A 57,671-nucleotide genomic window follows, 5' to 3' on the forward strand; every position below is an offset into this window, starting at 1 on the left:
AAATGATTGAAACCTTATATGTGGCTGTTCTTGAAGGAGACGCCGCTTCGATTCCACTTGGAGCCTGTATTCTGGAGTAACTTCAATACAGTTCATGTTTGAGAGTCTTTTCAAGTCATTTGAATAGCGATAGTTACCTGAAGTGAAGGGAAACGGGAATGTATCTAAATCAGTAGTTTTGAATTCTAAACTTTGTGTAAACATTGAACAATCTCCTCTCGTTTTCAAAATTCTTCATAGTGCGTTTTTTTCTATTTGGCTTCTTTTTAATTCAACAGATGAGTGACCCATGTCAACTTCATAACGGAAAATGTATTTAGATGAAACATAGTAAGTGACTAACGCGACAAAGTATGTTGGAATGCCGGCAGCTGTATAAAGGAAAAAGTTACTTGCCTCAAAAGTCAATGGATTATAGAGTGCCCAGTAAGAGATAGTCCCAATAACCATCGTAAGTACTGCAGAAGGATTAATGCCTTTCCAATAGGTGTAAGAGCCTTGCGTGTCGTACAAATCTCTTAATGAAATGCGTTGGCGCTTTACAAAGAAGTAATCCGCAACAACAATGCCACCAATAACAGCCATAATGAAGGAAATGACAGCAATGAATGAACCAAATGCATCGTAAAACGTAGAGCTTAGAAGTAAGAATATGGTTGGTACCGTTGTACCCATCGCAATCATCCATGACTTTTTCGGGAATACCGTTTTAAAGCTGACAGCTTGTGAGTACATAAGGAAAATGGCTGCACCGACATTCCCTACCGAAAGTAGAATCAAGCCAATGAATCCACCCCAGCTGCCTGCGATTGAAAACATCCAGTCAGAAGGATCAAGTGAACCAGCGACTAAAGCTGCAAGTGCCCCAACTAAAGCTGCGATACATACGATGATTCCGTAGCTGTAAAAGCCCGCTTTAAAGGCTCCCCCTTCTGTTTTAGATAAACGGCTGTATTGGCCAAGGTATGGAAGCCATGAGAAGCCGAGACCGATATTTAATTCCAGGGCTGTCGCGAATGAACGTGTAGTCGTTTCAAACGGTTCAGAAGGGAGGATATTGGCAACTTTCGTGAACCCCTGTCCAAACAAGACTATTGCGAGAAGGCCAAACATGAGAACCATAAAAACCGGAACGGCTACTGCGGTATACTTTTGAATGGCTACTGGTCCCCTCACTGTTACAAGAAATGCACAGATAAAGAGTAAAATCGAGAAAAACGGCGCTCCCGTTGTATGGCTGGAGAAAAAGGAAGGCATCCCTATCCAATTAGCAGCCTCTGTTAACGCCTGTCCGGACATAAACAGTGCAATGGAAATATAGCCGAGAGTTAAAATAAGAAAAACAAAGAAAAAGATATTGGATCCTAGATACCCTAGGGAACTTCGGAACCCGACAAAGGTGTCTATGCCATAGCGCGCAAAATACAGGGTAATGGGAACAATCAACAACATAGGGAAAGCATTACCGAATAAAATCGCTGCAAGTGACTGCTTTGCATCAAGCATTGTACCTGTGTATCCACCAGTTAACAGCCCAAAAGAGGAGAGGCCAATAACAACCTGAATTAAAATTAAATCCCGAAGGTTAAAAATCCGGTCACTTTTATTTGCCGGTAAAAATCCAAAAGCCACATCCTTTGAAATGGAGGAATTCTCTTTACTCACACACTTCTCTCCCAACTTTAGATAAAATGATTGAATTGCTTGGAAATGAGGCTGTTAATGTTCTAGGTGGTGTAACAGTAAACTACATTAAACAAGTACATAGACTAAGTAGATGATGATTAAAATCATGAAAAAAATAGAGCCTGTCGCATCCTTCCATTTCATTTTCTCGACTTTCACAGCATCCTCCTGTTCATAGGCATAGATCCGCTCATTCAAATCTGAATATAGACTTTTAATAAAGGGATCTTCTGAATTGATATTCTGTTGAAACTGATTCTCTTTATTCAAAATTGCTTCTCCCTCCTTGCAATCATGCTTTTTAGTCCCTTCTCTTTACTTTATTGCAATAACCATGCCAATCAGAAACACTTTGCTTACAGGGTTTTCAATAGGAAGAATATTCATTTTTGAAACTATTGAACAATTGTGAAATTTCTGTAGTATTGAATCTAGAAAGTTAAATGAAAGGCAGGTAGACAAAAATGGATCACCTCACCTCTGCACTCTTGTCTATTTATGATCAGCTTATTGTTACAGATAAAAAAGGCACCATCCTGGAATCGACCGGAACAAGAAATTCCTTATTCCATCCAGTCAAATCTGCTAGTGCCGGTGGTTCTATCAAGGATGTGGAACAAGATTTATTTTCTATGAGCTTGGCAGAAGAGGTAATGGGCAATGATGAAAAAAAAACTTTCATGCAGTCCACATGGGAGGGTTTCGAAATACTGGTGACGGCATACCCGATTGAATCAGGGAAATGGGTTTGGGCTTACAAAGAAATTAAAGACTCTTACCCAGATACATCAGGGATTCAATCCGGGCCATCGGTGGAATCGAAAAAGCTATCTTTCCCTTTTGTAATCCATAGTAAATCCATGCATGATGTTCTTCATAAAATGCAAATGGTTTGTGATGTCAGCGCAACAGTCCTATTATTGGGGGAATCCGGAGTAGGAAAGGAAATGGCTGCCAGGGCCATACATAATATGGGGAACAGAAGCGAAGGACCGTTTATACCTGTCAATTGCGGCGCAATCCCGGAAAACCTGATTGAAAGCGAACTGTTTGGCTATGTAGAAGGGGCTTTTACCAGCGCAAGGAAAGGCGGCGCCATGGGAAAATTCACACTTGCCCATAAGGGTATCTTATTCTTAGATGAAGTGGGCGAGTTACCGCTTAACGTACAGGTAAAACTGCTTCGTGTCCTTCAGGAGCGCGTTGTCACACCAATTGGTAGTTCGACCTCCCACCCTGTTGATATTCAAGTAATCGCCGCGACAAATAAATCTCTCGAAAAAATGGTGAAAAAAGGGGAATTCCGAGAAGACTTATATTATCGTCTTCATGTCGTACCGATTCACCTTCCTCCGCTTAGGAATCGTGTAGATGAAATCCCCTATCTAGTTCAATTTTTTTTACAAAAGTACAATACACTTTACAATCGGAAGGTTGCTTTCACCCCGGATGCCATTGACATGCTATGTATCCACCAATGGCCCGGTAACGTGCGCGAACTTGAAAATATAGTGGAAAGGCTTGCGATTACAAGCGGAAAACCGGAAGTGGATGTTGCAATGGTCAAAGAGGTTTTGCCTCTAAAAGAGTCCAAACCCACTTCAACACCAGTTATCGATTTTCTAATGCCGCTGCAAGAAGCATTCGACCTTGTGGAGGAACAACTGATCAACATGGCAATGGAACAATACAAATCATTAAAATTAGCGGCGAAGGTATTGGAAGTAAGCCAGCCAACGATGAGTAGAAAATATAAAAAAATACGTAATAAAATTGAAGAGGCTCGCCTTTCACCAGTGAATAAACGGGCCATTTTAGAAGAACAAATAAATAAACGGCTCCGTTCCATTGCCGTAGTGACTGCAGCAATCATTCCCGCTGAAGAGGTTATCAGTCTACAAAAAAACATGAACCGCTCAAATTCCTATTCACAAAAATTGAAACAAAAGCTTACCATGATTCAAGAAAAGGAAGGCGTCATTGAATGGGTCTTTATCTTTAGCATGACGGAGGATGGACGTCTGATTCACCTCGTTGCAGATAAAGGCTTTGTAATTGAACCAATGGAAGAATATATCGGTCCGCCAGAAATGATGAATGTTGCTTACCAGGCCTTTAATGGTAAAGCAGGTGTTACTCCCATATACGAAGACAAGTACGGTGATTGGAAAACAAGCCTTGCACCAATTATTGATGATGACGGCAATATAGTTGCTATTGTCGGATGTGATTACAGCAAATCCTATATTAATTCGGAAATGCAACGTCTCAGTAAGCAACTTAAAATACATATTTGATTTTAGGGTGCAGCATACCGGGACCTCTTTTTTCAAATGGCAACATTATCACCTTACATTATTAAGATGGGACCTACGGAAAAACTCATATATTCATGCAAACGATACAGGACATCACTATGGAAAAGCCCATATTCAGGCTTTTCCTTAATGCACAGTTTGTGTCTTATGCGACATGAAAGAACTGTTCTCCTCATGAAGCTAACCTGCCCTTTCGCTCCAAAAGAAAAAAGAGCTGCCAAAGCAACTCTAGAACCTGTTAGTTCTATAAGATATTTTCAATGTTTTTCACTTTAACAAAGAATAAATATTGGTATCGAACGGAACATCATTTTGATACATATAATTTCTCAAAGTTCCTTCATTTACAAATCCTAATTTTGTTAGCAACTTATTAGATGCTTTATTTTCAACAAAAACAACTGCTCCGATACGCATTATACCAAGCTCATTAAAACCATAGGAAATCACTTTACTAACAGCTTCCGTTGCATACCCATTGCTCCAATGTACAGGAAAAAGTGCATAGCTTATTTCTGCTCTCCTATGTTCAGGAGACCACTCTTGAATTCCAATTGTTCCGATAATACCCTCCGTACCTTTCTTTTCAATTCCCCATTTAATACCGCTTTTTTCATCATAATTCTTCGAAAAATTCCTGACAATTTGTTTAACCTGATCTATACTCGTTAATGGATATTGTCCGTAATAACGTAATACATCTGTATTAGAGAAACAATTTAATATATCTATTGCGTCAGATTCAATAAGTTCTCTCAAAACTAACCGCTCAGTTTCTAATATAGGAAACATTCTCCCACCCCCTTGTGATTTTTATCTACCCCGATAGATTAAGAAAGTTAGTCACTGGCAAACGAAATGAACTATACACGATTTATTAACATTGACACAATTCTCAAATACTCCTTTTCATCTTTCATTTGGTGCCCTCTTATCTTTTAAATTTTACCATAAATATCCATATTCAAGTGAATACATTCCAAAATTCATCTTCCGTGGCTGGTGATCTATTCTTAATTTTCTCTGAGTTAAGATAACTGCAATAGTTTCTACGCTGAGGGATTTTCCTTGAGAAAGCAATAAAAAAAGCACCCCTTATTCAAGAAGCGCAATCATCAGCTCTCTAACGTCAACTATAATAACCTTTAACACCAAACTATTATTCGATAGGGTGTGGTTTGGGAGGGGATGCTTTTTGTAGCAGGTCCATAGATGACAATTAGATTTCGATTATCAGGGTTTCTTGAAAAGGGTTGACCATTTGTTAAGACGATTTGAGTATATGAAGATATATTTAAACGTAATTGGCCATCACTGCTCTCTAACTGACTGTTAAAATAGTCCACTTTCACATTCTGATATGGACTATCCTTTACCATGACAAGTGCTCGATATTGTGGTGGGAAAATAAGCGGAACAGGTGCATTCGCATCATAATATCCAGTTACCCTATCCCCTACTGACACGATTACATGGTCTACAAAGTAAGTTGTAGGTGATACAACGAAATTCACTAATGCTCCTCCGCTTTCTACAGATACTAATTTATAACAGCCTTCTCCTTCACCGTTTAGCCCTATTGTAAAATCACTAATCATGGTGACGGTCCCATGAAAAAACTTAAAATTTATCATACTCATACCTCCATTGATTTAAGGCAGTAGCGGACCCTTTGACTTGGAAATATGACCTCTTCCCGTTGGAGATGGTGCTGTCATTTACCTAACTAGTTGGCGAATGACTTAATAATATCGTTTTAATTTATGTGCAATCACCTAAAGTGATGACCTTGAAATCAAGAAAAAAAGTTGCATCCTAAAAAAAAATCATTAAAGTCCTCCTTCCAAGCCGACAATTTTCACCCCTCTACTCCAATCACCCGTGATTTTTTTCATTCATTATTTATGTTCGTGATCCTGAGCTCTCCATCTTTATTAAATGTTAAATAATTTTTGAGCGCCTTCCACTCGCCTCCCTCCTATTTCCTCACCGTGCTCCTGTATACGATACAAATAAAAACAATCAGCTAAGGATTGTTTTATGTTCATTCCCTCATTTCCAATACATTTCCTTGCCATTCTAAGTCTTTGCTTATATCATTCAAAACGATTCCAACTTAATGGTATGAGTTGCTTATAGATGTCCAAAATAAGATAAGGAAAGATGGAAATGGAGGATCTGGTCATTAAGGTAAATAATAAAATTTAAAAAATATATTGAAATATCAATTTTATTTAGATATAATACGATACGGTCTTAAATATTAGTTTGTGTATAATTTTTAGAAAATTTAATAATTTTACACAATAGTAAATTTTGGTTTTATGGAGGTTATCATTTGTCTAATAAAGTACCATCTTCATTTATAGTAGTGATTGGTTTCATGTTATTCGCGCTATTCTTTGGGGCAGGAAATTTAATTTTCCCGCCGATGCTTGGTCAATCAGCAGGAACGAATATCTGGATTGCTAATGCTGGGTTTTTAGTAACAGGGGTTGGATTACCGTTACTTGGTGTATTGGCACTTGGTTTTTCAGGTAAAGATGATTTACAATCTTTAGCAAGCCGCGTTCATCCAGTCTTTGGGATTGTATTCACAACCATTCTTTATTTAGCCATTGGTCCATTATTTGCAATGCCTAGAACAGGAAACGTTTCATTTGAGATAGGTGTAAAACCATTCTTGCCCGAAAATCCCGGACCGCTTCCTTTACTTATTTTCACCATCATCTTTTTTACAATTACGTGTCTTCTTTCGCTCAATCCCGCGAAAATTGTCGAAATTGTGGGGAAAGTTTTGACACCTATCAAGTTAACGTTCATTGGAATCCTAGTGGTGGTAGCTTTTCTTCATCCAATTGGAGATTTTCAAGCTCCAGTTAAGAACTATACCATTCAACCCTTTTTTAATGGGTTTAAAGAAGGTTATTTAACAATGGACACACTAGCCTCTTTTGTTTTTGGCATCATTATCATTAATGCCATTAAAGAAAAAGGTGCTAAAACAAAAAAACAAATAATGATTGTTTGTGGAAAAGCAACAGCCATTGCTGCCATTATCCTTGCAACCATTTATACAGCTCTTTCTTATATGGGTGCTTCCAGTGTAGGAAAACTTGGTCACTTGGATAATGGAGGTGTAGTTTTAGCCAAAGTCTCGGATTACTACTTTGGTGCGTATGGCGGAATATTATTGGGATTGATGATTACTGTAGCTTGTATAACAACGAGCGTTGGACTTATTACATCCTGCTCGACGTACTTCCATAAGCTATTGCCAAACCTGCCTTACAAAACAATCGCTATTAGTTTATCGATTTTCAGTGCTATCATCGCGAATATTGGCCTAACACAATTAATCGCCATTTCCGTCCCTGTAATGACGGCCATTTACCCGTTAGCCATTGTGTTGATTTTCTTGACATTTTTTCATTCTTTATTTCATGGGAGACCTGAAGTTTATCAAGGAAGCTTACTTTTAACATTCATCGTCAGTTTATTTGATGGATTAAATGGAGCCGGAATTCACATTTCAGTCATTAATGATTTCTTTAATGAAATCCTGCCTTTGTATGAGGCAGGGCTGGGGTGGATTATCCCTGCTATTGTTGGAGGATTCATCGGGTATGCCAGCAGCATCTTACGCTCGAAATTCGGTCATAATCATCAAATAGATTAAACAAAAAAAAAGCAGCAATAAAAAATCTGTCCTGGAAAAATGCCTGGACAGATTTTTTTGTTTCGCTGGATTTTTTGCCGCTAGGACGGATTCTTCCTCTGTAGAATGATTTTCCTGCAATAAATCGAATTTTCCCGCTGTAGGACAGTGTATTGCATTAATTTGTGGTTGCACTCGACTTTTTATAGCATATACCATTCTTAGGTTTGCATCCATTTCAGCTTTTGCAAAATAAAAAAGGTCCCTTGTCATTATCTTTTTATTTCATATCGTAACTTCTTCAGCTGTTGAAAAATCTGCCCCCGATGATGTGATTCATGTTCAAGCAAATGGTAAACGACCCACTCAGGTGTGACGTCATATTTTTCAAGCACTCTTGGTTTACGCCAATCATTTAGATCCATTGAACGAAAGGTTGAAAGGAATACTTCACGCACCTTATTCAGGCGGTCAAAATGTTCTTCCAAAGTTTGTCCTTCAATGTGGGTTAGGGCGCCATCTTCAGAACGGCTTTCTAATGGAAACAATGCGAGTATTTCCGAGTCCCATTCCGTAACAAGTACCTCTTCGTATAACCAATCTGCTTCAACTAAAGCTATGTGATATAACAACGAACCTATCGTTTGCCTTTCATCCATTTTCGTATCAAGTATATTTTGGCTGATTCCCGTTAATTCCGTTATAAGCGTACGGCGAACATCTTCCAAACACCATAACCACCGTCCAATTTCTTCTTCGTATTCAGGTAATGCTGATACCCTTAATACTCTTTTCTCCAACAAAATCAACCTCCTCTCATTCCACGTACATTCTATTAAAAAATGGTTGTTTCCTTCTTTTCAACAGAATTACATGGTTTTTAGGTTTATTTAGGGTGACATCAAGACAAAAAAGAGCAATCCTTAAGATTACCCTCTTTTTTGTTTATGTTTTTTCGTTTTAAGTTATCTGATTTCGTAAATCAAGATTCATTCCTCAAAAAAAGATTGGCCCTCATCCCCTCTGATATACGCCTGCCTTGTAAATGATCCTGTTCCCGTCCTTGTTCAACCATTATCCGTTGCTCCAGTTTTTGAGCATATAGTGCATAGCCGATCCCATGAGCTTGAAACATTGCTTTTTCCATTGCCGACGTGTACGTTAGATCGAGAAAATTAATGAAGCATCAATCCTTCCATATTGAATTCCGTACTCATCTTATCATTGAAAATAATATGTTACAAAGTTGCTGTGGCTCCATATTAACTGATAATTCAGACTACAGACCGATTGTACTTCTCTCCCAGCACGGAAACGCCAAATCCCTCTTATTTCCTCTATTTTCCTTTTCAATTACAACTTCACATTACATGAAAATTAAAAATCCCATTAACAAATCAGTTGTTAATGGGACTGAATGTTTATTTATATGAACCGAAAATTTCCTTTGCCAATCTACGCCCCGTAGGAGTGGCAGCCAGGCCGCCCTCTGCCGTTTCGCGAAGTGCAACTGGCATGGTTAATCCTATTTTATACATGGCATCGATCACCTCGTCACATGGAATGCGGCTCGTAATGCCTGCAAGTGCCATATCAGCTGCCGTAATTGCGTTGGAGGCACCCATTGCGTTACGCTTCACGCAAGGAACTTCAACCAATCCAGCCACTGGATCACAAACCAATCCGAGCATATTTTTCAATGTGATTGCCATCGCTTCTGCGGCTTGGCTTGGTGTACCTCCGGCCAGTTCCACAATCGCAGCTGCAGCCATCCCGCTTGCCGATCCCACTTCTGCTTGGCAGCCACCAGCCGCTCCAGAAATGGAAGCATTGTTTGCAACCACGAATCCGAAGGCTGCGGAAGTGAAAAGAAATTCAATCATCTCTGCCCGCGTCGGGTTTAATTTTTCTTTCACGGCAAATAATGTGCCGGGAACAACGCCGGCAGAACCTGCAGTCGGAGTGGCACAAATCATTCCCATTGCTGCATTCACTTCGTTCGTGGCAACTGCTTTACTCACGGCATCCAATAATAAATTGCCTGCAAGTGCCTTGCCCGACTTGATATAATTTTGCAAAAGAACAGCATCTCCGCCCGTCAGGCCTGTCACGGACTGCACTCCTTTCAGACCTCTTTCCACCGCTTGTTCCATCACTGTCAAATTCCTGTCCATCTTTTCAATGATCTGTTCTCTCGACAAGCCTGAGAACTCCATTTCTTGTAAAATCATGATTTCCGCGATTTTTACATTTTTACTTTCAGCAAGTTCAACCAACTCTGCTACATTTCGGAACATGTTTTTACCTCCATATCTATGCCAACACTTTTAATGATTATCATTCAACCATCCTTATGACTTGCGACACATTTTCCAATCCTTCAATTTCCTTCATGATATCGCTCTTGATTTTCTGATCGACCTCAATCACCATGAGGGCCATTTGACCTTTTTCTTTTCGTGAAACTTCCATATGTCCTATGTTAATTTCATGATTCGCCAATACTGTCGAAACGGAAGATATGATTCCAAAAACATCGTTGTGCACGACTAGAATGGCTGGGTTTTCACCCGACAATTTAAGCTTGAACGTATTCAACTCCGTTATTTCTATCGTTCCGCCGCCAATTGAGATTCCCACAAGTTCTAATTCTTTATCTTCGTCGAACAGTCTGATTTTGACTGTATTAGGATGATCCATCACAGTATCCTCGATTGTAAAGGAAACTTCCATACCGGCTTCTTCCGCTATCGTTAAAGAAGCAGGGATTCTTTCATCATCCGTATCAAAATCCAATATCCCGCCTACGACGGCAACATCCGTACCGTGTCCCCTGTATGTTTTTGCAAAAGAACCATATAAAGAAATAATGGCTTTCTTCGGTTGCTTTCCGAATAATGTCCTTGCTACTCTGCCAATTCTGGCAGCTCCTGCTGTATGTGAGCTTGAAGGTCCAATCATGACTGGACCGATTATATCGAATGCAGATCTATATTTCATTTGTAATGCCCCTTTTCTGGCCATATATTTTGTTAACTGTCTTTCAACTCAAATAAGGGTGAATGAAGAACAAAAAGCGGCATAATTACTATATTAAGATATTTTTATTATTCCTGCAATGTAAACCCTTTCATTGCCTATCCCATATTAACATATATTACATTGCATACCTACCAAAATTTTTATTTTTTAACGCGGTTTGATTTTTCAGTATTTTAAGATAATTATGTTTCGATGATTAAAGCATAAAAAAAGCAGCCATCAGGCTGCTTCCCCTTCTATGCCAAACCTAACTCGCTTTTTTCTCACCCTTGGTATTCGCGGCACCCCAAATCTCGGACGCCCATTCAGGATGATCGATAAATGGATTGCGGTTATTCTGCCAGTCATAAATGACATCATTACGATGGCTCTCGAAATCGTCGACAGGGTCGAGATCGTTCCATTTCAAAAGAGTCGACAGCTTTCCATGAAGCGGCTTCGGATACGTGTTGACTGTATCGGATAATTCAAGATCCAACTCACCGTTTCCTTCATAACGGACGGCCATGTAAAATATCATCCGGGCTATATCGCCTTTAACCTGGTTAGGCGGCTCCCATGAATCAGAATCAAACTTACATTCACATCCACTATATGTTTGACCACCCTCGTCGAAATCAAGATGGCCCCGTTTGCCATTCACTGCTACATCAGCGGGACGGAGGTGATGTAGATCGGTCCCTGGGCCTTTGCTTGTTCCAAAATCACCGTGGGACTTGGCCCATACATGTTCCCGGTTCCATTGTCCCGCATTTCCCCCATTAGCGTTCTTCGAAATCGATTTTCCAGAGTAAAGCAAAATGACATTATTGCTGTTATCCGGATCTTCATCCGTTTCTTTAAGGGCATTCCATACTTGATCATAAGATAACATCGTATGACCCTTGATTATCGAATGCAGAACCGACTTCAATTCCGTTCCTGTTTTACCTGTCGCCGTTTCGTAGTATGATTCAAGCGGCATATCATTCGATACGGTCAAAGAGAAACGGACAACCACTTCCGATTGTTTGTCCTCAGCCTTGACTGCGACAAGGTATGTTCCCGCTTCATTTGTAGGAAGGGTTAATGTCGAACCGACAATTGTACCGATGGTGGATGAAAAGGTCAGTGGATCTCCATCCGGATCTGTTACGTGCTCACTCAAATCAACCGTGACCTTGGAACCGACTTTCACTTCTAAATTTGCCAAGTTTTTCGTTACGATAGGTGCTTGATTTTCTCTAGTGTCAAAAGGAGAAGCAATTGCTTCCCCTTTTGAATCGAAAAACTTGATATTCTTCGTGTCGACACCTTCCGTTACAGACCACTTCTGAACATTTTCAGCGCCTCTGATTTCTTTTACATTGGCGTTATCAATGATGACTTCCTTCACCGCCATGCCTCCAAAATCAATGACCGCTCCATCCTTACCCGGTTTGATCGTTACAGTTACATCTTTCAATCCAAGACCTTTCAGTACAGCATAGGAACCTTTTAACAAGATACCTTCTTCGATTTTGGACGTTTCATCAAGATCGATCAAAGCACTAGGTGAATCAATCGTAAGTTTTTTTGTTTTAACGTTCGTTAAATGATACGTTTTGTCTGGAGCAACTGGTTCAACTCCCCCTGATTCAGTTAAAGCGGTTTGAATCAATACAGGGTCGTGATCACTTGCCCGTCCATGCACTTCCATGAAGGATGAGTTAATATGGACAATATCGACTTTCGTTGCAGCCGCCATATTATTTGATACCAGGATATGATCCAGTACTTGGGAATTACCTTGATATGTGTAAGAATAACGTTTTTCAAAAGGGACCTTCTCGATCATATTGGTTAAGTCATTACCCTTTAATGTTTTAAGCGGTGCCGAAAATTCATAGTCATTGAAATCTCCAAGCAAGACGATATTTGCCTTGGCATCCTGTGACTTGATATCACGGACAAACCCATTGACGATGGATGCAATTTTAAGCCTTTGCGTCTCACTTGAAAGGACAGGAGGTTGGTTCCTGCCGAATAATGGCTGATCGCCGCCCTTTGAATTAAAATGATTGGCCACTACCACTACACTTTCCCCTTTAAATTCGAATTGAGCGGCCAAAGGCTTTCGACTTGAAGTGAAAGCAGAATTAGTAGGCTCGATTCGTCCAGGGTTCAAGGTAAGCTTTCCGTCTTTGAAGGCTACGGATTGCGTCGCTGTCCCTTTCGTCCCCTCCGTTAATTTGACACGGTCCATATTATATAAAAAGCCTACACGGATATTCCCGCCAGGAGCCCCGCCATCAAGTTTATCTTCTGGCGCGATATCGATGAATTGATATTGTGGTCCGCCCAATGCTTTTATTTTGTCGGTCAACTTTTTGGCGCTTTGAGCAGAATCCGTTGTACCGCTATCTGTCGCTCCATCATTATCCTGCATTTCAGTTACGCCGATGATATCCGGCTGTTTAAGGTTAGTAATGATGGATGTTGCGATCGTTTCAACTTTCGCGTTAGCAGTTTGTGTGGAGAAATTTTCGATATTATAGGAAGCAATCGACAGTTTATCGGAATCCTTCTCTAAAGATGTCACTTCCCGAGCCGTACCGCCATCCTTCAACGTTGGCAGCTGATTTTTATCCGTCAATACCCGATAGTTGCTATACCCATAACTGATGACACCCGTAACTGGCCCTTCAAAAGAATCCCCTGTTTTCGCTACAAATGATTCATCATCCATATCCAAAGTAATTCTTTCAGGATTGAAGTCCGTTTCCGTTATTTTGACGCCCTGAACGGCAGTCGTCGTCTCCATATTTCCTGGAATCACGACCAATTCACCGTAGTCTTGTGGTGCAACCACTTTCGGATTATAAACTTGTACGAGCATCCCTTCCAAGCTCTCGTAAAAATCAATACCGTCTTCGTTTGGATTAAAGTCTGTCAATCTATCATCATCTATGTTTTCAGACGGCGGAGTGACATCTTTACCGATGATAATCGGTTGTGGCATCCCTTTTGTGCCAAGCTTTTCAATGGTCGTATTCGTCAATTCAGTTGTTGGCAGATCCGTCGTTTTCATCTCGGAATATCCTTCGATATACCACTCAACGACTTTACCGGCCACTTTGACATGGTCTCCCGCTTTTAGGCCATGTGTTTTGCTGTACACAAGTATTCCCTCTGAAGTCGTTAAGTCCTTATCCGGATTCGGATCTTGCATGTAAAAGTTATTCGCATCTTTTACATAAGTGACGACACCTTCCACATCTGATACGAGTTGATTCTCATACGATGAAAAATGATTCATCCCCTGGATATCACGTATCTTCAATTCATTGGTTTTGGTAACGGTATAGGCAAATGTGAAAACTTCCGATGTTTTGTCATTGACAGCGATTGCCTTTATGACCGTATCTTTCGTTAAAACGATAGGTTCAGTGTACATGGTACTTGAAGGAGTCGGAGTGGATCCATCCAGCGTATAATGGATCTTCGCTTCTTTCCAACCCGATTCAAGTGATACTTTTGTATTTTCACTAACCGTACCAGGAAAAATATCCGTGTAAACGGCCGGTTTGTTGACTAGTTCATAATCTTCAAGACCACGCGGCTTCAATTGATACGTGTCATTGAACTGCGATGCGATTCCGGTAACGGAAATGACATCGCCTTCCTTAAAGCTCTTCAGGAAGTCATCATAATTCGAACCGTTCCGGTTATCATGACGAACGATCACAGAGTTTCCTTTAGCATCTGTCGCCTTGAATTCAAATGTTCCGTAAGTCCCCGATGCTGCCAATCCTGTAATGGTTGCTTCTTCAATCGTGACCAACTCACCTTGTGTATCCCCATTGACGCCGGATGCATCAACTTTTTGGATTTCAGGAAGCTCATTCCCTGAAGAGACGACTTCCAAAGAGGTTGGTTGAATTTGTAATTCTTTATTATAAGCGGATACTTGGCCGATTAAACGAACCTCATCCCCTTGCTTTACATCCGCAGGCCATGAAGAACCATAAACATATAGCCCAGCCGTTTCATCTTGGATATAAAAGCCTTTTCCTCCCCAAAAGCCGAGCCCTGTCGTAACCACCCCATCAACCTGCACGACATCTTCGGTATTCGTTCGTGCCTCGGCAATGGAGTCCAGAACCTTCACATCAGGCTGTTCAGGAGTTGTTCCTCCATCAGAGATGATGGTGTAATCCGTTGCGGATTTAAGACCAGGTACGGAAAAATATTTTTCCAGTTTTCCCGTTATCGTCACCTGTGCTTTGAGTAATTCCGGATGGTCGACTAGATTCAATGCCGTACGAATGTTTCCGGACGGAAGCTGGACAGGCATGATTTTCTTTACATCCGTTTCATCCGGATTATCCGCTATTCCAATATTCGTACTTTCAGTAAAGGGTGATGTTTGTTGATAGCTTGTACCGCTTTTAGCTGTGCCGACGATGTACCCCTTCACCGTCGCCGTTCCGCTGTTATTATTAATGGCTTCCGCTACCGTTATTGTCCCTTCCGCTTTCGCATTGGCTGCATATGGCAAAATTGTTGATAGCACGAACAATATGGCAAAGAAAAGCTTGCTTATCCCATTCTTCTTCAAGATCTCAACCCCTCCAACTTTTTACGTACAGCATATTATAAGGTCCGAATCAAGCAGCTTTCATTGCGATTCCGTTTAAAGAATGGTCTCGCCATTCACGGTGACACCGCTCATGTTCACGGTTTTACCTTTAAGCCCCGATAAATCCAAATTCCCCTCGACTGTAACATTTGAAAAAGTAAAGCTATCAGGAGGAGTTCCTGTTAATTGAAGATTCCCTTTTACCACTGCATCTTTTAATGAAGCGAAATCCGTGATGTCCACAACCACATTACCTTCATGTGTTTTCGGTGCATCAGCCGTTCCTCCAAAGTCTTTCGCCAATATTACAGTCGGCTCTGTAGAGTTTCCGGCCACATCTTTAATGCGTCCCTCGATGCTTGGATCGACCGTTTTCAAACCACTTACATAATCCCGTAGATTTTCCCAATCGGAGAGCCCAAGATCCGTCACTCTTCCTTCTTCATAAGCCTTCTTGAAAACGGTGAATCCATCTCCGCCCTTAGCTGTAAAAGCGTTGGTTGCCACGACATATACCTTTGTTGCATCCAATTCGGAATAAGTTCCATCTTGGCCCAGGACTTCAATCTTGTTCACTCTATTGCCTGCTTCCTTCGAACTATCGTAGCTGAATTTCATTCCTGATACATGCAGAAAGCCACCATTTTCCTTAGGTGCCAGGCTTACACTATGCTCTAATGCTTCCGTGATTTCTGCACCCGTCAGCTTCATCGTCGCCAGTGTATTCCCAAACGGTAAAACGGTAAGTATTTCCCCCAAAGTGATTTCACCTTGATCGATGGAAGCACGGATTCCCCCGCCATTTTGGAAAGCGATGACCGCATCCTTATTAAACTCTTTTGCTTTACTGAGCATTCCATCCGTAATTAAATTGCCCAGTTCCGTTTCATTTTTACGAACACTCGGATTCGTTTCAACGCCTCCATCACGCGGACTTTCCAAGGCCTTCACAGCGGTTGCCCCTGTCTTCTTTTCCTTCAGCTCCTTAATCTTCGAGGAGTAAGTTTCGAGCTCTTTTGCCGCTTCAGCATCATCCTGTTTTTCAGCAAGCTTGATCAGCTTACCGGCTTGTCCGACAATCTTACCTTTCTTATCAAAATTCACATCGACCGTTCCTAAAAAGTCACTATACTGATACCCTTGAACAATGACAGTCGGCTCTTTCTTTTTCCCTTTATCATCCTTGTCAATAACCACCGGAGCATCTAACTGCGTATGGCTATGCCCGCCCACAATCACATCGATCCCTTTGACCTTGGCAGCTAATGTTAGATCATTGTCATAGGCTGCATTGTCATCATAACCAATATGGGAGATGGCAACGATCTTATTCACACCCATGCCTTCGAACGCTTTGACCGCTTTTTCGGCTTCTTCAAGATAGTTTTCAAATTCAATACTTCCAGGACTTGAAATATCCTTCGTTTCTTCAGTCGTAAGCCCGAAGAACCCTACCTTTTGACCATCCACTTCTTTCACGATTCCATTGTAGATCTTCCCTTGCTCTGGTTTACTAGAAATCAGATCCGTGAATAGCCCCTTGAACTTGTCATCTTTGGAGAAGTCCACATTCGAGCTGACAAATGGGAACTGTGCCCCTTTAACAAAGTCAGCCAATGCTTGATGCCCTTCACCGCTTGAACCCAAATCAAACTCATGATTTCCAAATGTCATGACGTCATATTTCATTAAATTCATGAAGCGAAGATCTGCTTGTCCCTTGAATTCATTAAAATAAAGTGTTCCCGAGAAGACGTCACCAGCATCCACCAAAAGTGCTTGCGGCTTTTCCTTACGCACTTCTTTAACAGCTGTCACCCTTTTAGCCACATTGTCCAGGTGGGCATGCGTATCATTCGTATGCATCAAGGAAAGCGTGATGGCCTTCGGTTTTAAAGCCTCTTTAGCAGCAGCCACTTTCTTATCAGCCAGCGCTATTTCCTCTTCGAATTTCTTTCGATCCGAATCCTTGATTCCATTGAAATGAATGGCGGCCCTCGCTTTTTTAGCCGTTTTAATCTGTTCTTTCGTTTTAAGCTCCCCGTTGGCAAGAGCAACATAAGCATTTACTCGTTTTTCCACTTCTTTTTTCTTTTCAGCATATACCGCATCATCATACTTACCTGTCACTTCTTTTACATAAGCATGGATGGCTTTACCGAGCTTTGATGTTTTGCTGACCTTTTTCAACTGTGAAGAAACGGTTTTCATCCGATTGTCCGCGGTCTTTAATTCACCTTTCTTGACCCAATAAGCTACTTTTTCATAGTAGTACGGCACTTTTAGGTCACCGTTCAAAGCTGTTTTGATCGATTTAGTGAATTTATCATATAAAAGCTTTTCAATCTTCGCACCGTACACCGTATCTTTAATATCTTTGTCTGTCTTTTTCACGGATTTATCCAATGCATTGTATTGATCCCTGATATCATTGGATTTTTTGGCAATGACCGAATTCGTAAAGGCATTAATCGCCTTGTCATGAGCAGCTTTTGCTTTTTCAGCCGCTTTATATCCTTTTACATAGCCTTCTGAACGTGTGATATATTTATCATAGGCTTCGATTTCTTTGTATTTGGCATCTTTTTCTTTTTTGCTTAACATTGATTTTTTTATGGTAGAATTGATGTCTTTTTTAGCTTGTTTAGCCGACTTGATTTGTTTCTCGACAGTGGACACGGAAGCGAGTTTAGAAGAGTAGAAATAGGTATCGAATGGCTTTTTGATGGTTGCCTTCGCCGTCTTGATTTTACTGTTCAGGCTAGTAGCAGCATCTGATGGTGCCGGAGCTACTGCTACGATCGTTGTCGCGGCCATTACTGTAGCTGATGCAATTTTAAATATTTTCTTTTTCCCCATTAGAGTTTCCCCCCATTAGTTCTATATTGACATAATATTTTGTCAACCTATCCGTGAAATCGACATACTTTTCCAAAAACCTGAATAAGTGTTAATCTTTTTACACAAATCCCCCCTACTTTTTTCCTGTAAAGATTCGTGTATATCCTATATTACAACAAAATAATCCAATTTTAAAATAAATTTACAATATCACACAAAATATTAACAGAATATTTTCATTATATTTAATCCATAATACCTATTAACCGATTGAAGTTATCCCAATAAAATTATTTAATAGGATAATAGTGATAATATTTATTTAAATAAACTTTGGACTTTATACCTAAATTTACAAATGGTCATAAAAAAAGGGAGATATTTAAATCTCTCCCCAGTCTTTGATCTATGCCATATTGAATCAACCTGATGAATTTCAATCTATTTCTGCTTGACCTTCATTTGACCCACTTTCAATTGGAATTAATATCTCAAACTCGGGATTCTCTGACCCTATCAAGTCAAACTTATATAATTCCAACTTTATTGGCAGTTGGTCGTACACCTCCATGTTTTCCTCTCTTAATGGTCGATACCCACACTCTCTAATTCTATCTGATATCATTTCATAAGTGCTGGTTATATCTTCGCCCCTTTCATGTGTATGGCGGGCATACCATCGTTCGGGAATGTTCAATGATTCCATGCAATCCGGAACAGGATGACCATCAGACACTTCCACTGTGATATAATGCGTGAACCCACCTGGAATATTATGATAGTTAATACCCAGCAAAACATCGGGATCAATGATAGGTTGAACAAATCTAACGTTCTCTTTCATTTGGACATGCAAAGCGTGAATGCCGCCTTTTCCCGCTTCTTCAAAAGTGCCCTGCCACTTATAGCCGACAGCATTAAAAGCTGGTTTCTTAATGATTTCCAGTTTTACTTTTGTCATATTACCACCCCAAAATCCTTAAATATAAATCGATACATACTTACTTATTCTTCATTTTTCTTCTTTTACCTTCGATTAAAAGAAGTTTCTTAGATGGTGATAAACATATAAAAAAAGCTGCACCATCTTGAATAAAGTGTATTCTTTTATAAAAACCGAATGAATGCTGGATTTGGGTTTTCCTTAATGAACTAAAAGGGCGGGCTGTACCTTGAATGGTTTTGGAATATTGAATTTACATAATAACCAAGGAGGAATTTAATTGAAAATAGAGCAAAAATTAACAAAAGATGCCCGCTATCGTAGATTATTTGTTGCTTTATTAATGGTTTCATATTTCATTTTAGACTTCACTTTAATTAAGGCCGTTGTGTTTTCAATTTTTATTGTGATTATTGCTAGTTTGATTAGTCTTTTTGATAAGGGTAAAAATGTAAAGAATTAAACAAGGTGTTGACAAGCTTTCCTTCAACCTTGTTTGTTTAGCAAGAATCAAGTGAGTTAGCTTAAAAGTTGAACTATCGATCTTTTTTCAAAATGAAGTGTTTTTCTTTATCAAATAAGGATTTAATAGGTCTTTTTTAACAAACTTTTTCCAAAGTTACAGCAGATTGGATTACAGGTCAAATTATTCATTCAGAAGGAGGTTTAAAAGTTAAAAGGGGTTAGGTTCTAGAACCTTTTTGTTAAATGAAGGATTGTAATTAAACTAACAGGTGCGTTAACTAAAGTTCGGAGCTGTCTTTATCAACGCACCCTGACGTTAGCAATTGGTTCGGCTCAGCGGTACAACCTTGTAAGGCCCGCGGATACAACCGATCTTTACTTATAAATACGGATCTAGGCGTTTGGCAGCGATCAGATTTTGTTTTTATAATAATAACATAAACAGAACAAATGTTCTAGTTTAATTGTGTAAAATTATTACATTTTCCATTGGTAAAGTTAAAAGATATTGTTGATTGTCGTTCAATATGGGATTATTCTTCACTCTCTGACACGAGCTTTGTTAATTCCATAAAAAACGCCTCCGGTAGAGAAATTTACTAGTCTACTATATCCACAATGAAGAACACTTTTCCTTTATGGAATGGCAATTTCCATATTATACCGATGGAAACGACCCCCATTTGGCGGCCATTTGGATTTATATCGTTTTTTAGTCACCCTCTTCTACCCGGTTCACTAACTGCCTTCATCATAATGTTCTCTATGAAATCCATTTGTTAACTTTTCCAATTAATCATTCTTTATGAACTCTGATTCCAAACGATTATTTACGTTGTTATAAAAATCCGGTAATTCTTGTAGTGCATTTCGAAATGTTAATAGGATCATATCAATTCCAATCGCTTGAAGTTCCTGAATTTTGCTTACAACCGATTCGTAGCTGCCGATTAACCCTGTCCTGAATCCCTCATTATTTGCTACAAAGTCACTAATGGAAGAGGCATTTCTCCACATTCCTTTTGTATGTGTACGTTTTTTAAGTTGCGCTATTGCCGAATCATCTGCTTGTTCGATAATATACTGATATTCACTTGTTGCCTCCTCTTCCGTTTCTCTGGCAATAACAAAAGCATTTACGGCAAATTTTACGTTACGGCCATGCTTTTGTGCTACAGCATTCACATATTCCATTTGTTCTTTCAGTTCTTCCATTGAGGCTCCATTCATAAAGTAATGATCGGATAACTCCCCGGCCATCTCTTGGGAATCCTGAGAATTTCCCCCTTGATAGATGGCTGGATATGGTTTTTGAATGGGTTTTGGTGCCAATATGGCATTCTTTATTTGGTAGTAGTGTCCTTGATAAGAAAAATTATCGGTCGTCCACAATCCTTTTAAAACTTCTAAGTATTCCTTTGAACGTTTATACCGATCTTCATGCTTAATCCATTCTATTCCAAACATTTCTTGTTCTTCTTTGAACCAACCGCTGACCAAATTAATGTGAAATCTGCCATTTGAAATAATATCGATGCTTGAACTTACTTTTGCAAGGGTTGCTGGGTGAATGAACCCCGGTAGAACTGCCGCAATAAAATGAACGTTTTTAGTTTCCCCTGCCAAAGCAGTAATGACTGATAAGGGATCCAGTTGACCTCTATCCGTCGAGCCGCCTCCAATACTGCCAACATAGCGAGTTGCATAAAGGATGGAATCCACTTGTAACTCGTCTGCCATTTTTGCGAGTTTACGATTATATTCCATACTTCCGTCCGTGTTTTGCTGTACATTTGCCCGCAAGAAACCACCAGATAAATTAGCACCCCAGATTGAAAATTTCATATCCTTCCCCCTTACGTTTATGGACCTTCCTGCTCATAAAACCTTTTCTCCAAATAATGGGCGTACTGCTTGCCCAAATCTTTCTGCCTCCTCTAAATGAGGAAAACCAGATAGGATAAAATGTGTGACGCCAATATCGATATATTCTTGAAGACCTTCCCTCACTTGTTCAGGAGTTCCCACAATGGCTGTACCCGCTCCTTTCCTGATTTTCCCGATTCCCGACCAGCCATATCTACCAAAACGCTCATTGTTCCTCGTTAATTCATTCATCCGTTTTTGGGCAACAGAATCCGTCGTTTCATAGTAATGATTCATCTTATTCATCTTTTCCCTGTCAGCCTTACTTATTATTTTTGTGGCTGCCTCCCATGCTTCGCTCTCCTCATCCCGAACGACCACATGAATCCTGACACCATATTCTAATTGCCTTCCATACTTCTGCGCTCTTTGTTTGACATCATGGATTTGTTTTTCAATTTGCTCAGCTGGTTCGCCCCATTGCAAATAAACATCGGCAGATTTCGCTGCAATTTCCTTTGCTGCATCAGATGAACCGCCAAAATAAATCGGAATATTCGGACTTTTATGAATGCTTGGATTCAATACTCCATCGCTGATCTTAAAATAGTCTCCTATATGATTAACTTTCTCTTCCGTCCATGATTTTTGTACGACTTCAAGGAATTCACCTGTTCTGGCATATCGCTCATTATGCTCAACGAAGTCACCATCCTGCCCCAATTCTTTTGCCGAACCTCCAGTCACTACATTGACTAGCATTCTACCTTCTGAGAATTGATCAAGGGTCGAAGCCATTTTAGCCGCAACAGTCGGAGCAATGAATCCTGGACGAAATGCGATTAATGGCTTGATTGTTCTCGTATGATGAATGATGGCCGAACCCACTATCCATGAGTCCAGGTAAGGTATGCCCGTAGGAATTAATATCCCTTCAAAGCCGGCCTTTTCAGCTGCTTTCGCAACACTTATTATATAATCCAAAGTAGGCTTTCTCTCTGGCTCGTTTAGACCTAAGTATTCACCATCACCATTTGTGGGTACATACCAGTAAAAATGCGCAGACATTATAGGACCTCCTTATTTTAAAACCTCATAAGCATAATCAACGAGTTTCTGCTTATTTTTATAATTATTGTACTGGGCTGCATATGTTCTCACAGGATCGCCGGAATAAAATCGCTCATATAATTCATGCCTTGATGCAAGCGGACTCCCCAATAGATCCCACGTTAATTTAATTAATCGGGTCCTATCCTCGGCAGATGTCTCTGTACCCTGGTAATATTCTTTTAACAAGGGACCTATGGGACCTTCCAATTCTTTTATGCTGGATGGGACCTGTAATAGCCCCCCTGCACCAATCTGCTGGAGAATTTCCAACGCTCTTGGGTAGAATCTAGTTCCCAAATTCCTTGCTGTCGTTAAAAAATCTTGATTAGGAAGCAGTATGCCGTTATACATTTTTGCTTTATATTCTGAAGCGAGCAGTAAGGCTTTAATGGTTTCTAGCTGGATGATCAATTCTGCAAGCTTCTCTTTGACATGCAAAAATTGTGTTGCCCCAGCCGTTTCCGCTAATTCATTCCCGATTGCTACGACACTTTCCAGTTTGCTGACAAGTCTCACTACTGTTTGATGCTGGCTAAGCCGGGATGAAGGGGCATCACAACGAAGCTTCCATGCAAATTCCGGATCCTCATGAACCAGCACTCGCTCCCAAGGGATGAATACATCATCAAAAATCAAGACGGCATCCATTTCGTCAAAACGGGCACTTAGTGGGTGATCCTCCTCCCGTTCATCGGCAAATGACTCCCTGCAAACGATATGCAGTCCATTCGCATTGACAGGCACAAAGAAAACATTGGCAAATTCACGTTCATTTTCCCCTCTTTTGTGATAGGAAAAGATTAAAATTTCGTCAACATATGGAGCCGCTGTAGCAATCATTTTTGCACCTCGAACATAGATTCCTTCACGATCTTTACGACTGATATGTAAAATTCCCGGTTTCTTTTCCCCTGATGCTTTTGAGCGATCCTTTTGTGGATCATGCCCTGCCACCGTTGACAATAAATCGAGATTTCGGGATTGATAGTAATAACTTTCTATTTTTTCAGAAAAGCCGGGATGAGCTTCCTCATATACTGAACGGTTTGCAAACCAACCAGTAAATAGGGAACGGGAATATTCAGATAGCCGACTCATGACTCCAAAAGTCTGATCGGCCCAATATTGATACGCCAATCGTTTTTTTTCCAGATCTTCGTGTGTTCTTGGAACAAGAAAGGACAGGTTCGCATCCATCCCTTCCTCCGTTTTGTATGTAAGCAAGGATTTACTTTCTGTTTTTGTCTGTAAATCGAGCAAGGATTGTATCGTATGGACTGTTCCTTTAAATGCAGGATGTTCGTCTACGTTTTTGATGATTTCCCCATCTAACCAAATGTTTCTCCCATCATTAAGTCGTTGAAGATACCGATTTTTTTTGATCATCACGATTCCCCTTTCCATTTAATCCCTCCAAAAAAAGCTGGAGTTTTTGTTTTAATGGCTCTTTATCATAGGTTTCATACTGCAAAGCGAAGGTTCGAATGGGATCCCCTGTATACAGCCTTTCATACAAATCATGCCTCGACCCAAGAGTGCTTCCAATCAGTTCCCAGCCTACTTGAAATAAAGAGGTTTTAGTAGCGGCATCAACATTCGCTCCTCTAAAATACTTTTCCAATAGTGGAATAAGCTCGTTGCTGTCCTCTATTGCTGTTGAAGGAAGCTGGATGAAACCGCCTGCCCCGATTTGTTTTAAAATCTCGATCGCTCTTGGATAATGGCGGGTTCCCAAGTTACGGGCCGTTTGCAGAGGTACGAGCGCTGGCTGATAAACGCCATTCTCGTTTAGTGTACCTTGAACCTCTGAAGCAATAAGCAATGCTTCAATACTATCGATCTGGGTATATAATTCTCCGAGCTTTTCTTTCACATGCAAGAATTGGTCAACACCGATCGATTGAGCAATCGCCGTAGCCACCCCCGTTACGAACTGAAGCTTCGTAAGCAGGCGGACAACCGTCTGGTGATGGGCTAGACAATTTAATTGCTGGTGCCGCTGAGCTTGAAACACTCCTTCTACAGATCCCCTAATAAGTACACGCTCCCAGGGTATCAACACATCATCAAATATTAAAACAGCGTCCATTTCATCAAATTGTGCACTTAATGGATGTTTCTTTTGATCTATTGAGGCGAATGATTCACGACAGACAATTTGCAGGCCAGGAAGATTCAAAGGGATAATACACATATTGGCATGCTCCGATTTATCAGCAGTCAGTTTCTGATGTGGCATGATAATGACATCATGTGCATACGGTGAAGCGGTAGCTATCATTTTCGCACCTCTAACAACGATTCCTTCCTCCGTTTCCCTTATGACTTTCAATAAAGCATCTTCCTGTTCATCACTTGGCTTTGACCGATCGATCTGAGGATCAAGAATGGCCTGAATTACAATACGCCGTTCATCCCTAGCCTGTTCATAGTATGCAGTGATTTTTTCTGAAAATCCTGAATCAAATTGATTAAAGAAGTCCCTATCAATGAAGTAGCCTGTGACCATCGAATTCGCATAGTCGGATAATCGGCTCATCACTCCGTAAGTTTTCCGCGACCATAATTCAAAGGCCTCTCTTCTTGAAATCAGATCTTCCAAATCTTTAGGAATGAGAAAGGATTTATGAACAAATTCCTTTGTTTTTGGACTTACATACCCGACGATCTTTTGTTCCTCAGGTGAATCCAGCATATCTAACAAATGTGTTAATGTGTCTAAGGTGCCTGTGAAAGCATGATGGGCATATAGATCGTCTATTTTCTTTCCATCAAGCCAAACATTTCTGCCATCTTTCAAGCTTTCGGCAAGACGCTTTCTCTTATTGACCTTCATTAAGCAATAACCCCTCCCTGGATAATACAAAAGCCCTTGAAGGAGTATGGAACTGACTCCTAACAAGGGCTCTCGGTTGTCCGATAAGCTATAATTTTATGTTTACTATCATAATCCGATAAAATTAATTGGTCAAGTGCGATTTAACTTATTATCCATAAATAACCAAGAAAAATAACACTTGATAAATATTCCATAATCTTGTTATAGTTTAATTATTCCAATTGGAGAACTATACTATGAAAGCCTACCGGATAACCGGCGGCATGAACAAACCATGTTCATGCTTTTTTTTATACAAAAAAAGACAGAACCCTAAAAAAGAAAAGAGGTATTCCACATGAGAAATTCAATTTTATTTTTCATCATGTCCGTATTATTCGTCATGCTGCTTTCAGCTTGCACCACCGGCAATGGCAGTGAAAAAGCCGCGAGTGAAGATAAGAAAGAAATCATTTTTGGCTTCACTCCAGGTCCGTATAGTGACCAAGTGAAAAAAGGAATTGAACCCTACCTGAAAAATAAAGGCTATGCCATTAAGTATGTAGAAATCAGTGACCCAAACCAGCCAAACTTTGCCTTAGCGGAAGGCTCCATCGATGTAAATGTATTTCAGCATACTGCTTTTTTCAAGAATTTCATCAATGAAAACAAACTGGAACTTACCGAAACCATTAAAGTCCCAACAGCTCCTATGGGGTTATACTCAGATAAGCATGGCAGTAAGGATGAATTGAAGGACGGACAAAAAGTGGCAATCCCCAATGACCCTGCTAACGTGGCGCGAGCATTAAGAATGCTTGAACAAATAGGGTGGCTTCAATTAAAAAAGGGGTACGATCCCTTGACTGTATCCAAAAAAGATATCGTCGATCAAAAGGTGAAATTTTCATTTGTTGAGGTGGAGCAGGCTCAAGTTCCTCGAATTTTGCCTGATGTAGATTTTGCGGTAGCCAATGGGTATACCATCTTGGTATCCGACCGTAAATTATCTTCTGCCATTTATTTAGAGGATCCCCCGTTTGAATATCAAAATTTTGTTGCTGTAAGAACCGAAGATAAAGACAAACGATTCGTGAAGGAAATCATTGAAGCCTATAAATCTCCTGAATTTCAAAAAGCAATTGAAAGCAATAAAGAGTTTGAAGGATTTCACCGACCTGAATATTTTAAATGAATGATTTATAACACTTGAAGATTAGGAGGTCCTAGAATGATAAAATTCAATAATGTATGTAAGACCTTTTCTGTAAAAAATGAATTATTCACAGCCGTTTCCCATGTAAATCTTGATATTAAGGAGAAAGAAATATATGGGATCATCGGATTTAGCGGGGCAGGTAAATCGACTTTGCTGCGCATGGGCAACCTACTAGAAAAGCCTACGGAGGGTACGATAACGATAAATGATTCGATCCTTAATGATTTATCTGGTAAACAACTTCGAGAAGCACGTAATAAAATCGGGATGGTTTTCCAACACTTCAATCTCTTGGCAAATCGAACGGTACAAGGAAATGTTAGCCTGGCATTGGAACTTGCCAATGTACCAAAACATGAGCGAGCCAAAATTATAGCGGAGTCCCTAAAAATCGTTGATTTATCCGATAAAGCTAACCATTACCCTGCACAGCTTTCGGGCGGACAAAAACAAAGAGTAGCAATTGCCCGTGCCATAAGCACAAGACCTATTGTATTGCTTTGTGATGAGCCAACCTCTTCACTGGATCCACAAACCACTCAATCCATCCTTGCCTATCTAAAAAAAATAAACGAAACCTATGGTGTGACCATCCTGATCGTCACTCATGAAATGGATGTCATTCGAAGATTGGCAAACAGGGTCGCCGTCATGGAAAATGGGAAAATCATGGAAGAATTGAACTTAGCGGATAATAGAACAATACCCTCAACAAAAATAGGGAAAATTCTAATACAACATGAACTTGAAGAGGTGAAAGTAAGTGTTTGATAATATCATTTCCTTACTCCCTGAAATTTACGTAGGTATAGGCCAAACATTTTTAATGGTGGGAATAGCGATATTGGCAGCTATCTTATTGGGCCTTCCCATAGGTTTCATTACATTTTTAACTTCAAAGGAGCAATTACTTGAACATACGATCTTAAATAACATATTAAATGCAATGATCAACACGGTTCGTTCCTTCCCATTCATCATCTTACTCATTGCTCTTATTCCATTTACAAGAACAATATTGGGAACATCGGTAGGTCCGCTGGCCGCTTCCATCCCTCTATCGATAGCAGCCATTCCTTTTTTGGCCCGACTTGTGGAACAATCTTTACGTGAGGTGCCAAAGGGAACAATTGAAGCTGCCGTGGCGATGGGAGGAACGCCCGTCCAGATCATTATCAAGGTTTTATTATTAGAGGCGCGCTCCGGACTCTTGTTAGGTCTCACTGTAACTGCCGTTTCTTTCGTTTCTTACTCAGCTATCGCCGGAGTTGTAGGCGGCGGAGGAATTGGCGACTTGGCCATTCGTTATGGATACTATCGTTTCCAGACAGACATCATGATTACTACCGTACTCCTTCTTATCATCATTGTTCAATCCGTCCAATTCATTGGGAATTATCTATCTGCTAAACTTGATAAAAGGTGATTATATTCATGGCCTTTCTTTGTACGAAATCCAATGAAAGGCCATGAATTTCTCTTTAAAGCTGCTTGCACGGAAAAAATGCCTCCCTAAATGTATGGACCTAACATATTTCCTCAAACCACGCTTCGTTACCTCTATTAATCTGTAAGAAAACCCTCATATCCAATTCAATTAAACAAAGGATCTTCCATCTTTATCAACACACAACACCACAAAATACCCATCTGCTTTTTAATCCAAATAACACCATCCTAGACAACGAAAATGGATCGATGTACCTCTCCATTAAAAGATATATCAAACGCTCTATAGAGGCGAAAACAAACCTCAAATCACCCGTTTTAAAGCGGGGTTCCATCAAACAAATTGGGTTTGTTATGGTATAATTATAGAAGGGTAATTTCTTGCTCCAGGAGGTGAAATAATGACGATCAGCAGTATCATATTGGTGGTAGCGGCAGTCTTTATCGGTGCCTTGATGCGGACGATGTTCGGGTTCGGTGAAGCGATTGTCAGCATGCCTCTGCTTGCCTTACTTCACATTCCACTTAATACTTCGGTTTCCCTGATTGGGCTGGCAGGCCTTACCGTCGCTTCGCTAACCGTTGTTAGTGGATGGCGGCATATCGAACGCTCGGTATTAATCAGATTGGCACTTGCAACGGTGATCGGCATACCAGCCGGCCTGGCTTTGCTCCATTACGCACCTGCAATGCTCATTACTTCTGCACTCGGTGTTTTTTTGATTATATACGGAGGATACTCTCTTATTAAGCAAAAACTTTTTCAGGTTGTGGATAAACCTTTACTTAACTCGAAGGCATGGGTATGGCCGTTTGGTTTTGCTGCGGGAGCCCTTGGCAGCGCCTATAACTTTAATGGAGTGCCAGTCGTCGTCTATGGAACATTACGAAGATGGAATCCAGATCGATTCCGCGGAACATTGCAAGCCCATTTTCTTATATCCGGAATCCTGGTGGTGACGGGGCATGCGCTAGGCGGACTATGGACAGCCGATTCACTGATCCTTTTCGTCTATTCCATTCCAGCTATATTATTGGCGACAGCTCTTGGAATCTTCATTAATAAGCGAATTCCAGCGAAGAAATTTGAAAGCTATTTATTCTTTATCATCATTGCACTAGGTGTACTGTTATTAATTCCCCATGGCTGAAAACCATTAAAAGCCTGATTCCTCATTGAAAGAAATAATCAGGCTGTAGTCACTTCTTGACAATCCGGATTGAAAAAGAAGATGGATGAACCATACCGAGGAGATAAAGCTTTGGGATTTATCGGTAAAGAAAAAAACGGTGTGAATCGATATCTCCAATTCAACTTCTTCAGTAAGTTAGTATTTAAAGTATATTTTCCATCTAGTATTTCCTTCTCCATTCTATACTTTACACCACATTTCCCTTCACCTTCCTCAGGGGTGTCGCAAATTTCTTCAATCCAGTTAGAGTTTCATAAAACAGTACAAAACAATAAAGTGTACTGTGCATATCCTCGAGCTGTTCCTTATTTCAACTAAAAAAAGAGGCATCCTATCGTTTAACGATAGGATGTCTCCAAATCTCCTGAATATCATTTTATCTGTTCCCTAAACTTCAGTCGTTTATAGACCCTTCATCCTTTTTAATGTATAAATGAAGTATTCCCAATTATTTATGGTCGAGGGGATGCTTAAGTGTTCATCAGGTGTATGTACGGAAAACATATCCGGTCCGATTGAAACTGTATCCAACCCAGGTATCTTATCTATGAATACCCCACACTCGATCCCTGCATGTACAGCGATGATTTCAATATCTTCATGATATTTTTCTTTGTATGTCTCTTCAAATAATTTCTTGAGTTTCGAATCTGGATTATAGGGCCATTCTGGATAATCCGCGTCAACCAATAGCTTGCATCCAAACATGTCGGCAATCACCTTTGCTTGCGTGACCATATTATATTTGATGCTTTTGACCGAACTCCTGATTTCACTTTCGAATATCATTTCCGCTTCATTCGTTGTAACGACCCCTAGATTCGTCGAACTTTCCACTAATCCTTCTATTCCCATGCTCATTCCTTGAACGCCATGCGGGATTACCAGTAAGGAGGTAATGGCTTTAGTCATCGTCTCTTTGGAAAAAACGTTTGAAGAAATCGTTTCGACCTTTTCAATACTAATCGATACCTCAGGGTCGGAAGATTGCAGTTCGTTTTTAAAAGTATCCTCCCATTTCTGGATTCTCTCCGTTATCTTATGTTCATCTTCTTCATGAATCATTACAATCGCCTCTGCTTCACGAGGAATCGCATTCCCCTTCAGCCCCCCGTTCATTTGCTGTATGAAGCAAGGGAAGTCTGTTGTTAAGTCATGTAATACTCTGCCCAAAAGTTTATTGGAGTTCCCTCTTTCCTTATGGATGGACATACCGGAGTGTCCGCCCTTCAGCCCTTTAATCCTGAGGTTATAAGTTACATCATCAACAATGGAAGCCGAATCCCATCCGATTGGCAGGATCTGCCGGACACGTATTCCTCCTGCAGCGCTGACCAGCAGCTTTCCATCTTCCTCCGAATCGATATTGATCATCATTTTCCCCTTGAAGTGTGCCGGATCCACAGCAAGTGCACCATTCATTGTCGTTTCTTCTTCTGTCGTTATGACTATTTCGAGAGAAGGATGCGGTATATCATTTGCATCCAATAATGCCAATGCATATGCAACAGCAATCCCATTATCCGCACCTAATGTTGTATCCGTCGCATACAACATATCTCCCACAATCCTTAATTGAAGCGGATCTTTCTCAAAATCATGAAGTGTCCCCTTATTCTTTTCGCAAACCATGTCCATATGACCCTGGATAATGACGGTAGGTGCACTTTCATATCCGAATGTGGCAGGCTTTTTTATGATGACATTTAGCGCTTCATCCTGAATCACCTCCAGATCCCTATCCTTCGCGAAGCGAACCAGATAGTCACTGATTGCTTTTTCATTAGCCGAACCTCTCGGGATTTTGGAAATCGCTGCAAAATAATGAAACACCGGATGGCTCGATAATTCTTCTAAAGTGCTATACATGGAATAACATCCTTTCATTTAACTTATTTGTTGCCACTCATCCTTTTTCTTAGAACGGAACACTACCACTCTCGTGAACAAAGGATACAGAACGTACCCCAGATAAACACCCATCATATTCAGGATAAGGTCATCGACATCCAAACTTCCGCGCCGAAAAACATACTGACAGATTTCGATGGTAGAAATCGAGATGAAGGGATAAAGAAATTTCCTTAAAGCGGATAGCTCAGTACCTTCCCTGGACAATAAATACAGCCCGAATGGAATGAACAACCCTACATTGGCGCTAAGGTTATAAAATGACACAAGCCGGTTTATATCGTTCGATAAATAAGAAAAAATCGTAGAAAAAGGAATCAAATTATACGAATAAACCTGCCCTTTTGGCCTAAAGAACAGCAAAACCAATAATGATAAACTGTAGCCACACAAGACTGCCTGCCACAAAAGGCGCGGAATCTTGACCCTTTCACCTCGAAAATAAAGAACCACAAACGAAACGAAAAGAAGTATACAAAACCAGACAACCAAGATCACCAAAGGATTCAAATATAATAGCAGCTTAAGGAAAAGAGGCAAACCGCACAAAAACAGTGCTTGCGAAAGCATAAGTGAAAGCATGACCGATTTAAGAGACATGTAGGTTCATCCCCTTCTATATCCTTCCAAATAATTCATATCTTTTTATCCTAGGGCATCTTGAACAAGGCGTCAACAAACTGCAGTATATTAACCTGTCATTTAGCACGAGAGCTTTTTCGATAAACTAACCGATAACCAAGAATCATTCGGCCTATGAGTATCTTTAGGAATGCATCCCTTTCATCTCAAATGTCCAACAAAACAAAAGGCCGGCTCCTCACATTCCAGGAAGCCGGCTTTTCCGTTTATTGATCGTTCATTTATAAGGAGCGATATTTTTTTAAACTAATGATATTGATGGTTATAAAAATGACGGAAAATGCTAGGAGAATCAATAAATCCAGCGAAACATCAGTGAACGTGAACCCTTTGTACATGATGCCGTTCATGGCATCCGAAGCGTAATATAGCGGCATGATTTTTCCGATTTTTTGCAGCCAGTCTGCCATGCCATCCAATGGAAAAATCCCGGTAAAGAAGACTTGCGGCACGATGACCAGTGGAATGAACTGTACCATTTGGAATTCAGATGTTGCGAAACTCGACAGTAATGTACCGAGTGATAATGCAACGAGTGCGACAAGTATATTGGTCAATAAAACGAGCCAAATGGAACCAACAAGCACAATATCCAATACATTTACTGCATATAGTACGACAATTATCGTTTGAATCAGAGCAAATGAGCCATATCCGATTACATAACCTGCCACGATTTCGTATCGTCTAATCGGTGTAGCAAGTAACCGTTCCAATGTTCCACTTGTACGCTCCTTCAAAAGCGCAATCCCTGCTATCAAAAAGACAAAAAAGAAAACGAAAAAGCTCACAAGCATCGGACTGAAAGTATCAAAACCCTTAGTTTTCGCATCCCCATATACATATTGCTCCTCAATCAAAGGCGTGGTTTTGACATGACCTTGCAATCCCTGCATAAGCTGCATTTGAACGGCCTTTGCACGAGACGGTTGATCGTTCAAAAGTGTTAGTTCCATTTTGCCATTTTCAACATGCAACCAACCATCTGTATTCTTTTCAATCATTACTTTCTTTGAAAACTTCTCGGCTATCGTTACTTGAAAACCTGCTTGTTCCAATGCTTTAACCATGGTTTCATCACTGCCTGTAACGGCGATTTTCAAATCACTCGCTTCTGTATCGAAAATAAAGTACATGAGCGTTAAAATGAGCAATGGAGCAAGAAAAAATAATGCGAGAGTCCTCCGATCTCGGCGCATCTGCTGTGTAATTCGAGTAACAAGGGAGGCAATTCGCATTACCGCTCACCTCCAATCTTCAAAAAAACATCATCAAGCGTTTCCACTGCATATTGTGCCTTTAAAGCTTCAGGGGTTCCTGATGCGATGATTTCACCTTCTCGCAGCATCGCCAGTTTATCGCATCGCTCCGCTTCATCCATTACATGCGTTGTTATGAGGATCGTCTTATGATCTTCATTTCTTAAACGCTCAAGTTCCTGCCAAATGGATTGTTTCAGGACAGGGTCTATGCCTACGGTCGGTTCATCCAAAATGAGAATCGCAGGATTTTGGATGAGTGCTACCGCTAGTGACAGACGGCGTTTCATTCCCCCAGAATAATACGCAACCCGAATGTTCAAATCTTTCGTTAATTGTACAATTTCAGCTGCATATTGAATGCGTTCCCTTCGTTCCTTTTTCGATAAACGATAGAGCTTCGCAAAAAATTCTAGATTTTCAGCACCTGTCAGTTCTGTATATAAAGCATCGGACTGTGCCATATAACCAACGTCCATTAACAGTGCTTCATTTGGAACTTCATGATCCAGAACCGTGATTTTTCCAGCATCCGGCTTAATCAATCCGACAATCATTTTAATCAACGTCGTCTTACCGCAACCGGATGGACCTAACAAACCGAAAATGCCGTTTTTTTCAATATTCATGTTCAATGACCCAATGACCTTTTTTTGATGAAAGCCCTTAGCAATTCCTTCAATGGTAACCACATTTTTCAATGGACACACATCCTTCCTCTTTAATTAACACAGTGTTGAATGTATCATCATTTTAAGGCAGCATTTGGTCTAATACAATCAACACATTTGGAAAAATGTTTAGTGAAAGGAAATATTAAAATGGCATCGATTCATGAGGAAATGGTACAAAAAACGAAAGCGCAGATACAATATCATTTTATTGCACTAGTTGAAGAGGAAGGGTTCACACAAGTATCAGTGAAAAAAATTGCAGAACGCGCGAACATTAACCGGGGCACATTCTATGTGCATTATGTAGATAAATATGAATTGATGGATCACTTACAGCAGCAATTGCTGAATGAGCTTCAAGCACGCATTACTGCCATTTTGCCGAAAGAAGCTTTTATGGCTCTCCATCAACAACAGCTTTACCCACCTTTCGTAGCGATTTTTCAATTCATCAGTGAGCATGCCCATGCATTGAGAGCCATTCTTGGTGATAAAGGCGATCCCTCTTTTGCAAAAAAAGTTAAGCGCGTATTCGGAGAAGTACTGTTGGAGCGTTTAATCAGCCAGCATCCAGCAGCGAAAGATGAAGAGTTTCTTAAGTATATGCACGCCTTTATGACATCTGCAATCTTAGGCGTGATCCAAGAGTGGCTGGAGAATTGTGAAGAGCAAACGGTTGAGGAAATGGCAAAAATCCATTTTCAAATTTTGAAATTCATCAGCCAATTACGTACGTTCATTGAATGAACTTCATAAGGCATGTTCCATTAACATGCCTTTCAACGTTTCCTCTCCTTTGAACGTAAAGAGGTATATAAGCAATAAAAAAATACCGTTCCCTAGAGAAGCATCTTGTGGACGAGATCATATTTCTTAGTGCCATCGTAATGCTAGGAGACTGCCCTCAATAAACATGTTTGGAAAGCTGTCCTTTCCCCACTGTTTTCATCTAAATTTTTAACATTAATAGGATAAAATTGTAAACGATACGATTTGCACGCAAAAAAACCCCATTCGATATAAATGGGGTTTTAAAGCGAAACAAGATATGGATTCCTCGGCTTCAAGGTTCCTGGCCATAACGCAGGAATTAATAAAAGAATACCGCCTAAAGAATGGTGGGATTCAAGGATTTTACCTTAGAGAAAACAATTTTAAAAACGGATTCTTTTTCTTATCCGTTATCCTTAACTCTTTCATTATGATTTGATCCTCATGATCGGCTATCCATTTTTTTAGTGCATCTTTATCCTGGCATTGTGTTAAATATGTCTGCCCGCCTTTGCCTGTCGCGTTAATAACATATCTATTGTAGGTCTTCTCCATATTTGCCCGCCTTTTTTATGAAATGTCTGAAACTTTTTAAATACGAATGAATTGCTATTCTTTATCATTCCCAAAAGTAATTTTATATATTGACAATGATGTTCTACTTGAAAATGCTGTATATCGTGCATCGATCCCGATTGTCATTTTTGATTTAATCGAACCTATCATAATGTGCTAACTAATATTTGTCAATACGTTTTCAAAATGTAAATAAAACGTAAATTTTCAGTTTTGTTAAAGAAATACTTATTTACAATATAGAAGTTTACACCTGCTTAATATTGGGGGAAGAATACGTTTATTCCCTCCTACATTTTTTTATTTTCCCATTTTCCATTAGCACATCGTATGCCATGGTTCCTAAAATACAAAAAGATTATTCAGTATTTTCTTAAGGTGATAATTCTAGCCTTTTACCGATAAAAAAACCGCCAAATGGCGGCATACTCGTTGAAGCTTATGAAACCTTAATTTTCACAAAAGCGTACTCCCAAGGACATGATTACGTATGTATTATTTAATGGTATTGATCGCTTGGGCAAGCGTGGATTTTATCGTCACTTTATCAAAAGGCAATTGAAGCTTGACGGCCGTTATGGCTATTTCCGGCCTAAGTCCTGAAAGGGTTGTATGGATTCCAAGCAGATGCAGGGATTCAATCAATTGTGACAGTTGATGAGCAGATACACTATCTATCGCATGAACGCCCGATAGATCAATGAAAAGCCTAGTGACATTTTTTTCAGCGCATTTTTGTAAAATGTTTTCAAGCAAGGACATGCCCCTCGCCGTGTCTATATCACCAATGAGTGGGAGCAATGCTGTATTATCTTTAAGGGATATGATGGGAGAGCTCAATTCATCGATCGTTGCCTGTTGGGCTTTCATTATTTTATTGGCATATCTATGATTTGCTTCAGTAAACTTCTCCATCACTTCACTGAACACCTTGATCACTATCCGATACCAGGAGTTTATTTCCTCTTGTGTATATTCCTCTTCATGCAATGCAACAAATTGGTCAATATAATCCAAGTATTGCTCTTGCGTTCGAAAAAATTCCCTCAATATGAAATATACGGGTGTTTTTAAATGTTGCTCATCCTTACCAATATCTTCAATCCAACCATCAAGATGCTTAAAGAACTCCCTTTCCTCTGTAACAAAGATCAGAAAGAAATGTAAGTGGAATTCATTATTTTGCTGTTTCAGTTTCTTTATAACTTGGGGATCAGGTGAACTATAAACCCCCGCCTTATCATTTTTATTCAATGTTGCGTACCAATCCTCAGTCATTTGTGTTGCCTTACCTAATAAAAAGGAATATAGCTCTTTATTTCTATGCATAGACTTCTCCACCTATTTATTTTTTTAGTATTCCAAATGGTCTCGGAACACGATACATTTAACGCCCTCAAGACTGAATCGGCCATTATCAGGGTTTTGAAAGGGTAACAGCCCTCTTTCCATATACCTTCTCAGCTGCTTTTGAAAACCATAAAATCACCGATTTTGAAAAAAAAAAAAAACATGCACTTTCTTTTCTGCTGCTCGTTCTTTTCCCCATTCCAAGGCTTCTTTTGAAAAATCCACCGCATCAACAGAACACCCCTTTTGAGCAAGGTAAATAGCATCTCTTCCGGGACCGCCCCCAAGCTCAAGAACCCTTCCTGGACCAAGTAATTCACAATCAAAGTAATGAATCAAATTCTCGTCAGGGAGGTTCTCAAAAAAGGGAATCTTCTTTTCACGGTTTTCATAAAAACCATCCCAGAATGCAGTTGGCTCACACAAATAACGAGTCTAGCATATTTAAAACATCTTCATGGGTTGTAATCTTCTCCGACAAAACCACCACTACTCCCCATTAAATTCCACATTTCAATTATACCGTTTTATGTCAGGGCTCATGTAACAGCAGCATCAAAAATGCATTACTTAAGCCATTCACACACTAACGGGTTTGTAGATCAGATAATGATTACTGGGATTTATAGGTATCAATGACGGGTTCAAACCATTTTCGGATATTATGATTCATTTATATAAAACAAGCGGATGGTCAGCTCAATATCCACGTTAGAGGATGCTTAGCCTTTTTGTTTTCAAAGTCATTTATTACATATTTGTTATTACAGGGAAATAGGCTTTTGTTTTCCCATATATACGGCTCACTTTTTTTGTTAATGAAGGGGATACATCAAATAATTCATCTATTATTCCAATCTTTCAATGACATCATTTCAAAGCTTTCATCAAAATCCAATCTTAGAGGTGCAATTAATTCAATGGAGTTACCATCTGGATCATTAAAATAAATGGCTCCGTGGGGTCATTAGGTAAAACAAGGGGTTGTTTTTCAGGAGGGAATCCAAATGCAGTCTTTATTGGCACTCTCTTTTCTTCAAGCCACCCTTTGGCTTTCTCTATATCTTCCCTATCGACTTGTAGGGCGATATGCCTTATCGAGGGGTGGTACGGAATGTTCACTTCATCAGTTTCCCATAAACCTAGCCAGCTATGGCCTTTCTCAATCCAGAAGAAAGCTTACTTACCCTTCTGATAGGCTAGTTCCAACCCTAGCTTTTTATAAAATCCAATGGAGACATCAAGATCACTCACTGGTAAATGTGCTTCGTAAAGACCTTTTATCACGGCTACACTCCTTTGTGAAAATTAATAAATTCTATTCATTCACGCTACTCCGTATTGAAGGATTCAGCTTCAATAGTTCTTCAATGAAATCCTCTCTATTTAAAGGAGAGATGAGGACTGTATGATGAATGCCATATTGTATTTTTAAACGATCAAGCGAAAGAGCCGGCGAGGATAAAGGGTTAAAGGACCTATCAATCGATTTGATATCATAGATGGAAATGGTTTTATGGATGAAAGCCGACCGAACGATTAAGGTTTTATCTTCAATGACATAATAAGTCGTGAACCAAACCCAGAGGAGTAAACAGATGACGGGAATGCCGACCCATAGACTTGCAAAGTCTTTATCCATAACTGCCGGTGAGAGAACCGCCAAGAATATTCCGAGAAAAATGGGATACATCCACCAATCTTTTTTTGATGGGAATTTCATACCTTCCACTCCTTTTCACAAAGATAATAAAATTAGCTGATTATGATCTTTCTATACATACCATTCAGCATAATCGCTCGATCATCTTCAATTTTCATATTCTTATCATGCCTGCTGAACAAGTCTTCAAATCGCAAGCCAATATCTGTACCTAAAAATCTAATGATGGGTCTCACAAGCCTTTTGGAGAATGAAGGCTTTTCATCTTTAGAGATGAATTTATCGAATAGAATGATTTTCCCGTCTTTTTTTAAAACCCTGCTCATTTCCTGAAGACATTCTTTTGCATCAGGTACGACGGAAAGGACCAAACTTCCAACTATATAATCAAACGATTCATTATTGAATGCCATATTCTGTGCATCCATCTCTAAAAAGGTGATCGAAGTATTTTTATATTTCCCTTTCGCCCTTTTCAGCATATCGGGTGAAAGGTCGATCGCCGTTACCTCAAGGTCAAGGTGCTTGATTAACTCTAAATCAGCCCCCGTACCTACACCCACAAAGAGAATCTTACCTTTGTCCTGAAATGATATCTCTTCAAATATTCTTGTCCTGGCATTGAAAAAGAGATGTGAGTTGAAGATTTTGTCGTAAACTGGGGACCAAACCTTATAAATAACTTTATTCCAAGGATTATTCAACACTCCGCCTCCTGCACTTCTTAACATACTTCTTCTATAAAACATAAAAGATTCCTTCAAGCTTATATATATATGGAAAATCAGTGCTTATTTATACCTTCCATTGCTTCATATGTCGTACGCCAAATATTCGTTTCCTATTTCTTAAAGTCCTTCTCCAAATTTACTGATCACACACACATATCTTTGCAACCAAATTACCTTGACTGTCATAGTAATATACTATAGGATATACCAAAGGAGGTGAGGATTTGGTTCAACGACAACTATCCTCTGACTTGCTTCGCGGACATGTAGATACGATGATTCTAAAGCTCCTGCAGAGTGGCGATAAATACGGCTATGAAATCAGTAAACTGATATACGTGAGTTCAAATGAGCAATATGAAATAAAGGAAGCGACGATGTATTCCAGCTTAAAACGTCTAGAAAAAGACGGGTGCATCCTCTCTTACTGGGGAGATGCTACACAAGGCGGAAGAAGGAAATATTACAAAATCACCTCCATCGGGGAAGACACCTATATACAAAATAAAAATGACTGGGAGCAGGCCAAGCGCATTCTTGAACGCCTCTTATAAGAAAGGAAGATGATATATGATTGAAAAACTGAATGCACATGTTCATAGCATTTTTGCCCCGTACAAAAGTGCAAAAACAGCAAAGGAATTGGAAGAAGAGCTGCTGCAAAACTTACTGGAAAAATACAATGACCATCAAAGGAATGGTGCTAGTGAGCAGGAAGCGTATAAGCTGACCGTGGATTCGATCGGGGAAGTATCTGAGCTGATGGAATCACTCAATCTACAATATAATGTGCTTGAGCAGGCGATAAACATGGACTATTCCAGACAACGCTTAGTGGATTCCGACTTCCGCTCGGTATCCGTGCATGATGGGAAGTTTAATTCCTGCGATTTAAGCGGTTCTGATTTCAGTCATTCTGACCTAACGAACAGCACATTTAAGAGCAGTAACTTAAATAATTGCATCTTTGAAAATGCCAATCTAACGAGTACCTTATTTAAAAGTGCTAATTTAAAAGGCGTCACTTTCAAGAACAGCATTTATAACAAGACTCATTTTAAAGGTTGTAATTTATCTGGTCTTATATTTGACGGGGAAACATTCAACCAAACCATTTTCGAGGGTTCTTCATTGAAAATGGCATCATTTCGTGATGCCACACTCATCAATGTTCAATTCCGGATATCCGATTTAAAGAAAATCGACTTTACTGGAGCATCAATGAATAAACTTACTTACAACTTTTTATACGGAGCAAAGGTCGATCTTAGCAGCGTAACCATCATCTAAAGGAGGGATTTCCAATGACTTTACCGATTGCGATTGTCGTATCCACCTCAATCATTTGCGTAACCGTGTTCCTGACTGCCGTAACCTTAAAAGGGATGAGCATGGGAGACTGATTCATTAAAAACCCTGATGCTTGACGTTCCAAGTCAAGCATCAGGGTTTTTACATTTTTCAACATACCTTCCATTTCATGAAGCAGTACGTTCCCTATCGTTAGGGGTGATCCATGAATGTAAAGTAATTGGCGGGTGAAAATAAAGGCGAATGAATAATTGCAATATCAAGGATGGCACAAAGTATAGCATCCACATGCTCCGCAAAGCCTCAGTGGAATCTGTAAGTTCATAGATAAGGATGGAAATGCAAAAGGTTCCAAAGGCAGCTCCTAATTCAGAGACGATATTTTTTCCCATCATAAATGACAACCGGCCATCCTCCACTTACTTAGACCTCCACTTCAAATTCTTGAACGTAAACAGCATTCCCTCTAATTTCAATATCATAGGTGTCATGTTTTTTTGTAACAGTAACGTGAACTCTGCCATCCTTACCGATTTCATTTCCCTGTTCTATTAACAGGTTCAACTCATTTTCAAGGTCACCTTTCATGTATTTTGCATAATAAGCGCCCATTACGCCTGAAGCCGTTCCTGTAACAGGGTCCTCAAGCGTACCTGAAAACGGGGAGGAAAAATGCCGTGCATGCATATGGGCATCCTGATCATCCGTTTCCAGACAAAAGGGATGAACAGAAGCTCTAGGCATTTCCTTTAATATTAGTGGAAACAGGTTATTGTTCGCCTTCATCTTTTTGAATGCTTTGCGTTCTTTTATCGGAACCAGTAAAGTCCATAAACCTGTACTTCCATATAAAATTGGCAATTCCGCATCCAGATCTTCTATATCAAGTCCTAGGGAATTGGCTAAATCCCCCTTATCCCCGCTAAACGCTTCAAAATATGGGGCGGCCTGTTTCATCGTTATGTATAGCTCTTGCTCCGCCGTCGAATCGATCTTGATTGGCAATATTCCCGCTCCTGTTTCAATCTTCAACTCGTTTTTATCCAACAATCCCCTTGTCTTCAGTGCATGAATGGTAGCCATTGTGGCGTGTCCGCAAAGATTCATTTCGTGGCCTGGTGTAAAATAACGAATCCTAAGATCGGCAATATCGGATTTAATGGGAAAAGAGGTTTCATTGAACCCCACCTACTTTGCTATATCTTGCATTTCCTTTTCCGTCAACCCATCTGTATCTAGGACGACACCAGCCGGATTTCCTTTATTCGGCTTATTACTGAATGCATCATAATGGAATACCCTTACCATTTTCAAACTGAACATCTCCTATTAAATGAGTGATAAACCTACTGATTAGTAATTCTATATCCTTATTAAAATCCCTTTTTGGTAAAAGGACTTGAAGGGAGCTTTAAAATAAGGCTATTCCACAAAAGTAAACCGCCTTCAAGAGAAGGCGGTCTATTAACTATCGTTGAGCTGTATAGTCTCGTAAGTTAGTTTATTGTTGTAGTTAAAAAGATTGGGCGAGACGGAATCCAAGGTCGTCTATGCAAAATGACGGATGGCTGCGACGACGACATGAAGCCCCACACCCCCTGGCCTCTTCAGCCCAGCTGCCTCCTCGGAAAATCCGGTAGGATCCGTACACTTGTTCATCATATAAATCCCAACACCACTCCCAAACATTCCCTAACATATCATACAGACCCCATGCATTCGGTTCCTTTCTTCCTACTTCTTGGATTTTGCTCTTTGAATTTTCGCTATACCAAGCAATCTTATCAAGCACGCCGTATCTATAACCAGTCGTCCCTGCTTTACATGCATATTGCCACTCCGCTTCTGAAGGAAGGCGATAGCCGTCTGATTCCCAATCACATATAATGTTTTCACCATCACTACTTATAAAATAACACGCTTCCAGTCCAGCTTTCTGTGAAAGTAGATTACAAAAAGAAATGGCCTCATTCCAAGAAATATTCACAACCGGTTTTAGATCACCATGAAAAGAATGAGGTGACTTATTGGTAATGTCATAGTATAGACCCATGGTTACAGGATAACGGGCAAGACGAAACGGTCTTATTTCCGTTTTCCATTTACTTTTTATTCTATCGTCTCTTAATTTTATTTCTCCCCCTGGAATTTTTGCCATTGGATAGTCCATGTAACTGTTTATATCATTTGACAATCTACCTTCCTCCTAATGAACTTGGTTTTACAAATTCAACCTCATTTACAATACCAACATCTTTTAATTCTATGGCCCATTTTCATATTCCTTGCTATTTAAATAACGGTAACTTCTAAATACTTGGTTGCAACACCATTAAAGTGTTCGATCCAGCGTTTCAACGGTAACTCACCTCCGAACGCCAACAGAACGCACATCAGTAATAAAAAAAGAACGACTTTAAAATAAGTCGTTCTCCTAACTGAAGCGTTGTTTTGGTTCTTCATCACTTGGAAAAGCCAGGTAACCTAACATTGAATTAGTTATTTTCCTTTAATTCATTTGAGATTTATGCCATTTCCACGCACTTTCAATGATTTTTGCCAAATCTATTGTTGCTTTCCATCCAAGGTCTTCATATATCTTATTAGCTGAAGCAACCAGCCGAGCGGGGTCTCCTGGGCGACGGTCTGCATACTCAATGTTCGGTTTCACTCCTGTTACTTTTTCACATGTGTCGATTACATCTTTTACTGAAAATCCTTTTCCATTCCCCAGGTTGTAGATTGCTGTATCTTTCTTCCCGGACAATAGTGCTTGAAGCGCTATTATATGAGCATTAGCTAAATCGGTAACGTGAATATAGTCACGAATGCACGTACCATCTTCTGTGTCATAGTCTGTACCAAACACGGAGATCTTTTCCCGTTGACCTAATAAATGCTGTAAAATAATAGGAATCAGGTGTGTTTCCGGATCATGGCTTTCCCCTATTTCTGCCGACTCATGTGCTCCAGCCGCATTAAAGTAGCGTAAAACGACATAATGAAGACCATATGCATGTGCAAAATCACCTAAGATTTGCTCTACCATCAATTTCGAGCGACCATATGGATTAATCGGATTTGTTGGCTGACCTTCGTCAATCATCTCTACATTTGGTATCCCATAAGTAGCTGCAGTGGATGAAAAAATGAAATTTTTAACATCATGCTTAATCATAGTTTTTAATAATGTTAGAGTTGCTCCAACATTATTTTCATAGTATTTATAAGGGTCTTGAACAGACTCCCCCACTAAGCTATTAGCTGCAAAGTGCATGACCGCTTTAATCGGGTATTTAAGGAATATTTCATCCAAAATCGCTTCGTCCCCTAAATTCCCTTCTACCAAGATTGCTTTCGAATCAACAAGTGAGCGAAAACCTGTTGAAAGATTATCTAGAATGACAACCTCTTCTGTATTTACTAGCTCTTTTACAAGATGACTTCCAATATACCCTGCACCGCCAACGACCAAAATCATATTATATTTCCCCTTTCAAAACTACCTTCATTAGCGAAAATAATTTCTGATGTTTTCCATGGCTAAAGCATTATATTGGTGGTAATCAAACATTATGTAGGATTATCATGACTAACCATGGCAGATATGCGTTTTCCAGTCCTTCTTTACCTTTTTCCAAAATGGTTCGGTTGCAAAAGCTAATGATTAAACTGATTATTCTGTCAAATCATTCATTGAAATTAACCATATTCACATCTTTCCAGTTGCTCGGCTTTGAGAAAAAGGACAAGTGAAAAAAGCCTATCATAGCCGGCTTTTTTCACTTGGATCAGATATAAAAAAGACTATTTGATTGCTGCCTTGTGTATCTTAAGTATATTTTCCAGTTCTTTTATAATGTCGTCTCTCAATTCAGGACGTTGTAGGGCAAATTCAATTGTAGTTTTCACAAAGCCATCCACAACTCCAACATCATAACGTTTTCCTTCAAAATCGTAGGCGAATACTTTTTGGATTTCATTTAATTTTTGGATGGCATCCGTCAATTGAATTTCTCCGCCAGCTCCCGTTTCCTGTGTAGCTAAGAACTCGAAAATTTCCGGTGTTAGTATATATCTTCCCATGATGGCTAAATTGGATGGTGCCGTTCCTTGTTTCGGTTTTTCAACGAAACGATTCACTTCGTATCTTCTACCTTCTTGGGCTAACGGGTCAATGACCCCATATCTATGTGTTTCTTCTTCATTTACTGGCTGAACTCCAATGATAGAAGAATTTGTCGCATCGTATTGGTTGATTAATTGGCGTAATGAAGGCACTTCGCTTTGAACGATGTCATCGCCTAAAAGTACGGCAAATGGTTCATCACCAATAAAGTTTCGTGCACACCAGACAGCATGTCCAAGACCTTTAGGCTCTTTTTGCCTAATGTAATGGATATTGGCTAAATTGGATGGGTATTGTACTTTATCCAATAAATCGAATTTTCCTTTTTCCCTTAAGTTGTTCTCTAGCTCATAGGCATTATCGAAATGATCTTCTATCGCACGTTTATTCTTTCCTGTGACGATGATGATATCTTCAATTCCAGATTTGACGGCTTCTTCTATAATATATTGAATAGTTGGTTTGTCCACTATTGGCAGCATTTCTTTTGGCATCGCCTTAGTAGCAGGTAAAAATCGAGTTCCTAATCCCGCTGCAGGTATAATCGCCTTTTTCACTTTTTTCATTCTTTTGTAGCTCCTTCATATTGACTTTTTAAATAAATCCATAAAACTAGTCAGTGTTCCTAATCACTTATTTATAGTAACATAGTCTCGTTTTTTGTAAATATTTTAGTCGGCTGAATGCAATTTCACATTCTTTATTATATACCAATTTCTTCAAAATTAAAAACCCCAAAAAAGGCATGCACCCTTTTTTTATACCTTTGATCGGATTGACAGACATAAATGCATGTAATTGTTCCACTGTTTCGTGCAGCTTTTACCACAAAAATAAATGTAAATGGCCTTTCCCTGTATGACTATCAGGAAAAGGCCATATGTCGTTCATATAGTCGTCAGGTCCTAGGACCGACTTATTTTGAACTATTAATTATTCCATTGATTGTTTCCATAAAAGCATTCATGACTTGCTTCAATTTCAGCTCAGCTTCTTCCATCTTTTCACCTTGGATTCCGAAATAGAATTTGATTTTAGGTTCTGTGCCAGATGGTCGTAAGCAAACCCAAGTGCCATCCTCAAGGAAGTACTTAATTACATTTGATTTAGGTAAATCAATGACTGCCTCCTTATTGGTGCCTACCGTTAGCTTCACGCTGCTTTTATAATCTTCCTGTACCGTTACAGCTTTTCCAGCTATTTGCTTTGGAGGATTCTCACGGAATTGATTCAGGATCCCTTGGATTTGCCCAGCGCCTTCAATCCCCTTTAAAGTCAGTGATTGAAGCCCCTCAAGGTAATATCCGTACTTTTCAAAAATATTAAGCAACCCTTCATAAAGGTTCATGCCCTGTTTTTTATAGTAAGCACAAACTTCCACGGCTAGAACGGCTGCTTGGATTGCATCTTTATCACGGGCAAAATCCTTGATTAAATAACCATAGCTTTCTTCATATCCGAATAAGAAGGTATGCTTACCACTTTCCTTATATTCGTTGATTTTTTCGGCGATGAATTTAAAACCAGTTAATACATCAACTGTCCCTAAACCATATTCCTTTGCAATCCTGCGCCCGATTTCAGACGTTACGATCGTTTTTAAAACGACGCCATTTTCAGGTAAAGTGCCTTTTGATTTCTTTTCTTTTAACAGATAGTCCAATATAAGTGCCCCTGTTTGATTACCTGTAAGCACCACATATTCTCCATCATTATTTTTAACGGCTATACCGAGACGATCAGCATCAGGATCGGTTGCAATCAACAAGTCCGCCGATACCTCATTTCCTAATTCCATAGCCATTTCAAATGCGGCATGTTCTTCAGGGTTAGGAGATTTTACCGTCGAAAAATTGGGATCAGGCAATTCCTGCTCTTTTACAACATGAACCTTGTCGTATCCCAGGTCTTGTAAAGCCCGCCTTACCGACTTATTTGCAGTGCCATGAAGTGGCGTGAACACTACTGTCACATCAACTTCTTCACTTAAGTTTTTGTTTTCGGGAACTGTAAGCAATTTTTCATTATAAGCAGCATCGATATCCTCACCGATAATTTCAATGAGGCCCTGTGCTTTCAATATCTCTTCATCTTTTACCGAAATGGCCAGTTCATTTTCAATTGCATCCACGAATTCAATCACTTTATCAGCCGTTGCCGGAGGAAGTTGAGCACCATCTGGTCCGTACACTTTATAACCATTATATTCCGGAGGATTATGACTTGCCGTGATAACAATCCCAGCATAGGCATTCAGTTCACGAACGGCAAAGGATAACTCTGGCGTTGGCCTTAACTCATCGAATAGGTAAGCCTTAATACCCTCTGATGCCAAGGTCTTGGCAGCTTCCAAGGCAAATTCAGGTGATTTAAAACGTGAATCATAGGCAATCGCGACGCCTCTGCGTTTTGCTTCATCACCGATCGATTGCAGATAATGGGCCAATCCCAATGTCGCTTTGCGGACTGTATAGAGATTCATCCGATTCGTACCTGCCCCGATTTCCCCGCGCATACCACCTGTGCCAAATTCCAAGTTCTTATAAAACGCATCTTCAATCTTTTTTTCATCATCTTGCATCTTGTTAAGTAATGACTTCATTTCCTCATCAAGTGTACCGAAATTCACCCATGAGTTATAAGAACTTTTCCAATCCATTTTCACATAATCCTTCTTTCTTCCTAGTTTACGTTGGTAAATCTAAATAATTATAGCAAAAAATAACAGTACTGAACGAAATAAAAAAGCCGTTAATAGGACTATCTTCGCTATATTATCAGCAATAAATAGACATCAGTCAATATTTTCAACATAAAAAAGTTTGCTTTATTACAAAGAGGGGTGGATATCCTAATGAATTTGAATGGAGGCATAAATCTGGAAATGCAATGTCTGTCGATGGATTTGGCATGGCTGACATCTCCCCAGTCTTACTGAAAAGTTGTTTCTGTAAGACTGGATCGACGCCCACTATGGAAAAATTATTCAGCTTCGGATACAACGGTAAAGCGTTGATTGATGTGTTGCGGATTTTCAATTTCATCAAGTACTGCAATGGCAAAATCGGCATAACTCACATAACTTTCGCCTTTTGAGTTTACAAGCAGGTTGTCTTTACCCAGTTTATACCCACCTGTTCGATTTCCTTGCGGATCAAAGAAGGCAGAAGGACTGATGAAGGTCCACTGAATGCCATTGGCACTTTGTAAATCCTCGAGGTTCTTAGATTGATTATAGGCTGTAGCAAAGTATTCTTTAGGGAATTCAGGCGTATCCAGAACACGAGTCGTTTTCGCCTCATCAACGAACAGGCTACCGGCTCCGCCCACAACAATCAGTTTAGTTTGCGGAGCACCTTTCATGGCCTCAATTAAGACCTTTCCTGCATCCACATGCAGATGTTCTTTCCCTGGAGCAGCACCAAAGGCATTCACGATCACATCAAATTCTTTAATATCGTCTGATTTCAGCGAGAATATGTCTTTTTCCACTACGGAAGCCACGATATTTTGAACTTTGGCTTCGTCCCTGACTATGGCCGTAACTTCATGTCCCCTAGTCATTGCTTCCTTTAAAATTAGATTTCCGGCTTTTCCGCTTGCACCAATAATACCTATTTTCATTTTTCGTTCCTCCTATATCGTTTGTGAAACCCTAATTGTAATCAAATTAGTTACATGTAATAATATAAATTACATGTTGGTGATTTGTCAATTCTTTAGTATGGAGGATGGTGTTGCAATTCGAAGATAAATTGCCATTTTCCGCAGATATTGCGATTCCGATAAAAAAAGCACCATTCCATGTAGGAATGGTGCGCTTATCATATTACCAATCAGTTCTTCCGATTCTTGCTCATTAGTAATCCCATACATACAGTAATGAGAGTAAAAGCAATAAAGGCCAAAAACGGAATCGTGATGAACCCTAACCAATTTATATACTCACCTGAGCAAGGAACACCACTTTGGCACATTTCGAATTGTTGTAAAGCTGGAATTTTTTGCAGACAATAGTGATAACCTGACACCAACATGCCCAAAATCGATAATGGGAGGATGTATCGATAAATTTTCAGGTCTTGCTCATAAAAGGCGCGGCCTAATAAAATAACGAGTGGGTACATCAGGATTCTTTGATACCAACAAAAGGTACAAGGTACATAATGGAGAACCTCACTAAAATAGAGACTTCCCGCAGTTGCCATGATGGAGAGGATCCAAGAAAATAATAGTGGCTTGTTCATCAACTATTTCTCCTTCGCTGCTTCATCAACCATTTTCACTAAGTCATCGATTGTATTCCCTTCAAACTTCTTGCCATTAACAAATAAGGAAGGTGTTCCAGATACGCCCAATTCGTCGGCTATCTCCATATCCTTATTCCATTGGTCCTCGGATTTTTCGGCTTTAAAAGATGAAACGACCTTTTTTGCATCGCTGTCATTTACGATTTCTTTCAACGTTTCTTCTAAAAACTTGTCCGTAAATACATCTTCCTTTTCATATTTCGGGTCATCAGGCTGCTTATTGTATAACAGCTCATGAAATTTCCAAAAAGTATCATTTCCTAATTCCTGATAAACACTCTCCGCAAATTTAGCAGATCTAGTTGAATCGACGTTAATGAACGAAAAATTCATGAAATAAAATTGCGCTTTTCCAGTATCAATCAATTCACTTTTTATAGAAGGAAAGAACTGCTCCTCGAACGTCTTACATACTGGACATTTATAATCACCGAATTCAACAATTTTAACAGGAGCCGATTTATTTCCCAAAAAAGGCTGTGATTTATAATCGATTTCATAAACAGCTGTATCTTCGCCTTTTCTATTTGCCAAAAATATAAAGCCAATAATGATTACAGCGATTAACCCTATGATCCAAAATGTGAATGCAGAAGATTGTTTTTGATTATTATTTTTTTGGTTTTTTTTATTAGACATCTTATACCTCCATATCTTTCGTAGTTGTTTAGAATTTCCTTATACAGCCATAGTGGAACCTATAAGGAACCATTAAAGCCGATTTCATTTCCCCCTTTCCACCCCTACCTGTAACTGGTTCATTTACATGTTAAGTTTCACCATGATGTTTTGTCAATTACACGTACCTTTTATTTTTTGCCACTGACTAAACGCCCTTTCTTTTAAAGAGTAATGGCATGAATTAATTTATTCTTGCACATCTTTCTAACTTGTAACTACTTGAATTACATGTTAAATAATTTATACTATATAAGAATAGAGATTTTAAAGGAGAGATAAAGATGTCAATCAGTACCCGTTTTTCCGTAGGAATCCATATATTATCTCTTTTAGAAATAAATAAAGAAGGCGTTAACACTTCTGATTTTATTGCCAAAAGTGTAAACACCAACCCTGCCTTAATCAGGAAAATCACCGGCATGCTTAAGACTGCAGGTTTAGTGAACGTTCGGCCAGGCATCGCTGGTGCAACATTAGCCAAAGAATTATCGGAAATTACTTTGCTTGATGTTTATCAAGCTGTCAACGTGCTGTCCGACAAAGAGTTATTCGGAATCCATGAAAATCCTAATCCAGCTTGTCTTGTTGGAAGAAATATACAGGGCGCAATAGAGCCCATCTTTTCAGTTGCTGAACTTGCCTTGGAAAAGGCATTGGGCGTGGTAACGATCGAAGATGTCGTTAAGGATATTATAGCAAAGGATAAAGATGAAAATTAGTCGATATATCTTTTCGGAAATATAATGGCACTTTTCGCCGATATATCTTCTTTTCCGGGGATATACTGACACCTTTCGTCGATATTTCTTCTCTTCCGGAGATATAATGGCACTTTTCGTCGATATTTCTTCACTTCCGGAGATATCCTGACACCTTTCGTCGATATATCTTCTTTTCCGGAGATATACTGACACCTTTCGCCGATATATCCTCTTTTCCGGAGATATACTGGCACTTTTCGCCGATATTTCTTCTCTTCCGGAGATATACTGGCACTTTTCGTCGATATTTCTTCTTTTCCGGGGATATACTGACACCTTTCGTCGATATATCCTCTTTTCCGGAGATATTCTGGCACTTTTCGCCGATATTTCTTCTCTTCCGGAGATATTCTGGCACCTTTCGCCGATATATCTTCTTTTCCGGAGATATACTGGCACTTTTCGTCAATATATCCTCTTTTCCGGAGATATAATGGCACTTTTCGCCGATATATCCTCTTTTCCGGAGATATTCTGGCACTTTTCGCCGATATATCCTCTTTTCCGGAGATATTCTGGCACTTTTCGCCGATATATCCTCTTTTCCGGAGATATAATGGCACTTTTCGTCAATATTTCGTCATTTCCAGAGAGATACTGACACCTTTCATCGATATATTTCATTTCCAGAGAAATAATTGCACCTTTCGTCGATAACTCCGCAGATCATTGGCTCAAAATAGTTAGAGAAGCAAAAAACACATGAGATAAGTCTCATGTGTTTTTTTATTGATTGTTTATTTGTACTTAGGAACTTCTATCGTTAGTTTATAGGAATCTAATAAACTATATAAATTATAAATCTGTTTCACTTGCTTTGTTGCCCAGCTAATATCCGTTGCATATTGGTGTGAGGCATATCCATACTTCTCGGCTGTTGTAGGGTTCCATCTCATTTTGTACAGCGTATCCTGTCCAGCAGAGATATATCCTTTGGCTATAAATTCGGCACCGCCTATGATGGCCGCTTCCGGAGTGAACCAGCCTGCATTATATGCGTATTGAGCCCCGCTGCTTAACGCTGTTCCGTCATAAGCTCCCACTCCATACATATTATAGACCGTTTTCCCATTCACCTTTACCCCTGTTGCTAATGGTGAAGTACCATTCCCGGTTTCCAGAAGGGCGTGAGAGATCAGGTAAATTTCATTCACTCCATATTTTTCACCTGCCGAAGTGAAGGTTGCTGCTTTGCCTTGTAAAATTCCTTTACCAGAAAGGATTCTATCATTCACTTCAGAAACATTCATGTTGGTGACTTGAGAGAGCTTAACGAATTGATACGAATGAACTGGGTCATTCACAAAATTATCAGGATTCAGATTATATCTTATGTCTTCTGGACTAGCATTTACCCATGTCTTGTTATAATTCACTTCATACCAATAGTACCCGTCAGAGCCTTTGACTTTTGAATTAATATTCAGTGATTGATTGTTGCTGACAGCACCGACTACCCAATAATTAGATCCTGCTCCGCCCCTTACACGCCAACCGGTTCCTTTAACGGTGCCGGTTGTTGAATTGATTAAGGTTAAGCCATCCTCGCGTATGTAGGTTTTATACTTTTTATCCGTTTGACCATTTGCAGCCATTTGAATTTCAACCATCTTGTCCATTGTCAGATTATACGTTTTATCGATCCTGACGATCGATCCATTAGAGCCCCCAGGACTTTCCGGTGCTTTGGCTGATAAATATTTCGAACTGACATAGCCCGTTTTTCCATTCGCCGTTATTCTTGACCAGCCATTAGACTCGGAATACACCGTTACAGCCGTTTTGTTTATAAGCTTGGCAATAATTGAACCGGACGTTGATGCTGATTCGCGCATATTTAAACTGGAGCCATCACTCACATTTACATATTTGACTAACGTCGTTTCTTCACCGCCTGGATTCGGATTTGGACTTTCCGTTATAGGACCAGGCTTTGTTGCTGATAGATATTTCGTATTGACGTATCCTTCTCCGCCATACGCTTTAATTTTTGACCATCCATTTGATTCCGAGATGACTTCTACCTCTATACCTCTTGCCAATTTTACGATGACGGAAGCATCTTCAGACGGTTTATTCCGCATATTAAGCGTTCCTGAGCTTACATTTACATATTTCTTTGTCGTTTTTTCAGGGACGGATGGTTTCGATTCAGTTACCGGCTTTGTTGTCGAAAGATATTTCGTGCTGACAAACCCTTCTTTCCCATTTGCTTTAATCTTCGCCCAACCTTTGGATTCCGAATATACCGTTACCTGCGTTCCTTTTGTCAGCTTCGCGACTATGCTCGCGCTATCTGTCCCGCTTTTTCGCATATTGAGCGTTCCAGAATCAACATTTACATATTTCGTCGTCGTTTTTTCAGGGACGGATGGCTTGGATTCCGTTACTGGTTTTGTAGTCGATAGATATTTGGTGCTGACATGTCCGTCTTTTCCATTGGCTTTGATCTTCGCCCAACCTTTGGATTCCGAATACACCGTTACCTGCGTTCCTTTTGAAAGCTTCGCGACTATGCTTGCACTTGCCGTACCGCTTTTTCGCATATTGAGCGTTCCGGAACTTACATTCACATATTTAGTTGTCGTCTTTACAGGTGTGGATGTATTGGAGCCCGATCCTGGCTTTTCTGTCGATAGATATTTCGTGCTGACAAATCCTTCTTTTCCGTTGGCTTTGATTTTCGCCCAGCCCTTGGATTCCGAATATACCGTTACCTGCGTTCCTTTTGAAAGCCTCGTAACTATGCTTGCACTTGCCGTCCCGCTTTTCCGCATATTGAGCGTACTTGCATTCACATATTTGGTCGTCGTCTTTACAGGTGCGGATATATTAGATCCCGATCCTGGCTTTGCAGTCGATAGATATTTCGTGCTGACATAGCCTTCTTTTCCATTGGCTTTGATCTTCGCCCAGCCCTTGGATTCCGAATATACCGTTACCTGCGTTCCTTTTGAAAGCCTCGTAATTATGCTTGCACTTGCCGTCCCGCTTTTTCGCATATTAAGCGTGCTTGCATTCACATATTTCGTTGTTGTTTTAACTGATGTTGCAGCTTTAGTTACCGTACCAGGCTTTGTCGTCGATAAATACTTGGTATTGACATAACCTTCTTTTCCATTGGCTTTGATTTTCGCCCAACCTTTGGATTCCGAAAACACCGTTACCTGCGTGCCTCTGGTCAGCTTCGCGACTATGCTTGCATTATCCGTCCCTGTTTTCCTCATATTCAGTGAACCCGTGCTAACATTCACATACTTTGTCGTTGTTTTAACAGGTACTGCAGCTTTAGTTACCGTACTAGGTTTCTTCGTCGATAGATACTTGGTATTGACATAACCGTCTTTCCCATTGGCTTTGACCTTTGCCCAACCATTTGATTCCGAATACACCGTTACCTGCGTGCCTCTGGTCAAATTCGCGACTATGCTTGCATTATCCGTCCCTGTTTTCCTCATATTCAGTGAACCCGTGCTAACATTCACATATTTAGTAGACGTTTTAACCGATACTGCAGCTTTAGTTAAAGTCCCCGGCTTCTTTGCCGATAAATACTTCGTACTGACATAACCATCTTTTCCATTGGCTTTGATCTTCGCCCAACCTTTGGATTCCGAATACACCGTTACCTGCGTTCCATTTGTCAGCATTGTAACGATGCTTGCATTTTCCTCCCCAGTTTTTCTCATATTGAGTGAACCGGAATTCACATTGACATACATTACACTTGTTTCAAAATTGGTCTGTTCTGTATGTAGTGGAGCTGCAGATATTTTTTCTTCGAATGCAACTGTAGACAACACTGCAAAACAGAAAGTTGGTAAAATTAATTTCTTCATCTCATTCTCCCTACTAAAGCATTATATCTTTAACATTTATTTAAATATCGGTTAAAATTAGTATTATATTATGGGTACATTTACTTATTCATTAAAAATATAACATATTCCTTTAGATCTACAGGGAGACCAATGGGGTTTTAACATAATGGTAAACTATTAGACATTTAAGTAATATTATAGAAATATTTGAAATATATATCACATCGCTCATTTTCTTTGGAAGGATAACGAGGGAAAAAAGATATATTGAAATATTTATTTAACACTCCAATTAATTGTTTATAAGAAGTACATTTTTTCTAATGTATCGAATATATATGTAGGGTAGGCGGTAAGCCATCCAATCCTTATATTTGACGGATTGAGGCCATAAACTATATAATTACTATATATTTTTATATGAATCCTTCTGTTAAGGGGAGTAGCTATACAATAAAGTCGTCAATACAGGATGTTTTATCCTCGGCTTTATTGGCAACTGATTTTAGTTGTTTGCAAGACCTTGCCGATTATTTGGTGAGGTCTTTTAATTTTTAAAGACGGTATAACCAACAATCGGTTATACCGTCTTTTTTTGAATCGAAAATTGAACAATTAGGGGTGAAAAGTATGCAAAACTATAATGAATTAGCTCAAAGCGTTAAGATTTCCGATGATAAAAAAAACATCTTGCTTGATGCCGATCAATCTTTATCACTTATCGGAAAGGGCCGCAGCGCTTATGTTTTCCGAATACATTCCACCAATAAAGCACTAAAAGTTTTTTTCCCGGACCACACTCACACAGCTAAGATAGAAGCTGAAATATACAAAACAGTCCAATCCATCGACTATTATCCAACTCTATATGATGCGGGAATAAATTATCTGGTTATCGATCACATCGAAGGCTACACTCTATTTGAATGTTTAACATTAGGAATCCCGATAACGAAAGAAAACATCGAGGAGATTGACCATGCCTTACAATTAGCAAGAAAAGAAGGATTGAATCCTTCGGATATCCATTTAAGAAACATCTTTATCACCTCCGAAAAAAAGGTGAAGATCATTGATGTAGCAAGGTTCAAACAAGTGAAATCCTGCAATCAATGGCACGATCTGAAAAGTGCTTTTCACCTTTTTTATTCGAAGTCATTTTTTCCGAAGAAAATTCCAAGCTTCATCCTAAATTCCATAGCAGCCATTTATAAAAAAAGATTCTTACCCATCTGATCATCACTATAAAATCACAATGGAGGCACCTATGAAAAAAATAATAACCATAGCTTTTATGTCCATTCTTACATTAAGCGGGTGCTCGCTTTTGGGAGAAGTCAATTCATCATTGGAATATGCCGATAATGCGACAGAGTATGTAAGTACCATCAAGGAATTTTCCAATGAAGTACCTGCATTATCCCAAGATGCCGTCACGGATACCGAGGCTAGAAAAAATCTTGAAAAAGAACTGCAACTGATGAAAACGGAGATTGAAGAATTTAATGCAATCGAACCACCTCAAATCGCTGAAGGCGTCCATGAAAAAATCGTCCAATCAAATCAGCAGCTGTCAGATGGGATTGAATTATATCTGAATAACATTGAAAATGGTCAACTCGACCCTAAGGCTTTGGAAGATTCAGAGATCATGCAATCCATCGATAATATAACAAGCTTGGCAAAACAAATTGAAGAATTGGGTAATTAAGAATCATTCCATAGACTGGCATCCCTCTCTTTGGAGATTTTACGAATAAAACAGAATGGCTGGAGACAAATTATTGACATGAAACCAAAAGGTTTTATATAATCAAAAAAAGCGAAACCAAATGGTTTTATATTTTTCAATAATAAAGGAGAATCAGTATGGAAAATCAACAAACATTACAAGATGTCAAGCAGACGGTTATTCTTGAAGCGCCTATACAAAAAGTTTGGGATACAGTATCCACTGCAGAGGGGATAGCTTCATGGTTCATGCCAAATGATTTTCAAGCGAAAGTGGGACATGAGTTCCATGTGCAATCACCCTTTGGTCCATCTCCCTGTAAGGTAATAGAGATAGATGCCCCTCATCGGCTTTCATTCACTTGGGATACGGACGGTTGGATCGTTTCGTTCATTTTAAAAGAACTGAATGGCAAAACCGAGTTTACTCTTATTCATGGTGGTTGGAAGCAGCCGGATACGATTATTCCGAAACCGAACGAAAAAAGCTCAGTGATTCGCGATAGGATGGCACATGGCTGGGATCAGATCGTTAATTTAAAACTGAAAAAGGTTGTTGAGGGCTAAGTGTCTTCAGCAGAAAAGTATGATGTTTTTCAGGCTATCGCCGACCCAACCCGCAGAAGGGTCCTTCACTTGCTTGCAGAAGGGGAATTGCCCATTTCAGAAATCACTTCTCACTTTTCTATGAGCCGTACAGCGATTGCAAAGCATCTTCATATTCTTTCTGAAGCTGAATTAGTCAGTGGCCGGAAGATTGGAAGAGAGAAACGCTTTCGGCTTCAGCCAGAACCTTTAACGGAATTGAAACAGTGGCTTTCTTTTTACGAAAAATTTTGGGATAACAAACTTTCCATCCTTAAACATGTTATTGAAAATCCAGGAGAAGACGGGTTAAAAGTCATTGAAAAAGAAAATGATACACAGATGGACAAGCCTAATGAAATAACATAAAAAACCCCCGGTGCATTTGAACCGGGGGTTTTTTCATAAGTTTATGCATCCATTTCAATATTGTGTTCTTTGCGCTTCCGAATAATCATCGTTAGCAATAAGAACAGATTAAATACGATGATGCATCCAGTAAGGAACAGTATACTTGTTGTTAAAGCATCCGCTCCAAGGCTCGTGCTCATTGCCTGACGGAAGCCCATGACAGAATACGTCATTGGTATGAAGGGATGAACCGCACTGAAGAAGTTATTGGTCAACTCCACAGGGAACATTCCTCCGCTTGCACCTAGTTGTAATACAAGGAAAATCATCGCTAAAAGGCGACCTGGATTTCCAAAAGCTACGGTTAAGAAGGTAACAATGAACATGAAGGTAAGGGAAGTCAATATGGAAACTCCTATGAATTGCCCCATATTCTCGACCTGTAAATCCATACCCCAAATCATGATCGCATCCAACACTAGTGCTGAAAGCGTCGCTTGTATAAAGAGGACCGTGAATTTACTAAACCACCACGCCACTCCAGATGTTGGTCTTGTAGACGGCATGCCTGTCGGGAATCCCATATTGAAGGCAATCGCTCCTACAAATAACCCTAGAGACAGCACATAAGGAGCTAGAGCATGACCATAATTAGGTACCTTACTGCTTTTTTGTTCTTTGACCTTTGTTGGTTCAGCGATCATACTGTAATTATCATTCGTTGTTTTATTTTTACTTATTTCTTCTGCACCATCACTTAGTTTTTCCGAAAGTTCGCCCGTTCCATCTTGTAGGGTGGAGATTCCATCCCCCAATTTACTTGAACCTTCGGCAAGTGCTGATGAACCTTCATTGATCTTACCTGCACCATCAGCAAGTTGGATGACTCCATTGCTTAAAGTGGGCAGATTGTTTGCTAATTGTTCAGTACCTTTAACAAGTGCTGATGAACCATTGTTCAAGGATGCCGAGTTGGCATTCAATTGTTTGGCTCCATCGGCAAGTTTGTTCGCCCCTTCGCCAACTTGCCCAACACCCAATGTATACTTCTCTAAACCAGTTCCTAAAGAGGCGGAGCCTACTTGAAGTTGGGAAACTCCATCAACCAATTGACCAGATCCCTCAGTCAGTTTTGATAAGCCATTATTTAACGATGAACCACCTTGTGCTAACTGATTGATTCCATTCACTAGTTCTGGTGTT

Annotated in this window: 48 protein-coding genes and 4 pseudogenes (2 of these 52 cut by a window edge); 15 read left to right on the forward strand and 37 right to left on the reverse strand. The window is 39.8% G+C overall.

All coding sequences use genetic code 11. The features are described from left to right. The 3 genes from ACQKMH_RS21440 to ACQKMH_RS21450 all read right to left on the reverse strand — a co-directional run. Positions 1 to 204, reverse strand: the start of a protein-coding gene (locus ACQKMH_RS21440) for a heme-dependent oxidative N-demethylase family protein (RefSeq protein WP_427589430.1). It extends 786 nt beyond the left edge of the window; only the first 204 of its 990 coding nucleotides appear in the window; the start codon lies at positions 202 to 204; its stop codon lies beyond the left edge, outside the window. 30 nt (positions 205 to 234) lie between these two features. Further along, positions 235 to 1,665: a purine-cytosine permease family protein gene (locus ACQKMH_RS21445; RefSeq protein WP_427589431.1), complete on the reverse strand. Its 1,431-nt coding sequence runs from the start codon at positions 1,663 to 1,665 to the stop codon at positions 235 to 237. An 87-nt stretch (positions 1,666 to 1,752) separates the two neighbouring features. Further along, a complete protein-coding gene (locus ACQKMH_RS21450) occupies positions 1,753 to 1,956 on the reverse strand; it encodes a hypothetical protein (protein ID WP_427589432.1) in 204 nt (67 codons plus the stop codon). A gap of 194 nt (positions 1,957 to 2,150) precedes the next feature. Between ACQKMH_RS21450 and ACQKMH_RS21455 the strand changes: the two genes are divergently transcribed. Continuing rightward, on the forward strand, positions 2,151 to 3,983 hold the full coding sequence (locus tag ACQKMH_RS21455) for a sigma 54-interacting transcriptional regulator (RefSeq protein ID WP_427589433.1): 1,833 nt from the start codon (positions 2,151 to 2,153) through the stop codon (positions 3,981 to 3,983). Between the two features lie 288 nt (positions 3,984 to 4,271). On the opposite strand, the gene ACQKMH_RS21460 is transcribed toward ACQKMH_RS21455, so the two are convergent. Both ACQKMH_RS21460 and ACQKMH_RS21465 read right to left on the reverse strand, forming a co-directional pair. Further along, positions 4,272 to 4,796, reverse strand: a complete 525-nt coding sequence (locus ACQKMH_RS21460; protein WP_427589434.1) for a GNAT family N-acetyltransferase — start codon at positions 4,794 to 4,796, stop codon at positions 4,272 to 4,274. Between the two features lie 353 nt (positions 4,797 to 5,149). Beyond that, positions 5,150 to 5,638: a hypothetical protein gene (locus tag ACQKMH_RS21465; RefSeq protein ID WP_427589435.1), complete on the reverse strand. Its 489-nt coding sequence runs from the start codon at positions 5,636 to 5,638 to the stop codon at positions 5,150 to 5,152. Between the two features lie 704 nt (positions 5,639 to 6,342). On the opposite strand from ACQKMH_RS21465, the gene brnQ reads away from it, so the two are divergent. Continuing rightward, a complete protein-coding gene (brnQ, locus tag ACQKMH_RS21470; protein ID WP_427589436.1) occupies positions 6,343 to 7,683 on the forward strand; it encodes a branched-chain amino acid transport system II carrier protein in 1,341 nt (446 codons plus the stop codon). Between the two features lie 251 nt (positions 7,684 to 7,934). Here brnQ and ACQKMH_RS21475 read toward each other — a convergent pair whose 3' ends face one another. The 6 genes from ACQKMH_RS21475 to ACQKMH_RS21500 all read right to left on the reverse strand — a co-directional run bounded on the left by ACQKMH_RS21475 (position 7,935) and on the right by ACQKMH_RS21500 (position 19,106). Next, positions 7,935 to 8,462, reverse strand: a complete 528-nt coding sequence (locus ACQKMH_RS21475; RefSeq protein ID WP_427589437.1) for a DinB family protein — start codon at positions 8,460 to 8,462, stop codon at positions 7,935 to 7,937. Positions 8,463 to 9,083: 621 nt separating this feature from the next. Then, entirely contained in the window at positions 9,084 to 9,959 is an 876-nt protein-coding gene (sdaAA, locus tag ACQKMH_RS21480; RefSeq protein ID WP_096340651.1) for an L-serine ammonia-lyase, iron-sulfur-dependent, subunit alpha, read from the reverse strand. 40 nt (positions 9,960 to 9,999) lie between these two features. After that, positions 10,000 to 10,662 carry an L-serine ammonia-lyase, iron-sulfur-dependent subunit beta gene (gene sdaAB, locus ACQKMH_RS21485; protein WP_141994882.1) on the reverse strand — a complete coding sequence of 221 codons (663 nt, stop codon included), beginning with the start codon at positions 10,660 to 10,662 and terminating at the stop codon, positions 10,000 to 10,002. A gap of 289 nt (positions 10,663 to 10,951) precedes the next feature. After that, the gene (locus ACQKMH_RS21490; RefSeq protein WP_427589438.1) at positions 10,952 to 15,283 is read right to left on the reverse strand and encodes an endonuclease; all 4,332 of its coding nucleotides are present in this window, start codon (positions 15,281 to 15,283) and stop codon (positions 10,952 to 10,954) included. Between the two features lie 75 nt (positions 15,284 to 15,358). Continuing rightward, complete coding sequence (locus ACQKMH_RS21495) at positions 15,359 to 18,163, reverse strand: 5'-nucleotidase C-terminal domain-containing protein (RefSeq protein ID WP_427589439.1); 2,805 nt, start codon at positions 18,161 to 18,163, stop codon at positions 15,359 to 15,361. A gap of 418 nt (positions 18,164 to 18,581) precedes the next feature. Next, positions 18,582 to 19,106, reverse strand: coding sequence for a GyrI-like domain-containing protein (locus ACQKMH_RS21500; RefSeq protein WP_427589440.1), 525 nt, complete (start codon positions 19,104 to 19,106; stop codon positions 18,582 to 18,584). Positions 19,107 to 19,368: 262 nt separating this feature from the next. On the opposite strand from ACQKMH_RS21500, the gene ACQKMH_RS21505 reads away from it, so the two are divergent. Then, a complete protein-coding gene (locus ACQKMH_RS21505; RefSeq protein ID WP_427589441.1) occupies positions 19,369 to 19,551 on the forward strand; it encodes a hypothetical protein in 183 nt (60 codons plus the stop codon). Positions 19,552 to 20,345: 794 nt separating this feature from the next. On the opposite strand, the gene ACQKMH_RS21510 is transcribed toward ACQKMH_RS21505, so the two are convergent. The 4 genes from ACQKMH_RS21510 to ACQKMH_RS21525 are packed head-to-tail and all read right to left on the reverse strand — an operon-like array spanning position 20,346 to position 25,368. After that, a complete protein-coding gene (locus tag ACQKMH_RS21510) occupies positions 20,346 to 21,398 on the reverse strand; it encodes an LLM class flavin-dependent oxidoreductase (RefSeq protein WP_427589442.1) in 1,053 nt (350 codons plus the stop codon). Between the two features lie 33 nt (positions 21,399 to 21,431). Further along, a complete protein-coding gene (locus tag ACQKMH_RS21515; RefSeq protein WP_427589443.1) occupies positions 21,432 to 22,487 on the reverse strand; it encodes an LLM class flavin-dependent oxidoreductase in 1,056 nt (351 codons plus the stop codon). A 12-nt stretch (positions 22,488 to 22,499) separates the two neighbouring features. Continuing rightward, positions 22,500 to 23,936 (reverse strand): 4-hydroxyphenylacetate 3-hydroxylase family protein, encoded by a 1,437-nt coding sequence (locus ACQKMH_RS21520; RefSeq protein WP_427589444.1) that lies wholly within the window; start codon positions 23,934 to 23,936, stop codon positions 22,500 to 22,502. After that, positions 23,884 to 25,368, reverse strand: a complete 1,485-nt coding sequence (locus ACQKMH_RS21525; RefSeq protein WP_427589445.1) for a 4-hydroxyphenylacetate 3-hydroxylase family protein — start codon at positions 25,366 to 25,368, stop codon at positions 23,884 to 23,886. The genes ACQKMH_RS21520 and ACQKMH_RS21525 overlap by 53 nt, the downstream gene beginning before the upstream one ends. Before the next feature lie 340 nt (positions 25,369 to 25,708). Between ACQKMH_RS21525 and ACQKMH_RS21530 the strand changes: the two genes are divergently transcribed. From ACQKMH_RS21530 to ACQKMH_RS21545, 4 genes are all read left to right on the forward strand, one after another. Continuing rightward, positions 25,709 to 26,545, forward strand: a complete 837-nt coding sequence (locus tag ACQKMH_RS21530) for a MetQ/NlpA family ABC transporter substrate-binding protein (RefSeq protein ID WP_427589446.1) — start codon at positions 25,709 to 25,711, stop codon at positions 26,543 to 26,545. Positions 26,546 to 26,581: 36 nt separating this feature from the next. Then, positions 26,582 to 27,340 carry a methionine ABC transporter ATP-binding protein gene (locus ACQKMH_RS21535; RefSeq protein ID WP_427589447.1) on the forward strand — a complete coding sequence of 253 codons (759 nt, stop codon included), beginning with the start codon at positions 26,582 to 26,584 and terminating at the stop codon, positions 27,338 to 27,340. Further along, the gene (locus tag ACQKMH_RS21540; protein ID WP_427589448.1) at positions 27,333 to 27,995 is read left to right on the forward strand and encodes a methionine ABC transporter permease; all 663 of its coding nucleotides are present in this window, start codon (positions 27,333 to 27,335) and stop codon (positions 27,993 to 27,995) included. Before ACQKMH_RS21535 ends, ACQKMH_RS21540 begins: the two co-directional genes overlap by 8 nt. Before the next feature lie 424 nt (positions 27,996 to 28,419). Next, positions 28,420 to 29,169 carry a sulfite exporter TauE/SafE family protein gene (locus tag ACQKMH_RS21545; RefSeq protein WP_427589449.1) on the forward strand — a complete coding sequence of 250 codons (750 nt, stop codon included), beginning with the start codon at positions 28,420 to 28,422 and terminating at the stop codon, positions 29,167 to 29,169. Positions 29,170 to 29,613: 444 nt separating this feature from the next. On the opposite strand, the gene ACQKMH_RS21550 is transcribed toward ACQKMH_RS21545, so the two are convergent. The 4 genes from ACQKMH_RS21550 to ACQKMH_RS21565 all read right to left on the reverse strand — a co-directional run bounded on the left by ACQKMH_RS21550 (position 29,614) and on the right by ACQKMH_RS21565 (position 33,724). Continuing rightward, positions 29,614 to 31,080, reverse strand: coding sequence for an aminoacyl-histidine dipeptidase (locus ACQKMH_RS21550; RefSeq protein WP_427589450.1), 1,467 nt, complete (start codon positions 31,078 to 31,080; stop codon positions 29,614 to 29,616). Between the two features lie 18 nt (positions 31,081 to 31,098). Continuing rightward, positions 31,099 to 31,722: a VanZ family protein gene (locus ACQKMH_RS21555; protein ID WP_427589451.1), complete on the reverse strand. Its 624-nt coding sequence runs from the start codon at positions 31,720 to 31,722 to the stop codon at positions 31,099 to 31,101. A 263-nt stretch (positions 31,723 to 31,985) separates the two neighbouring features. After that, positions 31,986 to 33,002 (reverse strand): ABC transporter permease, encoded by a 1,017-nt coding sequence (locus tag ACQKMH_RS21560; protein ID WP_427589452.1) that lies wholly within the window; start codon positions 33,000 to 33,002, stop codon positions 31,986 to 31,988. After that, positions 33,002 to 33,724: an ABC transporter ATP-binding protein gene (locus ACQKMH_RS21565; protein ID WP_427589453.1), complete on the reverse strand. Its 723-nt coding sequence runs from the start codon at positions 33,722 to 33,724 to the stop codon at positions 33,002 to 33,004. The genes ACQKMH_RS21560 and ACQKMH_RS21565 overlap by 1 nt, the downstream gene beginning before the upstream one ends. 120 nt (positions 33,725 to 33,844) lie before the next feature. Between ACQKMH_RS21565 and ACQKMH_RS21570 the strand changes: the two genes are divergently transcribed. After that, a complete protein-coding gene (locus ACQKMH_RS21570) occupies positions 33,845 to 34,444 on the forward strand; it encodes a TetR/AcrR family transcriptional regulator C-terminal domain-containing protein (RefSeq protein ID WP_427589454.1) in 600 nt (199 codons plus the stop codon). 387 nt (positions 34,445 to 34,831) lie between these two features. Here ACQKMH_RS21570 and ACQKMH_RS21575 read toward each other — a convergent pair whose 3' ends face one another. The 6 genes and pseudogenes from ACQKMH_RS21575 to ACQKMH_RS21600 all read right to left on the reverse strand — a co-directional run bounded on the left by ACQKMH_RS21575 (position 34,832) and on the right by ACQKMH_RS21600 (position 38,761). Then, a complete protein-coding gene (locus tag ACQKMH_RS21575; RefSeq protein WP_230158939.1) occupies positions 34,832 to 35,023 on the reverse strand; it encodes a hypothetical protein in 192 nt (63 codons plus the stop codon). Positions 35,024 to 35,539: 516 nt separating this feature from the next. Beyond that, the gene (locus tag ACQKMH_RS21580; protein WP_427589455.1) at positions 35,540 to 36,373 is read right to left on the reverse strand and encodes an STAS domain-containing protein; all 834 of its coding nucleotides are present in this window, start codon (positions 36,371 to 36,373) and stop codon (positions 35,540 to 35,542) included. A gap of 162 nt (positions 36,374 to 36,535) precedes the next feature. After that, positions 36,536 to 36,875, reverse strand: a pseudogene (locus tag ACQKMH_RS21585) (class I SAM-dependent methyltransferase); the annotation flags it as partial. A gap of 360 nt (positions 36,876 to 37,235) precedes the next feature. Continuing rightward, positions 37,236 to 37,681 (reverse strand): annotated as a pseudogene (locus ACQKMH_RS21590) (VOC family protein). A 31-nt stretch (positions 37,682 to 37,712) separates the two neighbouring features. Continuing rightward, positions 37,713 to 38,117: a PH domain-containing protein gene (locus ACQKMH_RS21595; RefSeq protein WP_427589456.1), complete on the reverse strand. Its 405-nt coding sequence runs from the start codon at positions 38,115 to 38,117 to the stop codon at positions 37,713 to 37,715. 32 nt (positions 38,118 to 38,149) lie between these two features. Beyond that, positions 38,150 to 38,761: a class I SAM-dependent methyltransferase gene (locus ACQKMH_RS21600; RefSeq protein ID WP_427589457.1), complete on the reverse strand. Its 612-nt coding sequence runs from the start codon at positions 38,759 to 38,761 to the stop codon at positions 38,150 to 38,152. Positions 38,762 to 39,063: 302 nt separating this feature from the next. Between ACQKMH_RS21600 and ACQKMH_RS21605 the strand changes: the two genes are divergently transcribed. After that, positions 39,064 to 39,342: a PadR family transcriptional regulator gene (locus ACQKMH_RS21605; RefSeq protein WP_427589597.1), complete on the forward strand. Its 279-nt coding sequence runs from the start codon at positions 39,064 to 39,066 to the stop codon at positions 39,340 to 39,342. A 16-nt stretch (positions 39,343 to 39,358) separates the two neighbouring features. Next, positions 39,359 to 40,078, forward strand: a complete 720-nt coding sequence (locus tag ACQKMH_RS21610; RefSeq protein WP_427589458.1) for a pentapeptide repeat-containing protein — start codon at positions 39,359 to 39,361, stop codon at positions 40,076 to 40,078. 269 nt (positions 40,079 to 40,347) lie between these two features. On the opposite strand, the pseudogene ACQKMH_RS21615 reads toward ACQKMH_RS21610, so the two are convergent. The 9 genes and pseudogenes from ACQKMH_RS21615 to ACQKMH_RS21655 form a co-directional block, all read right to left on the reverse strand. Beyond that, positions 40,348 to 40,494, reverse strand: a pseudogene (locus ACQKMH_RS21615) (MFS transporter); the annotation flags it as partial. Between the two features lie 28 nt (positions 40,495 to 40,522). Next, positions 40,523 to 41,413 (reverse strand): annotated as a pseudogene (locus tag ACQKMH_RS21620) (PhzF family phenazine biosynthesis protein). 199 nt (positions 41,414 to 41,612) lie between these two features. Next, positions 41,613 to 42,257 carry a formylglycine-generating enzyme family protein gene (locus ACQKMH_RS21625; protein ID WP_427589598.1) on the reverse strand — a complete coding sequence of 215 codons (645 nt, stop codon included), beginning with the start codon at positions 42,255 to 42,257 and terminating at the stop codon, positions 41,613 to 41,615. 351 nt (positions 42,258 to 42,608) lie between these two features. Continuing rightward, positions 42,609 to 43,580: a UDP-glucose 4-epimerase GalE gene (gene galE, locus ACQKMH_RS21630; RefSeq protein WP_427589459.1), complete on the reverse strand. Its 972-nt coding sequence runs from the start codon at positions 43,578 to 43,580 to the stop codon at positions 42,609 to 42,611. Positions 43,581 to 43,906: 326 nt separating this feature from the next. Continuing rightward, complete coding sequence (galU, locus tag ACQKMH_RS21635) at positions 43,907 to 44,794, reverse strand: UTP--glucose-1-phosphate uridylyltransferase GalU (protein ID WP_427589460.1); 888 nt, start codon at positions 44,792 to 44,794, stop codon at positions 43,907 to 43,909. A gap of 350 nt (positions 44,795 to 45,144) precedes the next feature. Beyond that, positions 45,145 to 46,887, reverse strand: coding sequence for a phospho-sugar mutase (locus tag ACQKMH_RS21640; RefSeq protein WP_427589461.1), 1,743 nt, complete (start codon positions 46,885 to 46,887; stop codon positions 45,145 to 45,147). Between the two features lie 323 nt (positions 46,888 to 47,210). Beyond that, positions 47,211 to 47,852, reverse strand: a complete 642-nt coding sequence (locus ACQKMH_RS21645) for an NAD(P)-dependent oxidoreductase (protein ID WP_427589462.1) — start codon at positions 47,850 to 47,852, stop codon at positions 47,211 to 47,213. 212 nt (positions 47,853 to 48,064) lie between these two features. Beyond that, positions 48,065 to 48,475, reverse strand: a complete 411-nt coding sequence (locus tag ACQKMH_RS21650; RefSeq protein ID WP_427589463.1) for a disulfide oxidoreductase — start codon at positions 48,473 to 48,475, stop codon at positions 48,065 to 48,067. Between the two features lie 3 nt (positions 48,476 to 48,478). Continuing rightward, a complete protein-coding gene (locus tag ACQKMH_RS21655) occupies positions 48,479 to 49,177 on the reverse strand; it encodes a DsbA family protein (protein WP_427589464.1) in 699 nt (232 codons plus the stop codon). 323 nt (positions 49,178 to 49,500) lie between these two features. On the opposite strand from ACQKMH_RS21655, the gene ACQKMH_RS21660 reads away from it, so the two are divergent. Continuing rightward, complete coding sequence (locus ACQKMH_RS21660; RefSeq protein WP_230158918.1) at positions 49,501 to 49,938, forward strand: Rrf2 family transcriptional regulator; 438 nt, start codon at positions 49,501 to 49,503, stop codon at positions 49,936 to 49,938. Here ACQKMH_RS21660 and ACQKMH_RS21665 read toward each other — a convergent pair. Beyond that, positions 49,935 to 50,543: a hypothetical protein gene (locus ACQKMH_RS21665; protein ID WP_427589465.1), complete on the reverse strand. Its 609-nt coding sequence runs from the start codon at positions 50,541 to 50,543 to the stop codon at positions 49,935 to 49,937. The two genes, ACQKMH_RS21660 and ACQKMH_RS21665, sit on opposite strands and share 4 nt — an antisense overlap. A gap of 174 nt (positions 50,544 to 50,717) precedes the next feature. After that, complete coding sequence (locus ACQKMH_RS21670) at positions 50,718 to 53,819, reverse strand: SH3 domain-containing protein (protein WP_427589466.1); 3,102 nt, start codon at positions 53,817 to 53,819, stop codon at positions 50,718 to 50,720. Between the two features lie 612 nt (positions 53,820 to 54,431). Between ACQKMH_RS21670 and ACQKMH_RS21675 the strand changes: the two genes are divergently transcribed. From ACQKMH_RS21675 to ACQKMH_RS21690, 4 genes are all read left to right on the forward strand, one after another. Continuing rightward, entirely contained in the window at positions 54,432 to 55,037 is a 606-nt protein-coding gene (locus ACQKMH_RS21675; protein ID WP_427589467.1) for a protein kinase family protein, read from the forward strand. Between the two features lie 31 nt (positions 55,038 to 55,068). Next, complete coding sequence (locus tag ACQKMH_RS21680) at positions 55,069 to 55,512, forward strand: DUF6376 family protein (RefSeq protein ID WP_427589468.1); 444 nt, start codon at positions 55,069 to 55,071, stop codon at positions 55,510 to 55,512. A gap of 158 nt (positions 55,513 to 55,670) precedes the next feature. After that, the gene (locus ACQKMH_RS21685) at positions 55,671 to 56,099 is read left to right on the forward strand and encodes an SRPBCC family protein (RefSeq protein ID WP_427589469.1); all 429 of its coding nucleotides are present in this window, start codon (positions 55,671 to 55,673) and stop codon (positions 56,097 to 56,099) included. Beyond that, complete coding sequence (locus tag ACQKMH_RS21690; protein ID WP_427589470.1) at positions 56,100 to 56,486, forward strand: ArsR/SmtB family transcription factor; 387 nt, start codon at positions 56,100 to 56,102, stop codon at positions 56,484 to 56,486. It begins immediately after the preceding gene. Positions 56,487 to 56,527: 41 nt separating this feature from the next. Here the strand turns inward: ACQKMH_RS21690 and ACQKMH_RS21695 are convergent, their stop codons facing one another. Next, positions 56,528 to 57,671, reverse strand: partial view of a YhgE/Pip family protein gene (locus ACQKMH_RS21695; RefSeq protein ID WP_427589599.1) — the end only. 1,706 nt of this gene lie beyond the right edge of the window; the window shows 1,144 of its 2,850 coding nt (coding positions 1,707-2,850); its start codon lies beyond the right edge, outside the window; the stop codon is at positions 56,528 to 56,530.

Origin of the sequence: Peribacillus sp. NPDC097895 (assembly GCF_050277555.1) — a bacterium.
In the GTDB taxonomy this organism is placed as follows: Bacteria; Bacillota; Bacilli; order Bacillales; family DSM-1321; genus Peribacillus.

Excerpts from the sequence above, each read along its gene's own strand:
- ACQKMH_RS21670 (WP_427589466.1), bottom strand. The coding sequence starts at position 53,819 with ATGAAGAAATTAATTTTACCAACTTTCTGTTTTGCAGTGTTGTCTACA.
- sdaAB (WP_141994882.1), bottom strand. The coding sequence starts at position 10,662 with ATGAAATATAGATCTGCATTCGATATAATCGGTCCAGTCATGATTGGA.
- ACQKMH_RS21660 (WP_230158918.1), top strand. The coding sequence starts at position 49,501 with ATGTCAATCAGTACCCGTTTTTCCGTAGGAATCCATATATTATCTCTT.
- ACQKMH_RS21495 (WP_427589439.1), bottom strand. The coding sequence starts at position 18,163 with ATGGGGAAAAAGAAAATATTTAAAATTGCATCAGCTACAGTAATGGCC.
- ACQKMH_RS21610 (WP_427589458.1), top strand. The coding sequence starts at position 39,359 with ATGATTGAAAAACTGAATGCACATGTTCATAGCATTTTTGCCCCGTAC.
- galU (WP_427589460.1), bottom strand. The coding sequence starts at position 44,794 with ATGAAAAAAGTGAAAAAGGCGATTATACCTGCAGCGGGATTAGGAACT.
- ACQKMH_RS21640 (WP_427589461.1), bottom strand. The coding sequence starts at position 46,887 with ATGGATTGGAAAAGTTCTTATAACTCATGGGTGAATTTCGGTACACTT.
- ACQKMH_RS21605 (WP_427589597.1), top strand. The coding sequence starts at position 39,064 with ATGATTCTAAAGCTCCTGCAGAGTGGCGATAAATACGGCTATGAAATC.
- ACQKMH_RS21655 (WP_427589464.1), bottom strand. The coding sequence starts at position 49,177 with ATGTCTAATAAAAAAAACCAAAAAAATAATAATCAAAAACAATCTTCT.
- ACQKMH_RS21535 (WP_427589447.1), top strand. The coding sequence starts at position 26,582 with ATGATAAAATTCAATAATGTATGTAAGACCTTTTCTGTAAAAAATGAA.
- ACQKMH_RS21625 (WP_427589598.1), bottom strand. The coding sequence starts at position 42,257 with ATGGCAAAAATTCCAGGGGGAGAAATAAAATTAAGAGACGATAGAATA.
- ACQKMH_RS21500 (WP_427589440.1), bottom strand. The coding sequence starts at position 19,106 with ATGACAAAAGTAAAACTGGAAATCATTAAGAAACCAGCTTTTAATGCT.
- sdaAA (WP_096340651.1), bottom strand. The coding sequence starts at position 9,959 with ATGTTCCGAAATGTAGCAGAGTTGGTTGAACTTGCTGAAAGTAAAAAT.
- ACQKMH_RS21575 (WP_230158939.1), bottom strand. The coding sequence starts at position 35,023 with ATGGAGAAGACCTACAATAGATATGTTATTAACGCGACAGGCAAAGGC.
- ACQKMH_RS21685 (WP_427589469.1), top strand. The coding sequence starts at position 55,671 with ATGGAAAATCAACAAACATTACAAGATGTCAAGCAGACGGTTATTCTT.
- ACQKMH_RS21550 (WP_427589450.1), bottom strand. The coding sequence starts at position 31,080 with ATGTATAGCACTTTAGAAGAATTATCGAGCCATCCGGTGTTTCATTAT.
- ACQKMH_RS21460 (WP_427589434.1), bottom strand. The coding sequence starts at position 4,796 with ATGTTTCCTATATTAGAAACTGAGCGGTTAGTTTTGAGAGAACTTATT.
- ACQKMH_RS21650 (WP_427589463.1), bottom strand. The coding sequence starts at position 48,475 with ATGAACAAGCCACTATTATTTTCTTGGATCCTCTCCATCATGGCAACT.
- ACQKMH_RS21520 (WP_427589444.1), bottom strand. The coding sequence starts at position 23,936 with ATGGAAAGGGGAATCGTGATGATCAAAAAAAATCGGTATCTTCAACGA.
- ACQKMH_RS21515 (WP_427589443.1), bottom strand. The coding sequence starts at position 22,487 with ATGTCTGCGCATTTTTACTGGTATGTACCCACAAATGGTGATGGTGAA.
- ACQKMH_RS21560 (WP_427589452.1), bottom strand. The coding sequence starts at position 33,002 with ATGCGAATTGCCTCCCTTGTTACTCGAATTACACAGCAGATGCGCCGA.
- ACQKMH_RS21645 (WP_427589462.1), bottom strand. The coding sequence starts at position 47,852 with ATGAAAATAGGTATTATTGGTGCAAGCGGAAAAGCCGGAAATCTAATT.
- ACQKMH_RS21570 (WP_427589454.1), top strand. The coding sequence starts at position 33,845 with ATGGCATCGATTCATGAGGAAATGGTACAAAAAACGAAAGCGCAGATA.
- ACQKMH_RS21675 (WP_427589467.1), top strand. The coding sequence starts at position 54,432 with ATGCAAAACTATAATGAATTAGCTCAAAGCGTTAAGATTTCCGATGAT.
- ACQKMH_RS21455 (WP_427589433.1), top strand. The coding sequence starts at position 2,151 with ATGGATCACCTCACCTCTGCACTCTTGTCTATTTATGATCAGCTTATT.
- ACQKMH_RS21595 (WP_427589456.1), bottom strand. The coding sequence starts at position 38,117 with ATGAAATTCCCATCAAAAAAAGATTGGTGGATGTATCCCATTTTTCTC.
- ACQKMH_RS21525 (WP_427589445.1), bottom strand. The coding sequence starts at position 25,368 with ATGAAGGTCAATAAGAGAAAGCGTCTTGCCGAAAGCTTGAAAGATGGC.
- ACQKMH_RS21545 (WP_427589449.1), top strand. The coding sequence starts at position 28,420 with ATGACGATCAGCAGTATCATATTGGTGGTAGCGGCAGTCTTTATCGGT.
- ACQKMH_RS21680 (WP_427589468.1), top strand. The coding sequence starts at position 55,069 with ATGAAAAAAATAATAACCATAGCTTTTATGTCCATTCTTACATTAAGC.
- ACQKMH_RS21530 (WP_427589446.1), top strand. The coding sequence starts at position 25,709 with ATGAGAAATTCAATTTTATTTTTCATCATGTCCGTATTATTCGTCATG.
- ACQKMH_RS21555 (WP_427589451.1), bottom strand. The coding sequence starts at position 31,722 with ATGTCTCTTAAATCGGTCATGCTTTCACTTATGCTTTCGCAAGCACTG.
- ACQKMH_RS21580 (WP_427589455.1), bottom strand. The coding sequence starts at position 36,373 with ATGCATAGAAATAAAGAGCTATATTCCTTTTTATTAGGTAAGGCAACA.
- galE (WP_427589459.1), bottom strand. The coding sequence starts at position 43,580 with ATGATTTTGGTCGTTGGCGGTGCAGGGTATATTGGAAGTCATCTTGTA.
- ACQKMH_RS21465 (WP_427589435.1), bottom strand. The coding sequence starts at position 5,638 with ATGATAAATTTTAAGTTTTTTCATGGGACCGTCACCATGATTAGTGAT.
- ACQKMH_RS21510 (WP_427589442.1), bottom strand. The coding sequence starts at position 21,398 with ATGAAATTTTCAATCTGGGGTGCTAATTTATCTGGTGGTTTCTTGCGG.